The sequence below is a fragment of the Bacteroides ihuae genome (genome assembly GCF_900104585.1).
Classification (GTDB): domain Bacteria; phylum Bacteroidota; class Bacteroidia; order Bacteroidales; family Bacteroidaceae; genus Bacteroides; species Bacteroides ihuae.
This window is the reverse complement of the sequence record NZ_FNVX01000004.1, coordinates 1038088-1095758: the sequence shown is the minus strand read 5'-3', so window position 1 is coordinate 1095758 and position 57671 is coordinate 1038088. Positions and strand designations below refer to the sequence as shown.

General features: G+C 38.5%; 53 protein-coding genes, 3 tRNA genes and 1 riboswitch (2 of these 57 only partly in view). Of the genes, 22 read left to right on the top strand and 34 right to left on the bottom strand.

Annotated features, from left to right (window positions below; genetic code table 11):
• The 4 genes from BQ5338_RS05390 to BQ5338_RS05370 form a co-directional block, all read left to right on the top strand.
• Nucleotides 1–189, top strand: partial view of a hypothetical protein gene (locus BQ5338_RS05390; RefSeq protein WP_139265183.1) — the 3' portion only. 351 nt of this gene lie to the left of the window's left edge; only the last 189 of its 540 coding nucleotides appear in the window; its start codon lies beyond the left edge, outside the window; it ends in the stop codon at nucleotides 187–189.
• A gap of 250 nt (nucleotides 190–439) precedes the next feature.
• A complete protein-coding gene (locus tag BQ5338_RS05380; protein ID WP_071145739.1) occupies nucleotides 440–886 on the top strand; it encodes a hypothetical protein in 447 nt (148 codons plus the stop codon).
• 16 nt (nucleotides 887–902) lie between these two features.
• Nucleotides 903–1232 carry a hypothetical protein gene (locus tag BQ5338_RS05375; protein ID WP_071145738.1) on the top strand — a complete coding sequence of 110 codons (330 nt, stop codon included), beginning with the start codon at nucleotides 903–905 and terminating at the stop codon, nucleotides 1230–1232.
• A gap of 238 nt (nucleotides 1233–1470) precedes the next feature.
• The gene (locus BQ5338_RS05370) at nucleotides 1471–2406 is read left to right on the top strand and encodes a hypothetical protein (RefSeq protein ID WP_071145737.1); all 936 of its coding nucleotides are present in this window, start codon (nucleotides 1471–1473) and stop codon (nucleotides 2404–2406) included.
• 501 nt (nucleotides 2407–2907) lie between these two features.
• Here BQ5338_RS05370 and BQ5338_RS05365 read toward each other — a convergent pair.
• The 17 genes from BQ5338_RS05365 to BQ5338_RS05300 form a co-directional block, all read right to left on the bottom strand.
• Entirely contained in the window at nucleotides 2908–5145 is a 2238-nt protein-coding gene (locus BQ5338_RS05365) for a S8 family peptidase (protein WP_071145736.1), read from the bottom strand.
• 10 nt (nucleotides 5146–5155) lie between these two features.
• Nucleotides 5156–6256: an ATP-binding protein gene (locus tag BQ5338_RS05360; protein ID WP_071145735.1), complete on the bottom strand. Its 1101-nt coding sequence runs from the start codon at nucleotides 6254–6256 to the stop codon at nucleotides 5156–5158.
• 613 nt (nucleotides 6257–6869) lie between these two features.
• A complete protein-coding gene (locus tag BQ5338_RS05355; protein WP_205409931.1) occupies nucleotides 6870–7343 on the bottom strand; it encodes a VRR-NUC domain-containing protein in 474 nt (157 codons plus the stop codon).
• A gap of 1 nt (nucleotide 7344) precedes the next feature.
• Complete coding sequence (locus tag BQ5338_RS05350; RefSeq protein ID WP_071145734.1) at nucleotides 7345–7548, bottom strand: hypothetical protein; 204 nt, start codon at nucleotides 7546–7548, stop codon at nucleotides 7345–7347.
• A gap of 2 nt (nucleotides 7549–7550) precedes the next feature.
• Nucleotides 7551–7721 (bottom strand): hypothetical protein, encoded by a 171-nt coding sequence (locus tag BQ5338_RS16830; RefSeq protein WP_159431309.1) that lies wholly within the window; start codon nucleotides 7719–7721, stop codon nucleotides 7551–7553.
• A gap of 203 nt (nucleotides 7722–7924) precedes the next feature.
• Entirely contained in the window at nucleotides 7925–9619 is a 1695-nt protein-coding gene (locus tag BQ5338_RS05345; RefSeq protein ID WP_071145901.1) for a DEAD/DEAH box helicase, read from the bottom strand.
• A gap of 51 nt (nucleotides 9620–9670) precedes the next feature.
• On the bottom strand, nucleotides 9671–10306 hold the full coding sequence (locus tag BQ5338_RS05340; RefSeq protein WP_071145733.1) for a hypothetical protein: 636 nt from the start codon (nucleotides 10304–10306) through the stop codon (nucleotides 9671–9673).
• Between the two features lie 36 nt (nucleotides 10307–10342).
• Nucleotides 10343–10432, bottom strand: a tRNA-OTHER gene (locus tag BQ5338_RS16825).
• 6 nt (nucleotides 10433–10438) lie between these two features.
• Nucleotides 10439–10609 (bottom strand): hypothetical protein, encoded by a 171-nt coding sequence (locus BQ5338_RS16820; protein WP_159431308.1) that lies wholly within the window; start codon nucleotides 10607–10609, stop codon nucleotides 10439–10441.
• A complete protein-coding gene (locus BQ5338_RS05335) occupies nucleotides 10602–11027 on the bottom strand; it encodes a hypothetical protein (RefSeq protein WP_071145732.1) in 426 nt (141 codons plus the stop codon). Before BQ5338_RS05335 ends, BQ5338_RS16820 begins: the two co-directional genes overlap by 8 nt.
• A gap of 17 nt (nucleotides 11028–11044) precedes the next feature.
• Nucleotides 11045–11707, bottom strand: coding sequence for a hypothetical protein (locus BQ5338_RS05330; RefSeq protein WP_071145731.1), 663 nt, complete (start codon nucleotides 11705–11707; stop codon nucleotides 11045–11047).
• Between the two features lie 2 nt (nucleotides 11708–11709).
• Nucleotides 11710–12912: a hypothetical protein gene (locus BQ5338_RS05325; protein ID WP_071145730.1), complete on the bottom strand. Its 1203-nt coding sequence runs from the start codon at nucleotides 12910–12912 to the stop codon at nucleotides 11710–11712.
• Between the two features lie 24 nt (nucleotides 12913–12936).
• Entirely contained in the window at nucleotides 12937–13884 is a 948-nt protein-coding gene (locus BQ5338_RS05320; protein WP_071145729.1) for a recombinase RecT, read from the bottom strand.
• Between the two features lie 22 nt (nucleotides 13885–13906).
• Nucleotides 13907–14134 carry a hypothetical protein gene (locus BQ5338_RS05315; RefSeq protein WP_071145728.1) on the bottom strand — a complete coding sequence of 76 codons (228 nt, stop codon included), beginning with the start codon at nucleotides 14132–14134 and terminating at the stop codon, nucleotides 13907–13909.
• Nucleotides 14135–14139: 5 nt separating this feature from the next.
• Nucleotides 14140–14439, bottom strand: a complete 300-nt coding sequence (locus BQ5338_RS05310; RefSeq protein ID WP_071145727.1) for a hypothetical protein — start codon at nucleotides 14437–14439, stop codon at nucleotides 14140–14142.
• 120 nt (nucleotides 14440–14559) lie between these two features.
• Complete coding sequence (locus BQ5338_RS05305; RefSeq protein WP_071145726.1) at nucleotides 14560–14922, bottom strand: helix-turn-helix domain-containing protein; 363 nt, start codon at nucleotides 14920–14922, stop codon at nucleotides 14560–14562.
• Nucleotides 14894–15157, bottom strand: a complete 264-nt coding sequence (locus BQ5338_RS05300) for a hypothetical protein (RefSeq protein WP_071145725.1) — start codon at nucleotides 15155–15157, stop codon at nucleotides 14894–14896. Before BQ5338_RS05300 ends, BQ5338_RS05305 begins: the two co-directional genes overlap by 29 nt.
• Before the next feature lie 179 nt (nucleotides 15158–15336).
• Here BQ5338_RS05300 and BQ5338_RS05295 point away from each other — a divergent pair, with 179 nt between their 5' ends.
• The 9 genes from BQ5338_RS05295 (at nucleotide 15337) to asnS (ending at nucleotide 22608) form a co-directional block, all read left to right on the top strand.
• Nucleotides 15337–15723 (top strand): helix-turn-helix domain-containing protein, encoded by a 387-nt coding sequence (locus BQ5338_RS05295; RefSeq protein WP_071145724.1) that lies wholly within the window; start codon nucleotides 15337–15339, stop codon nucleotides 15721–15723.
• 84 nt (nucleotides 15724–15807) lie between these two features.
• Nucleotides 15808–16392, top strand: a complete 585-nt coding sequence (locus BQ5338_RS05290) for a hypothetical protein (protein WP_071145723.1) — start codon at nucleotides 15808–15810, stop codon at nucleotides 16390–16392.
• A gap of 77 nt (nucleotides 16393–16469) precedes the next feature.
• Nucleotides 16470–16835 (top strand): hypothetical protein, encoded by a 366-nt coding sequence (locus tag BQ5338_RS05285; RefSeq protein ID WP_071145722.1) that lies wholly within the window; start codon nucleotides 16470–16472, stop codon nucleotides 16833–16835.
• 87 nt (nucleotides 16836–16922) lie between these two features.
• On the top strand, nucleotides 16923–17402 hold the full coding sequence (locus BQ5338_RS05280; protein WP_139265182.1) for a hypothetical protein: 480 nt from the start codon (nucleotides 16923–16925) through the stop codon (nucleotides 17400–17402).
• Between the two features lie 20 nt (nucleotides 17403–17422).
• On the top strand, nucleotides 17423–17791 hold the full coding sequence (locus BQ5338_RS05275) for a hypothetical protein (protein ID WP_071145720.1): 369 nt from the start codon (nucleotides 17423–17425) through the stop codon (nucleotides 17789–17791).
• Nucleotides 17792–18112: 321 nt separating this feature from the next.
• Nucleotides 18113–18178 (top strand) — tRNA-Val (locus BQ5338_RS16815).
• Between the two features lie 143 nt (nucleotides 18179–18321).
• On the top strand, nucleotides 18322–19668 hold the full coding sequence (gene purB / locus BQ5338_RS05270; protein ID WP_071145719.1) for an adenylosuccinate lyase: 1347 nt from the start codon (nucleotides 18322–18324) through the stop codon (nucleotides 19666–19668).
• A 71-nt stretch (nucleotides 19669–19739) separates the two neighbouring features.
• Nucleotides 19740–21128, top strand: a complete 1389-nt coding sequence (locus BQ5338_RS05265) for a pseudouridine synthase (protein WP_071145900.1) — start codon at nucleotides 19740–19742, stop codon at nucleotides 21126–21128.
• A gap of 76 nt (nucleotides 21129–21204) precedes the next feature.
• Nucleotides 21205–22608, top strand: coding sequence for an asparagine--tRNA ligase (gene asnS / locus BQ5338_RS05260; RefSeq protein WP_071145718.1), 1404 nt, complete (start codon nucleotides 21205–21207; stop codon nucleotides 22606–22608).
• A gap of 101 nt (nucleotides 22609–22709) precedes the next feature.
• Here the strand turns inward: asnS and folB are convergent, their stop codons facing one another.
• The 3 genes from folB to BQ5338_RS05245 all read right to left on the bottom strand — a co-directional run bounded on the left by folB (nucleotide 22710) and on the right by BQ5338_RS05245 (nucleotide 28546).
• Nucleotides 22710–23078 carry a dihydroneopterin aldolase gene (gene folB, locus BQ5338_RS05255; RefSeq protein WP_071145717.1) on the bottom strand — a complete coding sequence of 123 codons (369 nt, stop codon included), beginning with the start codon at nucleotides 23076–23078 and terminating at the stop codon, nucleotides 22710–22712.
• A gap of 41 nt (nucleotides 23079–23119) precedes the next feature.
• Nucleotides 23120–25825, bottom strand: a complete 2706-nt coding sequence (locus BQ5338_RS05250; protein ID WP_071145716.1) for a 4-alpha-glucanotransferase — start codon at nucleotides 25823–25825, stop codon at nucleotides 23120–23122.
• A gap of 183 nt (nucleotides 25826–26008) precedes the next feature.
• Nucleotides 26009–28546 (bottom strand): adenosylcobalamin-dependent ribonucleoside-diphosphate reductase, encoded by a 2538-nt coding sequence (locus tag BQ5338_RS05245; RefSeq protein ID WP_071145715.1) that lies wholly within the window; start codon nucleotides 28544–28546, stop codon nucleotides 26009–26011.
• Nucleotides 28547–28882: 336 nt separating this feature from the next.
• Between BQ5338_RS05245 and BQ5338_RS05240 the strand changes: the two genes are divergently transcribed.
• On the top strand, nucleotides 28883–29620 hold the full coding sequence (locus BQ5338_RS05240; RefSeq protein ID WP_071145899.1) for a nitroreductase family protein: 738 nt from the start codon (nucleotides 28883–28885) through the stop codon (nucleotides 29618–29620).
• An 83-nt stretch (nucleotides 29621–29703) separates the two neighbouring features.
• On the opposite strand, the gene dnaA is transcribed toward BQ5338_RS05240, so the two are convergent.
• From dnaA to BQ5338_RS05220, 4 genes are all read right to left on the bottom strand, one after another.
• Complete coding sequence (gene dnaA, locus BQ5338_RS05235) at nucleotides 29704–31113, bottom strand: chromosomal replication initiator protein DnaA (protein ID WP_071145714.1); 1410 nt, start codon at nucleotides 31111–31113, stop codon at nucleotides 29704–29706.
• 344 nt (nucleotides 31114–31457) lie between these two features.
• Nucleotides 31458–32345, bottom strand: a complete 888-nt coding sequence (locus BQ5338_RS05230) for an MlaD family protein (protein WP_071145713.1) — start codon at nucleotides 32343–32345, stop codon at nucleotides 31458–31460.
• An 18-nt stretch (nucleotides 32346–32363) separates the two neighbouring features.
• Complete coding sequence (locus tag BQ5338_RS05225) at nucleotides 32364–33572, bottom strand: N-acetylmuramoyl-L-alanine amidase family protein (RefSeq protein WP_071145712.1); 1209 nt, start codon at nucleotides 33570–33572, stop codon at nucleotides 32364–32366.
• Nucleotides 33573–34001: 429 nt separating this feature from the next.
• Nucleotides 34002–36056, bottom strand: a complete 2055-nt coding sequence (locus tag BQ5338_RS05220; protein ID WP_071145711.1) for a TonB-dependent receptor plug domain-containing protein — start codon at nucleotides 36054–36056, stop codon at nucleotides 34002–34004.
• A 92-nt stretch (nucleotides 36057–36148) separates the two neighbouring features.
• Between BQ5338_RS05220 and BQ5338_RS05215 the strand changes: the two genes are divergently transcribed.
• Nucleotides 36149–37045, top strand: coding sequence for a transporter (locus tag BQ5338_RS05215; protein ID WP_071145898.1), 897 nt, complete (start codon nucleotides 36149–36151; stop codon nucleotides 37043–37045).
• Between the two features lie 3 nt (nucleotides 37046–37048).
• Here BQ5338_RS05215 and BQ5338_RS05210 read toward each other — a convergent pair whose 3' ends face one another.
• Nucleotides 37049–37921 carry a mechanosensitive ion channel family protein gene (locus tag BQ5338_RS05210; protein ID WP_078063397.1) on the bottom strand — a complete coding sequence of 291 codons (873 nt, stop codon included), beginning with the start codon at nucleotides 37919–37921 and terminating at the stop codon, nucleotides 37049–37051.
• A gap of 82 nt (nucleotides 37922–38003) precedes the next feature.
• Here BQ5338_RS05210 and BQ5338_RS05205 point away from each other — a divergent pair, with 82 nt between their 5' ends.
• Both BQ5338_RS05205 and BQ5338_RS05200 read left to right on the top strand, forming a co-directional pair.
• Nucleotides 38004–38540 (top strand): HD domain-containing protein, encoded by a 537-nt coding sequence (locus BQ5338_RS05205; protein ID WP_071145710.1) that lies wholly within the window; start codon nucleotides 38004–38006, stop codon nucleotides 38538–38540.
• An 89-nt stretch (nucleotides 38541–38629) separates the two neighbouring features.
• On the top strand, nucleotides 38630–41344 hold the full coding sequence (locus BQ5338_RS05200; RefSeq protein ID WP_071145709.1) for a putative LPS assembly protein LptD: 2715 nt from the start codon (nucleotides 38630–38632) through the stop codon (nucleotides 41342–41344).
• Between the two features lie 89 nt (nucleotides 41345–41433).
• On the opposite strand, the gene BQ5338_RS05195 is transcribed toward BQ5338_RS05200, so the two are convergent.
• Together BQ5338_RS05195 and asnA are read right to left on the bottom strand one after the other, a co-directional pair.
• On the bottom strand, nucleotides 41434–42096 hold the full coding sequence (locus BQ5338_RS05195) for a uracil-DNA glycosylase (protein ID WP_071145896.1): 663 nt from the start codon (nucleotides 42094–42096) through the stop codon (nucleotides 41434–41436).
• Nucleotides 42097–42110: 14 nt separating this feature from the next.
• The gene (gene asnA / locus BQ5338_RS05190) at nucleotides 42111–43148 is read right to left on the bottom strand and encodes an aspartate--ammonia ligase (RefSeq protein ID WP_071145708.1); all 1038 of its coding nucleotides are present in this window, start codon (nucleotides 43146–43148) and stop codon (nucleotides 42111–42113) included.
• A gap of 209 nt (nucleotides 43149–43357) precedes the next feature.
• Between asnA and BQ5338_RS05185 the strand changes: the two genes are divergently transcribed.
• A tRNA-Arg gene (locus tag BQ5338_RS05185) sits at nucleotides 43358–43430 on the top strand.
• Between the two features lie 77 nt (nucleotides 43431–43507).
• On the opposite strand, the gene BQ5338_RS05180 is transcribed toward BQ5338_RS05185, so the two are convergent.
• The 4 genes from BQ5338_RS05180 to lysS all read right to left on the bottom strand — a co-directional run bounded on the left by BQ5338_RS05180 (nucleotide 43508) and on the right by lysS (nucleotide 48941).
• On the bottom strand, nucleotides 43508–44239 hold the full coding sequence (locus tag BQ5338_RS05180) for an inorganic diphosphatase (protein ID WP_071145707.1): 732 nt from the start codon (nucleotides 44237–44239) through the stop codon (nucleotides 43508–43510).
• Between the two features lie 545 nt (nucleotides 44240–44784).
• Nucleotides 44785–46122 (bottom strand): glucose-6-phosphate isomerase, encoded by a 1338-nt coding sequence (locus tag BQ5338_RS05170; protein ID WP_071145705.1) that lies wholly within the window; start codon nucleotides 46120–46122, stop codon nucleotides 44785–44787.
• Nucleotides 46123–46204: 82 nt separating this feature from the next.
• Nucleotides 46205–47200, bottom strand: coding sequence for an NAD(P)H-dependent glycerol-3-phosphate dehydrogenase (locus BQ5338_RS05165; RefSeq protein ID WP_071145704.1), 996 nt, complete (start codon nucleotides 47198–47200; stop codon nucleotides 46205–46207).
• 4 nt (nucleotides 47201–47204) lie between these two features.
• Complete coding sequence (gene lysS / locus BQ5338_RS05160; protein WP_071145703.1) at nucleotides 47205–48941, bottom strand: lysine--tRNA ligase; 1737 nt, start codon at nucleotides 48939–48941, stop codon at nucleotides 47205–47207.
• 207 nt (nucleotides 48942–49148) lie between these two features.
• Here lysS and BQ5338_RS05155 point away from each other — a divergent pair, with 207 nt between their 5' ends.
• Entirely contained in the window at nucleotides 49149–50504 is a 1356-nt protein-coding gene (locus BQ5338_RS05155; protein WP_071145895.1) for an MATE family efflux transporter, read from the top strand.
• Between the two features lie 5 nt (nucleotides 50505–50509).
• Here BQ5338_RS05155 and BQ5338_RS05150 read toward each other — a convergent pair whose 3' ends face one another.
• Genes BQ5338_RS05150 through accC form a run of 3 tightly spaced genes read right to left on the bottom strand, consistent with a single transcriptional unit; the run spans nucleotide 50510 to nucleotide 54078 of the window.
• Nucleotides 50510–52039 carry an acyl-CoA carboxylase subunit beta gene (locus BQ5338_RS05150; protein ID WP_071145702.1) on the bottom strand — a complete coding sequence of 510 codons (1530 nt, stop codon included), beginning with the start codon at nucleotides 52037–52039 and terminating at the stop codon, nucleotides 50510–50512.
• Between the two features lies 1 nt (nucleotide 52040).
• Nucleotides 52041–52553 (bottom strand): acyl-CoA carboxylase biotin carboxyl carrier protein subunit, encoded by a 513-nt coding sequence (locus BQ5338_RS05145; RefSeq protein ID WP_071145701.1) that lies wholly within the window; start codon nucleotides 52551–52553, stop codon nucleotides 52041–52043.
• Between the two features lie 10 nt (nucleotides 52554–52563).
• Complete coding sequence (accC, locus tag BQ5338_RS05140) at nucleotides 52564–54078, bottom strand: acetyl-CoA carboxylase biotin carboxylase subunit (RefSeq protein ID WP_071145700.1); 1515 nt, start codon at nucleotides 54076–54078, stop codon at nucleotides 52564–52566.
• Nucleotides 54079–54275: 197 nt separating this feature from the next.
• Nucleotides 54276–54462: riboswitch (cobalamin riboswitch) on the bottom strand.
• Between the two features lie 146 nt (nucleotides 54463–54608).
• Here accC and BQ5338_RS05135 point away from each other — a divergent pair.
• The 3 genes from BQ5338_RS05135 to scpA form a co-directional block, all read left to right on the top strand.
• On the top strand, nucleotides 54609–55238 hold the full coding sequence (locus BQ5338_RS05135) for a cytidylate kinase-like family protein (protein ID WP_071145699.1): 630 nt from the start codon (nucleotides 54609–54611) through the stop codon (nucleotides 55236–55238).
• A 411-nt stretch (nucleotides 55239–55649) separates the two neighbouring features.
• Nucleotides 55650–57545 (top strand): methylmalonyl-CoA mutase small subunit, encoded by a 1896-nt coding sequence (mutA, locus tag BQ5338_RS05130; RefSeq protein WP_071145698.1) that lies wholly within the window; start codon nucleotides 55650–55652, stop codon nucleotides 57543–57545.
• A 16-nt stretch (nucleotides 57546–57561) separates the two neighbouring features.
• Nucleotides 57562–57671, top strand: partial view of a methylmalonyl-CoA mutase gene (gene scpA / locus BQ5338_RS05125; RefSeq protein WP_071145697.1) — the 5' end (the start) only. Its footprint extends 2035 nt past the window's final position; only the first 110 of its 2145 coding nucleotides appear in the window; it begins with the start codon at nucleotides 57562–57564; its stop codon lies off the right edge, out of view.

The window sequence follows — 57671 nt, the reverse complement described above, 5'->3', positions numbered from 1 at the left end:
GGTAAGAGGAGTATTTCGCAGTCTGTTGTTACTGTGCCTGTGGAAAAGAAGCTGAGTTGGTGGCAGACTACACTGATTTGGACGGGTGGTATAGCTTGGGTAATTGCTATTATTGTTTTGGTGTATTGGATGAATAAGAAAACAGGTTGCTTAAGTTCGTTGTGGAAATTGATAAAAAAAGTTATATGATAGCAATAATCTTCATTTTAGGATCAATATTCGGACTACTAATGGTACCTAAGTTATCAGGGGCTATTAGTTTTGCAATTAGGGCACAGATTAAGATCTACGAACGTCAATGCCGGATATTTATGATTCTAAGAAAAAAATATAACAATAGAAGTGCTATTAATTATTTTAATAAAAGCAATAAAAAGAAGTGAGATATTGTTTTTGTTGTTAGTAATCTATACTTTTGAGGAATCTAAAATTATTTAGTATGAAAACACTTAAATCTTCTTTTTTCTACAACATCATGATTTTATTCATGGTGTCGACACTTTGCTCTTGTGCATCAATTTCTCATTTTGATCAGTATGTTTATGCTCAAACAACCTCAATTAAAGTTGATGCTTTGAACACGATGACTCTTGCCACAAGTGATTACACATCTTATGCTCAGAAAGTACAAGATTTAGAAACTAATCTGCAGAAGCTTTATGAGTATGAAAAGAATCGCCCAAAGAATGAACTTTCGATAAAGCTGTGGAATAGATTATTAAATAAAGAAGGTCATCTATTTGGCGGATTTATTGAAAGATGGAAGAAGAATGGTAAACTAAATACTGCCTTTATTTCTGAATCCAAGGAACAAGTAAGTGAAGCTTTCGATCAGATCTCAGGTCTAGAAAGTAACAAGATAAAAGCATCTGATATAACGAATTAATCTTAAATATAATGTTATGGGAACAATTGATTTTAACTCTCTTTTGACAGAATTATTAAGTCAAGCAAAAGAGATTGCTGTATCTACTTTTAAAGATTATAAAAAACAAGCAGCAGATGACGCAGAGGGTTTAATCTCAGGAATAAAGCCTAAACTTGAAAAATGGACTTTACAGTTAGCTAAAGGAGATCTTTCTAAAGATGATTTAGAATTCTTAATATTGGGAGAGAAAGAACTTGTTGAGATGAAGGCCTTGAAACAGCTCGGTATTGGCTTGATTAAGCTTGATGAGTTGAAGAATAAGATATTGAAATCTACACTAGATTCGATAGTTAATAAAATATGATATTTTAGGTTTGCTTGCCTTAAATAGGATAAATTATATATTTAAGCCCTGCCAGTTAGTGGGGTTATTATTATATTGAGTATATCAAGAGGTCCATATCTTAAATCGGGATTTTTGGTGTTTTCTATTTTTGAGAATGATGGCTTTATTTGTATGTAAAAGGTAACAAATGATTAGATGTTTTTGTATATCCATTTTTTATAAGTATTTTCGCCACACTTTTAAATAAATGTTTTTTATGGAAAAGAAAAATACTGAAAGTTTACTATCCTATAAATTTTTTCGAGGCAGTTGTGCTTGGATCATATTGATATTGGGCGTTATTGGATATATATATGCTTATAGTCTATTATCTGAAGGCCTTATTAAAGAAGTTCTTATTAAAGTTTCAGACGTATTAGTAATTGGGGTTATCGTTGGCTATTTGTCAAATGCAGCCCAATTTCTTGGTATTTTTAAAAAGGACTTGCAAGAAATTATATATTCAGAAAGATTTCTTAATAAACAGAATGACATCGTGAAAATTTGGGAGGCTGTAACTAAAGCAATGTTTAAGTCTAAGTTTCCTGTTATGAGCAAAGACTTATTTCCATTAATAAAAAAAATATATTTACCTGATGACGAAGTTAGTTACTACGATAATTATAGAGTTATAACAGACATAGAATGGGTTAATGATGAAAAGCGCTTTGTTATTGTTAAGGATACTATAAGTTTTGATTTAATTGCGGAGAATACAAGCGCTTTCTCTATCCCTTTCCGCACTTGGATAAATATAGAAGGTTTGTCAAAGGATGAATATTATTCAAATGTAATATGTAAGGTTGATGACCAAAAGATCAGCCTTGATATATCTGAAAAAACAAAAGATGATAATACTTATATTCAAGAATGCAAGATAACTTTAAAAGGGAAGAATAAATATGAAATTACTCAGCAAAGAGAAAAAAAATATTGTTTCGAACATGATTATGATTTATCTTTTAGAGCGAAATATATAGTGCGGAATTTGAGTGTAACTTTGAACCATCCTATAGATTTAAGTGTTTCATTTATATGCAGAGGTACCCCAGACGATTTTAAACTAGTTAAAAAAAGTAAAGGAAGTGTGGAATATTCTTATAAAGGTTTGATATTACCGAGACAAGGTTATATCTTTGCGCTACATAAATGATAATATAAAAAAATAAGATTATGGATAAAATACTTTATGGAGATACAGAGGGATGATTTCTGGTATATTATATGCCATAGTGTATAACAAAAAAATAAAAAAAAGAGAGAATGTCTAGAAAAGATATTCTCTCTTTTTTTAAGGTGTCTATATGGGTAAGAAGAGAGCTATACCCTCTTTCTTTAGAAGTAGGAAATATTGAGGGTTGTTGCGGCTTACTACCGCCATTGTTGTTTTGTGACACATGTTTGTAATTTAGAGACAAAAAAATACCAATATAAACATCTTTGAGAATCAGGAAAATTATCTTTTAAAAAGATGTCTATGGAGGAATATTCAATGACTCAGACTCTTTAATCGGTATGTCTTCATCATGTTTATCCTTGTTTTTTCGCTTAATTCAATAATATCCATTCCAAGAGATTGCTGAAAGACATAATCAATCTGTAAATAATGATAAGCATAACACTTGCTTGAAATTTATTCCTTCTTAAAATAAAATTAGACTTTAAGAGGAATGTCAATTATGGGCTGAAGCTGTTCTAATAGTGTTGCGTATTTTCTTACAATTTGATCATACAGATCTTTTACTTTAGGAGCTTCAACGGTTATTACTAAAGCATACTGTAGTTCCTGCCCTTTTGAATCATCATGTCCTTCAGATCGTGCATTATAATGAATGTCAAAGACTGGGTTATAAAGACTGGTCCCAAGAAAGGTTTTTTCTGCATGAATACAATTTTCCCATTTCCATGAGTCATGTCTTAATTCACCTTCAGTCTGAAAAATCTTCTTGGATTCTCCAAAAAACGGTTTAGTTGACGCGTGGAGTGGTTCTGCTTCTCCTGCTTGTGTCTTTTTTTTCTTATTTCTATGTGGGCGAAAAGTTACTTCTAGTCCACTTTTGGTATAATTGTCAGGATGGTGAGGATCAATGTTTGTTACATAGCATAATGTAGCCTTTATTGTAACTTTTCCTGTTAAAGTATCATTAGGGAGAGGAATAGGCGCTCGTAAAAACTTAGATGCAGAAATACGGCCTTGAAATACAACACGCATGATATGATCATCACAAATTACAATATCGTCAAGGGTTCTAGAAACTCTTCCCCATCCAATTTCAAAATTAGGTATGCTTTCATTTTCCGCACAATGTACTAATAATGCTCTAATTGCTAGAGGATTCAAAGACGAACCAAAGTGAGCTCTAATTCCTGCCCCTAAACGCAATACACTTGGAGCTGAAAAACTTGTTCCTCCTGTTGCCAATAAATGATTACCATTTTGATAATCAAGAGTCAAGAAGGGGCGTCCACAAGAACCTCCAAAATCTACTAAGTCAGGTTTAATTAGTCCCGGACTGCGTCCTGGTCCTATAGAACTATAACTTGCTCTTTGCCAATCAGAATCAGGAACATCACATGCACCTACACCTAAAGCATTTACACAATCAGAGGGGACTTGTACTCTATTTGCATTAATAGCTGGATCTGCTTCTCCATCATTTCCTACAGCAATTGTTGCTAATGTCAATCCTTTTGATAAATATTCATCCAGTACAGCAGTCCATGCATGAACGTCGTCATCGTCAACAGGCAAACAGGGCCCTAAACTGAGATTGAGAAAATCATATTTATTTGTAGCTAATACGTTGCTTATTCGATCTAAAACCTCATACAGCTCAAAAGGATTTTGTCCAGGTGAATTATCTAGAACGCGATAATGATCAACATACGAGTAAGGTTGAGGTAAAGTTTTTTTAGGGTCTATATGCCCGAAAAGAAATGCAGAAGTAACAGAAACGCCATGTTCTAATAATTCGGGATCTGATGCTTCAATTCCTTCTATCTCATATAGTGTAGCCCATTTACATATGGGATGATTGCGGGGAATTCCTCCATCAAAAATTGCGACTTTTATACTTGGGTCAATTGGTGCGACATCTGGTAAATTAACAAAAAAAGCACTTTCTCCAGAACGTATAGTAGGGCGCAATAATCTAAGGGAGGGCATGGCTCTCAAGACTCTAACAAGGCTAAAGCTCGCAATATATTCAGCTAAATCAGCAGATGCTTCTAATTCGAGGAAACATAATCCTCCTCCATAAAAACGCTTCTGAAAAGAAGCTGTTATTCCTTTTCTTTGAAGATATAATTTGAATAAATTCAAATAACCCGCTTCCGCTACTTCCTCATTTAAATGCAGTACAACTTCATAGACAATAGTCTGTGAACCATCCTTAATATTCTTTATTTTTGTGCTAGGCGCAGGAAAATTCAACTCCTCTATTTCGACAATTTGTTCTGCACCCGGAGCGGATCCATCCCAATTTGATAATTCATTAGACCATTTTCTGAACGATAAACGCTTCCCTATTATAAACAACTCTGTCGTTGCAGCTTGAACAGGTTCTCTATTTTTGCTTTTCTTTTCAGGTATGACAGATCGAGAACGACTCCCTACTACATTTAAACCCACAGAACGTAAAAGTTCACTAGGGTAATAAGACTTTGCTAAATATTCCGGATTTAGAGTCATTGTTGCAACTACATAATCATTTGGGCAAGTATCATCAGGCATGCGTTTAATATCTTCGACTACTCTACTCAACATTGGTTGAAGCCTCTCTTTAGCTTCAGAAAAAGTATATGGTGGAACCTTATTGGCTCCTCCAGATTTAATACGAACATCCTCTGTAAGACGCTCTCCCTTACCTAACAAAAAGTTTTTTTTAGCCATATAGTATTATTTAAAGTTTATTGGTTTTTTTACGTATAGTGTTTCTTGCAATACCTGTTAACTCTTGAGCTTGTCGCTGAGAAATGATTTTTTCATTGACTAAAATACAAGCAAGTTTAATTCTTTCTTCATGACTCAAGTTATCACTCACAATTAATAGATCTTTTATTTTATTTTCCAACGGAACATCATTAATGGCGGCTGACTTTCTAGCTAAAATTATGAGCCTTTCAATATCACTATATGATTTCCCCAAAAAAGATTTGGATAAAATTTTACACCATATTTGAGGGCTTTTGACTTCTTCTTTTAAAAGAGCATAAATAAATTCTTCTATTTGAGGTTCTGTAGGGTTTTGAAATTCTAAAACAATTTCAAACCTTCTCCATATAGCAGGATCTAACAAATTTGGATGATTAGTGGCTGCTATTAATAATCCAGATGCTGGCCAGTCATCAATTTCTTGTAGCAAGACAGTTACAAGACGCTTTAACTCACCAATTTCACTGCTATCATCGCGTCTTTTTGCTATTGCATCTAACTCATCAAGAAGAAGTACACACTCTGTGTTTTTTGCATAATCAAGCACATACCTTATATTATTACCTGTTCGACCTAAAAAACTACTCATAACAGCAGCTAAGTCTAGAACAAGAAGAGGTTTTTCCATTTTTTCGGCTACCCACTTTGCAGCCATTGTTTTACCTACTCCCGGAGGTCCTGTAAATAACATGGATTTTGTAGGCAACAAACCATGCTTTAATAATGATGCTGTATTCTTTCGCTCAGATAAAGCTTGTTTTAAAGGTTCTAAAACTTTAGAGGCTAATATTGGTTCATGTTCTAATTGGCTTTTTTCTATTCTTAAAAGTTGTAAGCGAGAATCAAGATCGACAGGTAAAGGAGATTCTGATTGCTTGCGAAGAGGAATTGCTTTGCTCGGAGATTCCTGGAGTAAAGCTATTAACGCATCAGTAAGCTCTGGGTAGGAATTTCTAAACTTCTTAGACGTACGATGCAAAAGCAATTGAATATCCTGTTGTCTGCCAGTTAATGCTATACGAGCTAGTTGCAAAAAATCAGGAGATAATTCATTTATTTTTGAGTTCATAAAATCGTTTTAATTTATAATGGTATATTTTAAACATAAATTCAACTATATTATTCCGCAAATATATAAAATATCTATTTATAAACGATATAATGGTGGGATACTTTTTATGGAAAAAAAAAGTTCTATTCCATTTGCTCATTTTAACTCTTTGAAATTAAGGAAGATATATTTATTTAATAATAGGTATTCGCTAAATCTCTGTATTTCAAAATCATTGTAGCACACAAAATTCTACGGGTATTCTTCAAGAATTTGTCCTATTCTTCAATGATACTTTCAAAAACTCCTAAAACATTCAGAGACTGTTAGGAGACCATTAAAGAGTGGCTAGTTGTGTAAATAGAACAGTGTCACGTCTTCTTTTCAATAATTGATCGATCAATCAAGGATCGGCTGCACCAAGAGGGAAGCATCATGATTCACGAGGTAGGGCTACAAATGCTTGTGTCTTATCACAAGTCTGAAATAGTGTTAGATTGAGGAACATTTTTCTGACTTCTGAATTTTGTCCCATCTCATCCCCTTATGCCTATAAAGAATCTTTCTTATTATACAATATTCCACCAAAATTATATATTGAAATCTACAATATTCTGCCGAAATTATATAATCACAGCAGATACTCCTTCAATGTATTTATCCCCTCCATAGCAGACCTAACAACAACATACTTACTCCGGCAAGATTCTGCTTGCCGTTGAAATTCTTTCTGCTCATCTGATTGTCGCCCAGTAGAGGTTTTAAACTCTAAGCACAAAGAAGCATATCCTTTCTTAGATAGCAAGAGAATAACATCAGCTACTCCGGCTTTAACTCCTTGCCGTTTCATATTGGCCGCTTCTATTTTATGCCGGCTGCCACCATTGGGAACAGCGAAAAGAAGTTTTTCCGGAAGTTTGGGAAATAATATCTTCACTTGCCGGAAGAACTCTGCCTGCATATCCGCTTCTTCGTGCTTGATCACTCTTTTCTTTCGTGGTGACGCCTTTGTCTCTGCGTAACAATTATAACACATGTAACCATCATCTGTTTGTATGACGGAAACAGTTTCTCGGCCACATGTGATACATTTTTCTCTGTTCATCTTAAATGATTTCAATGCTTACTACATTATTCTTTCGGGTATTGATAGCAACTTCATATTCGTTACCCTCTTTTCCTTTCTTGTATAAATAGGCCCATTCATCTTCAGTTTCTACACAGCCGTTTTTCTCGATGAGGATGCCCATTGAGTTGTTTAAAACAACCCTAACTCTTTTACCTTCAAATTTTTTAAATACGTTTCCCATGATTATAGTTCGTAATATGTAAAATAGATGTTTTTGCACGGGAATTTGCTTTGTAAATCGGCCCGTAATAACTTTAGATTATCCGTCTCATAAATGGGATTATCCTTGTTTCGTTCAACCATTTGCATTCCAGATTCTGTGTAATATTCAACCTTTACAATAATGTATTTCATGATAGTAAATAGTTTAAAAATTGGATTGTAATAAAGAAAATTATAGTCCCTATGAATGCTTTTATCACGTTTTTCATGAGCAGTACAATAAAAGATTTGCTACGTAATAAATCAGGTATGACACTATTGCGATAAATGCTCCACATGCCATATAAGCAATAACTTCAAGAGAGAGATGATTGATTAACATTCTCACTGATCGGCTATAAATCGTCATTATCTTCTTCATCATCGTTACTATTAAAGATGTTTGCAATCATATCTACAATATTCTCTTCTATCGCTTCAGTGGAACCAGTCACGGCATTGGCAATATTCTTTTTCGTTTGTATAATGCGGTATATCTTCCCGTCTATGGTACTCTTCCCAAGAAAGTAGTAAATGGTAACAGCATTCTTTTGCCCGATGCGGTGTGCCCTGTCCTCGCATTGACAACAGTCCGCATACGTCCATGGAAATTCCACAAACGCCACATTGGAAGAAGCTGTAAGAGTAAGACCAACTCCTGCAGCTTTGATACTACAGATAATAATGTCCACTTTGGGATTATTCTGGAATGCATCTACAGCTGCTTGCTTTTCGTCCGAAGAATCTCGGCCGGTTACCGAAACGGCTGTGGGAAAATGCATCTTTAGTTGATCCACAACTTCATGGAGAGAGCAGAATAAAATGATCTTCTGTCCATTCTCCCTGAAATCTTTCACGAATTCAATCACCTCCTTTACTTTACCTCTCGCAGCGACTTGACGGAGAATATTAATGCGTACCATCACTTCACCTTTCATTGCACGAGCTATCTTTTCATCATCGGCATCTTTATACTTCTGCAGATAGCTTATAAGATCGTTTTCAGCATCCTTATATTCTTTCCTATTGGTGATTTCACAAGTCAGTACTTGGCGCACCTTATCCGGAAGATCTTTAAGCACAAGCGATTTCTCGCGCCTGAACATGCAATTTGTCCAGAGCTTGAAGTTTAGCTCTTTTAGATTGCTTGCTTCATTTGGTCCGGCACAGTACCGGTCAACGAAACTTTTGTATCCTCCGAAGTCATCCATACGCTCGAGTATGGAGAGCTGTGGCACTAAATCTTTTGGTTTGTTTACGACAGGCGTTCCGGTCAGTTCTATAATGTATTCTTTTCCTTTGCAGATACCTTTAGAGAACTTTGCTTGCTGTGTGCTGGATGATTTGCAGCGGTGAGATTCATCAATAATAACAGACTTGAATAGATTAATTGTCTGCCTGAACTCTACATCACGAAGTGTCCATCCTTCGGCCTTTTTGATTCGCTGAACGAAGTACTTCTTTAGCGATTCGTAGTTGACTATGAATACCTGATACATACCTGTTTGCCAGAAGAACGGCCACGTATCGCGAACATTATCAGATAACACCATTGCCTTCTTATCGGTAAACTTGTGCCATTCTCTTTCCCAATTGATTTTCAAAGATGAAGGGCAAATAACTAAGCAAGGAAAGGCGTTAGCTAGATTGATCGTTGCGATTGATTGCAACGTTTTTCCCAAGCCCGGTTCATCCGTATTCATGAATCGTTTCAATTCTAAGCCTCGCTGTATACCTTCCAATTGATAGGGGTAGGGGGCTATTTTTAACCCGTGAGGGCGATCCAATGCTTTAAGTTCTGGCAGTTCATAGGCAACATCCTCTTCTTGGCGAGCTGCCACATGTTGATCTCCTGTACCCCAAGTTACTGGCTCAAACTGCCGAATCTGATACGCTAGCCGCTCGAGCTCAATCCTTTTGGAGACTGGTACCGTCCATATCTTGCGAACGGAATCATATTTCCGTCCTTCTATCTGCTTTATCTTGCCTACAATCATTGGCCTATACCTGAATTGCAGTTCGAATACGTTTGATTTTAGAATTATATTCATTGCTTCTTCTTTATTAAAGGGTGCCCCGCTACAGGGCACTCTCTTTCTTTGTTATGCAGTCTTGTCGAAAATATGCACTTCCTCAATAACTCGGGCTTTCTTGTTTCTGCTTTTCTTTGGTTTATTCTCGGCTGCCCCATCAACAGAAGCTTCTATAGGCGCATCACTCTCAAAGTCAAGCGTTTCTTGCTTAATACCATATTTCTCTCCAAACAAGTATTCCGATACTTCGTAATCGCAACACTGGATAGCTAATTCAAGCTCACTTCCATATTTATAGCCATCCAAACCATCATTCGAGAACTTTGTAAATGGCGCAATTAGGTTGAGTACTTGGCCTGATTTTAGTATTTTCTGTCCGATGATGGTAACTCCGGCAGATTCTTCGCTTCCTCCATTGCTGTAACCGGTCACGACGTACTTGCTAATTTCCGTTTGGATATCTTCCGTCGGTTCAAGGTCAATATTCGCTAGACTAAATAATTTAGCTTCCGGTTGTTCGGTGATCGTAACAAGAAAAGGAACTAGTGCGCTGAATGCCTTTTTTAGATCGGAGTGTATGATCTGATCGCATTTCTTGCTAACCTCGTTCGTGTAGTTCGCTTCTGTGTATTTCTCTTTGTAGGTAGCCTCGCAGCGTTCCGCTTTTATAGAAGCTTTTTCGATTACATTCTTTGCTTTTTCCATACTTTATATGATTAAATTCTATCAAAATTGATATTGTGGAGAAGCCCGGATTCGAACCGGGAACACCCTTGCAAACCAAGACCGCTTCGACACGGCTTACACGCTTTACCAATAAGCTTCTTCCCCAGTACTTTAGAAGTTTTCCTCTTTTGCCTTGGCTACAGAGTAAGCGCCAAGACAAATGATTATGACGCATCCAGCAGCGGCTAGTCCGCTATGCATCGGATCGCTATTTCCTGCTCCAATCATCATAATTGCTACGACGAAGAGAAAGAGACATCTGATTGATTCGTTCTTATTCATTAAAATTCCTCCTTGTATTATTATTGCCGAACCCGGCCATTTTCATTTCTTCTTTTGCTTTACTTATGATCGTTACACACCATGAAAGCTGATGCGTTGCAGTACGGTTATTGCGTTCACACCAATTGACCAGATAGCGTTCTTCTTTGCAAAGTGAACCGACAAGAGCATTGACTGCCGTCGCTGTTGCCTTAGCTTCTTTTGCCGTATCTCGGAGCGTATTAAGCACCTCCGATTTCATTGCTTCGTCTAACCAATACTTGGCGTCTGCCAATAGTTTGCCGGTACGGGCAACATATACGGCTAGGTCATTACCTCTTTGTACTGCCTCTTCAGCACTTTCACTCATTGTAATATTCAGGAACTTGTCCATTTCGGTAAGCTCTGCTGTAATCCTGTCTTTCGGTGTGATAATCATATCTTTTATTTTAAAAATTAAGCAAACAACATCCAGTACTTGAATGCGAGTTCGTCGTACTTCTCTTTACCTTTCAAATATATTTTGTCGCCTCTGTTTATGAAGATTTTAAAAACTTTGAGGTTCTTCTTTGAGATGGCGTAGATGAAATCCTTGTCGCTTCCCGCTATATCCATGTACCATGAGCGTGAACGGTCATAATCGAAATGATAAAAAGCTTCCATGAATTGCGAGACTGTTTCGGCAAACGTAGATTTGAGGTCGCCGCCGAAATTGAAAGTAGGTAGCCACCAATCCCATTTACAGCGTGTGTCAAGAGTATACGTGAAGTTGCCGTACTCGAACTTTTGATTTTTGTTGACCATAAATTTCTGAGTGTCTGATAATTCAAGAACTTTTGCCAAGAACTGATCTTTGCGAGCTTCCATGCGAAGTGATTTCTTCATAGCGTCGGCCAGATCAAAATCATCCTGAGTATACCGAACATTATCAACGGTTCTTTTGAAGTAGTCGACACGATCCGCTTCTGTAATCATCGCATCTATGAGAGTTCCGAACTTGAATGCCGCTTCCTTGTCTCCGTACTGAGTAGTTGGATATAGGTAGTTTTTCAATTCAGTGAGGTCAGAATTACTAACCTCACTTCTGTCATAGTATGTATCAGGATTATTGCTAGCCATTTCTATTTAGCTTTGACGTCCTCGACGTATTGTACATAGCTTGATTTGATGTGCTCATCATCCTTATTCGCTTTCTTTTCACAGAAAGTTATCATCTTCTTGTGAATCTTTTCAAGCTCGTCAATAGGCAGTGATTGTCCTTCATTCACCCACCACATCTGATAGATTTCAAGAATTCCTGCAGGATGTAATATTTGAATCTTTTCCGTTACCTTAGCTTTAACCGGAGTTGGTGCGACAGTAGCGGCCGATACTTCAAAGAGATTGTTCATCTGACTAACTTGTGCGGCGGCAGTGGCAGAAGCTTTTTGCTTAGCCTGTTCCTGTGATGCTTCGAGCTCGCGCTGCTTACGCTCTCTATCTTCACGTTCTCTACGCTCCTGTTCCTTTTTCGCAGCTTCTTGTTCGTTGACTTTGCGAAGCGCTTCAATCTCCATGATCTCTTTTTGTCGTGAAGGCAAACGATCAATAAAAGACTGTCTTAAATCCTCCATATCAAACTTGTATTGCTGAGCTAAAGATTCATATTTGCCTGTTGATAACTCAGTTTGGATACTGGCCTTTGTAACCGGATCAATATAGTACGTGGAAATTGTGTCTCTGAACATCTTGTAATGCTCGGCCGGATATATAAGGGACCATTCCCTAATCATCTTGGCTTTCTCTGCAAAATTGGAATAATTGAGGCTTTCCCAGATTTGGGATAGTACACCCGATTTACTATTAAAGTAGTCATTGAAATGCTTGCTAATAGCCATTTCAAGCGAAGCCTTATATGTCACCTTTTCATTTTCAATATTCTGACGACGAAGAGCTTCAGCTTGACGTTTTTTCTCTGCCTCCAACTTTTGCTTGGCGTATTGATTCCGCATCGTTATCAGCTTACCGGGAATAGATGTTGCATCCTTAGGATCAATAGTATTTTCAAGAGTAGTGAAAGTCTTGCGTACATGATCGAATAACTGCGTAATAGGTTTACGACGCTCTTCCATATTCTTCTGAGTTTTCTTGATGCGTTCTATGTAGATCGCCACGCTAGCATCCAACTCATCATTTAAACCTCCGGCCGCTTCTATTGTATCAAGTAAAGCTTGACCGGCATTAGTGCTACCTTCTACAGATTGTTGATTACGTTGAAGCGTAGCAGGCGCATTCTGCATGATAGAAGTAAATTCTTCAACTTTAATAAGTGCTGTTTCTGACATAATATATTTGATTTTAAATTATTGTTACCATCCTTCGTTTTCATCTGCCTGAGTAACTGTTGCGGAAACTGCTGCAGGTTCCGGCTCCGGCTCTGTAGGGCCAAACGGTGCAACTACGACCGGTTCTTGATTTACTTCCTCGGCAATACCGTAATCTATCACTGTGGGTTCTTCCTCTATTGTCTCCATCAAGGTGTATTGTCCCGTGCGTACCTTTGGATAGGCATCAAAGGCGTGCTTTATCATCTTATTTTCAAGGAAGCCCGGATCAATACCTCCGTAATTAGAGGAATAGAGGTCATTTGCTTTTCCTTCTACTCTGTGACCATCTTTCCAATAGGAGTTATTCCTAGCGGAGAAGCTGGCCAGACGTTGTATGTCGCCCTCTAGCAGCCATTGGTAGTCTTCTGATCCATCCATGCGGACAATACGAATAAAGGCTCCTATGACCTTTGTTGATTTACGGGGTATAGCTGCCGAGTAAGTGATCTTCTTTACGCCATTTTCAAGGCCGATAGAAAATATGTCACCTTCGTATATGACTATGGGGTTGTCGGCATAACGAATCTGGCCACATCGCATACGCATTGTGAGCTCTCCGTAACCTGTTACCGATACGTTGGCTCTCTTTTCATATATGTCACGGTTATTTCCATCCTTGTGCCCTGTCTTAATATTGCGAGGAATCAGGTAACAGTGCGGATGGCTTGTATTATCAAGGGATAAACCATTGACTGCAATGTCGAGGAAGCAGCCATACAACGACATCTTGCTACATTCGGCTACTGACGGGTTTTCTCGGAGTATTTTTTGAAAGTTGAATACTTCTTTGTGGTAAATCTGTTCGCCCAACTGCGAGCCCCAGATGGCATTGTACATTTGAATAAACTTTTGTTCTACTTTTCCATATTCGACAATCTTCGTTGCCGGAATATTACTGAATTCTTCAGCTTTGATTTGAATTGCGTTCATAAATATTTGATTTTAAAATGAATTAATCTCCTGAGTACATTCCGAGAGCATACTCTCGCATTACACATTCATCTTCCAGAGTTGGGACATAAGGTTCTTTTCTGGCAGAGGGTAAACATGCTTTTTTCATGTTCTCAAAAATTGCTTTTTGCCGAGCCTCTAATCTTCGTATTTCATCTTTCTTGTTAGCTTCTTCTATGCTTCTTTGAAGAGCTTCAAGTGCCGGTGATGATTTAGGTATATAGCCCATAGATTCTATGCTTGAATAAGCTGTTGTATGATATTGTCTGGCACCTTATTATGAATGTCGAGCATTGAAGCTGCAGTTTCTACTTCGGAGCGCTTGACGTAATATCGTCCTCTTTCCTTATTTTTTGCCGGATAGAATTTAATCCAAGCTTTGTCGCGCCATTCTTTAATGAGGCGTTTGCCATACATTTTTTCCGCTTGTGATATTGTTATCACTTCCGGTAATAGTCCAAGAGATTTCAATGTTTGGATCGTTCCAATCTTGATACTCTCTGCAATAATCTTTTCTAAATAATTTTTCTCCATATCTTTGAATTTGTTTTTAGGCTGTTTCTTTCGTGAGCTTTATTAGGGACTTGAGCTATTGTTAATACTACTTGATACGCATGTACATCGCTATGCCATGCTGCCTGTTATTTTTTGATTTTAGAATTCATATTCAGAGACTTCCTCGATTCTGTATCTCCTTATCCGTACTCTTTTCGCATACTGAGAGTTTTGATCGATCGTAATTTGAAGAGAGATGAGAGCCAGAAAAGAGAGAGCGATTATTGATTTCTGTAATTGTTTGAAATCAATATTTAGAGCAAAAGCTCTATTTAGCCACCAAGATCCAAGTTCATTGAGTTTGCTTGTTCCTGTCTTTTTGTATGCATTATCGAGTTGGACATTAATCGTTCCGTATGCAGTGCCTAAACGATCAGCCATTTCTTTTTTTGCAAGACCGCATGCTGCTAAACCTGCGATCTGATTTTCACGCTTAGTGAGCAAATTCGCTTTCAATTCCATTAGATTTGTTTAAAGCATTTGCGGTCTCCTGAATATCTTGCAATGATTCAAGATTTTCCTTGGCAAGCCTGTTAGCCTCGATCATAATTTTATTCTTAAAAGATGACCTTTTAGAAGCCGCCCGATCATTCATTACATTATTAACTGTAGCTATACTGCAGCCTACTGCTTTGGAAATAATCCTTTCATAACCGACTGGCAGATTTTTTTTAATCGTTCTTACTGCGTCATTCATTTTTCTATTTTTTTAGAGTAAATATTCTATTTTGTTTATTTTATCTTCATTTTATTTTGTAGTTACGTACGTTTTCCGTTAACTTTATAGTGCAAATGTAAACCATAGTTTCATTATTAGCAAATTTAATTGCCATAAAATGAAAATAAAATTTCAATTAAAGAAAATAAACCTTCAAAATGGATGTAATTAAGTTAAAGAAATTAGTGGAGATGAGCGGATTGAGTAAGCAAGTAATAGCGGAAAAATGCGAGATTTCAAGGCCTACTTTAGATAACGTTCTTAATGGGTCAGACGCTAAAATAAGTACAATAGAAAGTTTAGCCTCTTTTTTCAATGTACCTGTAGGCCATCTTTTTGGCACATCAAACGTAAATCAAACTTTCAATGGGGAATCAAACGTAGTAGTTGGAAGAGATAATAATGGCAATATAGCCATTGCTAAGTGCCAAGATGAATTGGAAGATGCAAAAATAGAATTAGCGCACGCAAAACAACTTATTAAGGAGAAAGACAAACAGCTTGAAGAAAAAGAACGGTTGATAAGCGTATTGATGAAGAAATAGAAAGTAATTTGAATGAAATATGCAATTAAAATAAAATTAAAAAGATATGCTCAAGCATGTAAAATGCATAATTGAAATTTGATTATGAAAAAGATATTGTTTGTCTTATTTACAATGGTATTATTCAGCGGATGTATTCAACAACAACCGAAAGCTAAATTTAAGCTAGAGGAAAAGAAATCGCTACTTAAAAGCTATTTGGACGGCTTTATAGCCTCAAATAAGAACTATTTAGATAATCAAATAACAAAGGATGATGCAAATAATAAACTTAAAAAAACATTCATCAAGGATTGCCTTGGAGATAGTATAAAGTGTATATCTGAATTGCCTCTGAAATATGAAATGATGCTACAGTATGGCGATGAGGACAAATATGTTATTAAGTTCGAACTTGCATCAACTGGAATATCCTACGCTTATGATGCAACGTTCTTAGTACTCTCTGTCGTAAATAAAGAAACCGCCTCAAAATTAAAAGACGAATGCCTATACTATATTTATGGGTCATGCTATGATTTTGCAAATAGCAGATCGTTCGTTCTTCCAAGTAGAGGAACTATTGAAGACTACCCGGAAATTCATAAAGACTCTGGTTTTGGTAAACCATTGTTTGATCTAGGCACTTTGATAGTAAAGAACATTAGTTTCAAGGAGGCTAAATTATAAAAGATGGATGATAGGGATAAATTAATCACATCTCTAAGATATCAGCTTTAGAAAAAACATAATTAGTATAAGATCCAATGAAAAAAGTTCTATTACTCTTGCTGCTTTCAATCTCGTTGAGTTGCTTCTCCCAAGGGCAGAAGTATGTGTATTCTTATGCTCTGTGGGGGCCTAAAAACAGTTGTGTCCACTATGTATATGACAGTGCTCCGGAGAGTAAATATGCAATGCCCAAAAACTATCTATTAAAGGATAAAGAGGGTAATGTAATGCACTTTAGGCTTGACATAGAGTTCGTTAACTATCTTGCGGAACAAGGCTGGGAATTAATGCAAGTAGTTTATACCCCCAATATTAGCGTTGGTGGAGAGATCTACTATTATTTTAAAAAGCCGCAATCTGAATTTACCAAGGAGGAATTGGATAAGATTATAAAGAAGTAGTTTGCAATACTATGACTTGATGCTCGAACGTTTCAATACATACTAATAGATTCATCCTGATACGTGTAAACTAAAAAAGCGATTATTGTGAAAACAGAAAATGAAATAGATTTTTGCAAGACTATGTTAATGCAACCCATTATTCAATTAAATATCAATAATGATGATATTGATTTGAAGGTAGTAAAACAAAATTATCTTAAGTACAAGCAATTATTTTATGGATGTGTAATAGAGTTATTAAATTCATTTGAGCTTAAAGATATAGAAGAACTAAATTATATTGCATCAAATTTAATTGATAGTATTATTTTTAAAAGTAAAAGCGAATTAGTAAAAGCGTTAGAACTTGAATGTATCAAAGATGATGGAGATATTCGGTTTGTAAGGTTAGGGTTTAGGGCAATTGAAAGTTTATTAAGTAATAATTTAGCTTCAATTACTGCAAAATTTTTGTGCCAAATTAACGCAAGTTTATCTCCTTTCTTTTTCTCCTTAAAAAACAGAGATGTTTTACTTATAGGATACTTTGGATACAATGATTACTGTAAAGGATATGCTTCTTAAAAAATAAAAATATTAGAGTTATGAATAAATCCGAAGAAATAGCAGATGGCATAATTAAAGATGCGTATAGAAACGGTGGATCTATAGATTATGATAGCATTTCAACAAAAATTGCTGCTGATGATTTGCCACAAGTTAATATGATATTAGAAGAATATGGGTCTTTGGAAATTCCGCTTGAAGATGGAACATGGTTTTCTTATTCATTAAACCAACGGGGAAATGTTTTTGCTAGCCAAGGGTCATTTAAAGGCCTAGAACAGGAAAGGAAAGAGAAGGCAAAAGACAGAAAACTTGATAGATTATCTAAAAAAATCAGTATAATAGCTGTAATAATTTCTGTTATTTCACTTTTTGTCTCAATCATAGCATTATGCTCAAAGCAATGATTATCGATGTTATAGACATTAACATAGATGCTATGGATAATGCTATAGAAATAAAAGCTTCTTTTCTGAATTGTTTTCTATTCATGTTGTTTTCTCTTAAAATATAAAGAAATGAATGATATTCTCGATAAAGACAAGCTCATAATCTCTCTTCGAAACCAGGTAAGAGAGCTATTAAGCAAGTGTAATGCGCTGGAGCAAGAAAATGCTCTGTTGAATAATGAATTAAAGCGATATGAAAGATACCTTCTAAAACAGGAGGCAATTTGAACTATTTTATAACCTCAAAACTCAAGCATTGTAATGCTCTGATTGTTAACTCGTTAAGTATCAGCCGATTTCTGCCTTACAAGCAGAGGGTCGGCGGTTCGAACCCGTCAACGCCCACAAGAAAGTGACTTTACAAAAATATTTTGTGAAGTCACTTTTTTTATTTCTTGTCTTTATTTATCTAAACTTTCTTCTTCTCTATACTCTAATAGTCGGGAAAAAGAATTAATTTTGCAGTCTGATAATTATCTAAAAACAATATGAAACTTGATTTACTTACGGCCATTTCTCCTATTGATGGTCGATATAGAGGCAAAGCCGAGGCTTTAGCTGGTTATTTTTCAGAATTTGCGCTGATTAAATATCGTGTGCTGGTGGAGGTGGAATACTTTATTACCTTATGCGAATTGCCCTTGCAACAGCTTAAGGGAATTGAAATTAGCCGCTTTGAGTCTTTAAGAAATATCTATCGTAATTTTTCGGAGCTGGATGCGCAGCGAATTAAAGATATAGAGAGTGTTACTAACCATGATGTAAAAGCTGTCGAATATTTTTTAAAAGAAGAGTTTGATAAGTTGGGAGGGCTCGAAAAGTATAAAGAGTTTATCCATTTTGGTCTTACATCTCAAGATATAAATAATACCTCAATTCCTTTATCAATTAAGGAGGCGCTGGAACAAATTTACTACCCATTTGTTGAAGAGTTAATAGAGCAATTGAAGGTGTATGCTGTTGATTGGTCTAAAATTCCGATGTTGGCAAAAACTCATGGGCAACCAGCTTCTCCGACTCGTTTGGGAAAGGAAATTATGGTTTTTGTATATCGTTTAGAACGCCAACTTGCAGTTCTAAAAGCTTGCCCCGTCACGGCGAAATTTGGAGGCGCTACAGGTAACTATAATGCTCATCATGTTGCTTATCCTGAATATGATTGGAAAGCGTTTGGTGATCATTTTGTATCATCGAAACTTGGTTTGGAGCGAGAGGAATATACAACGCAGATCTCAAATTATGATAGCCTTTCGGCCATTTTTGATGCCATGAAACGATTAAATACAATAATGATTGATATGAATCGGGACTTTTGGCAATATATTTCGATGGAATACTTTAAGCAAAAGATTAAAGCAGGGGAGATTGGTTCAAGTGCCATGCCTCATAAAGTGAACCCAATTGATTTTGAAAATGCGGAGGGTAATTTGGGCATGGCAAATGCAATATTGGAGCATCTGGCTGCAAAGCTCCCCATTTCTCGTTTACAACGAGATTTAACTGATTCTACTGTACTTCGCAATGTGGGTGTGCCATTTGCTCATATATTAATTGCGATACAGAGTTCGTTAAAAGGATTACGTAAATTATTACTTAATGAGCCAGCAATTTATCGTGATTTGGATAATTGTTGGAGCGTTGTAGCTGAGGCGATTCAAACAATCCTTCGTCGTGAAGCCTATCCGCATCCATATGAGGCTTTAAAAGCCTTGACGCGCACTAATCAAGCAATTACGGAGAACTCGATTAAGGAGTTTATTGAAAACCTTGATGTTAATGAATCTATAAAACAAGAATTAAGGAGCATTACCCCGCATACTTATACGGGGATTTAGGCTTTTATAAAATAGGTGTTTAGAAATCAGGCCGTGAGGCCAGTAGTACTTACAATTTTATTTAAATGGAAATGAGCATAGAAAATGAAAATTGGCGTGAAAACTCTAAAGAAGAGAATAAAGATGCCGGCCGTGATGGTGAAAGATCTTTTAATAGAGACGGCTATAATAACCGTCGGGATGATAACAAGCCTTCTTTTAACAGAGGAGGAAACTATAATCGCGAAGGTCAGCAGGGCCGTTCGTATAACAATAATCGTCAAGATCGCCCTCAACTAGGTGGAGGTCGCCCTGCACGTCCTTTTAATCGTGAGGGTAGCGATCGTCCTGCACGTCCTTTTAACCGTGAAAATGGTGATCATTCTCCGCGTCCTTATAATCGTGAAGGAGGAGATCGTCCTGCTCGCCCTTATAACCGTGAAGAAGGAGACCGCTCTTCTTATCGTCCAAGGACTGATCACCCACAGCGCTCTTTTAATAGAGAAGATAAGCCTTGGCGGAGCAATAATAGCGAAGAGCGTAAACCTTGGCAGAGTAACCGTCCAAATACAGGAAATGGCAATTCGTCTTATGGGAGAGGTGGAGATGATGGTCGTCCTTATCGTCCAAGGTTTAATTCAGAGGATAATAGATCTCAAGGCTTTTCACGTCCGGTGCGTCGCCGTACTGATGATTATGATCCTAACGCAAAATATAGCCAAAAGAAACAGGTAGAGTATAAAGAACAATTTGTTGATCCGAATGAGCCAATACGTTTGAATAAATACCTTGCAAACGCAGGTGTTTGCTCTCGTCGCGAGGCTGACGAATTCATTACTGCAGGAGTCGTTTCTGTTAATGGAGAAATAGTAATAGAGCTTGGCACAAAGATTAAGCGTACGGATTTGGTGAAGTTTCATGAAGAGTCTATATCAATAGAGCGTAAGGTTTATGTTTTATTGAATAAGCCTAAAGATTGTGTGACAACATCAGATGATCCACAAGCGCGTCTTACGGTTTTGGATTTAGTGAAAGGAGCTTGTAATGAGCGTATTTATCCCGTAGGTCGCCTAGATCGTAATACAACTGGAGTGTTGTTGTTGACAAATGATGGCGATCTAGCGTCTAAATTGACACATCCGAAGTTCTTGAAAAAGAAAATCTATCATGTCTATGCTGATAAGAATATCACAAAACATGATATGGATCAGATTGCTTCTGGCATCCAGTTGGAAGATGGTGAAATTAAAGCTGATGAAATTAGTTATTCGGATGAAGTGAAGCGAGATCAAGTGGGGATTGAAATTCATTCTGGAAAGAATAGGATTGTTCGCCGCATTTTTGAATCTCTAGGCTATAAAGTGATGAAGCTTGATCGCGTTTTCTTTGCGGGATTAACAAAAAAAGGACTTCGTCGCGGTGAATGGCGTTATTTGACAGAGCAGGAAGTAAACTTCCTTAGAATGGGATCTTTTGAATAATTAAGTAGTAAAATAGATAATGAAGAGTGATGATTCACTCTTCATTGCTATATAATAATGTATATAAAATCGTGTTATGGAAAAGATTAGTAGAACAAAGATTGTTGATCTGCTGAGGCGTGATGATTTTGGCGCTATGGTCAACGTGAAAGGATGGGTGCGTACCCGACGAGGAAGCAAACAAGTTAGTTTCATTGCATTGAATGATGGTTCTACAATAAATAATGTGCAATTAGTGGCTGATTTAGCAAACTTTGATGAAGAGATGCTGAAACTGATTACTACGGGAGCTTGCCTTAGCGTGAATGGCCTTTTGGCTGAATCTGTAGGCTCAGGGCAAAAGGTGGAAGTATTAGCTCGTGAAATAGAGGTACTTGGTGCCTGTGATAACACGTATCCTTTGCAGAAGAAGGGGCATTCGCTGGAATTTTTGCGTGAAATAGCTCATCTTCGTCCACGTACCAATACTTTTGGAGCAGTGTTTCGTATTCGTCATAACATGGCTATTGCTGTTCATCAATTTTTCCATCAACGAGGTTTTTTCTATTTTCATACGCCTATAATAACTGCTTCAGACTGTGAGGGAGCAGGGCAAATGTTTCAGGTGACTACGATGAATCTATACGATCTGAAGAAGAAAGAGGACGGTACTATTGATTATGAAAACGATTTTTTTGGTAAGCAGGCTAGCTTGACGGTTTCAGGCCAGCTCGAAGGTGAGCTTGCTGCAATGTCTTTAGGTTCTATCTATACTTTTGGACCAACTTTTCGTGCGGAAAACTCTAATACGCCTAGACATTTAGCTGAATTCTGGATGATTGAGCCAGAAGTGGCATTTAATGAAATTCAAGAAAATATGCAATTGGCAGAGGATTTTATTAAATATTGCATCCAGTGGGCCTTGGACCAATGCATTGATGATATTCAATTTTTAAACGACATGTTTGATAAAGAATTGATTGAACGTCTGAAGTTTGTCCTTTCTCACAATTTTATCCGTTTACCTTATACTGAAGGGGTGAAAATACTCGAAGAAGCTGTATCTAATGGACGTAAATTTGAATTCCCAATATTTTGGGGAGCAGATCTTGCTTCTGAACATGAACGTTATTTGGTAGAAGAACACTTTAAGTGTCCGGTGATCTTGACTGATTATCCGAAGGAAATTAAATCATTCTATATGAAGCAAAATGAGGATGGCAAAACTGTTCGTGCAATGGATGTGCTCTTTCCTAAAATTGGTGAGATTATAGGGGGATCTCAACGTGAAGAAAACTACGAAAAGTTATGTAATCGAGCTAAAGAAATGGGGGTACCTGAAAAAGATATCTGGTGGTATTTGGATACTCGTCGCTTTGGTACTGCTCCACATTCAGGGTTTGGACTTGGGTTTGAACGTTTGCTGTTATTTGTCACAGGAATGACTAATATTCGTGATGTAATTCCATTCCCTCGTACACCACATAATGCTGATTTTTGATCGTTATAAGCGAGTTTAATCATATAAGTCATGCATTTCTAGCAGATATAGAGTGCGTGACTTTTTTTTATTATGCATTGTGTAGGCGATGATAATTTAGCTTAATCTCTCAATGAAAAGATTTCAATTCCTGCAGAATCGATGTCTGCTCCCATAGGGGGATTCAATTTCGATAGTTTAATCTTCACTTCCTCAATTGCCGGGAAATCTTGAAATAAACGATTCATAATGCGCCCGCATACATGTTCTAGAAGCTTGGAAGGAATAGACATTTCTTGTTTCACAACTTCGTATATGTCAGCGTAACTTGTTGTATCTGCAACATCATCTGTTTCCATCGATTTTAGGAAATCTCCTTTTATAGTAAGATTGATGATGAAAGTATTTCCCACAGTAGTCTCTTGAGGGGCTATACCGTGATAAGCATAGAATATTATGTTTTCGAGGAAAATGGTAGTAGTAGTTCTCATTTCTTTTTATGTTTTTCTCTTATAATATGAATATAGCTTTATCATTCAACATTTCTTCCGGTCTTTGCTATCAACCTTTTTATCTTTTCATTTAAACAGTCTGCTTTAATCAGTTGCTCCAATGTAAGATGCATGCGATAGCGCCAGTAATGTTTTGGGTTGGCAGGAATATTAATGCGTTCTTCTTTTGGGTTAGGATTTCTCCATTTCTCATCAATAGATAACCAATCCTGAAAGGAGAGAATGCAAAAAATGGAGTTGCTATTCAGATGGTTGTATACAACTTCTTCGCATAATTCAGGTGTGGCTATCCCTGGAGCAACGCCATAATGTCCAAGCATATTATTGAAGTACCGTTGTGTTTGTTGGTAATCTTCCTCCCACCACCCCCGCAAAGTAGTCATGTCATGTGTTGAAATGGTGCATACTGAGCGGTATGGATAGTTCTTTAAATGTCCAAATTCATCAGCGGGATTTTTGGGCATTCGTTGTATCTCTAGACTAAGAATGCGTAAATCATTCATTACCCATGCTACGCAGTCGGGTATCATCCCAAGATCTTCTCCGCAGACCAGCATTCTTGTGGACTGAGTAAGTTGGGGTAATTTTTTCATGGCTTGTAGGCGCCAAAATTCGTTATGCCTGTGATAGTAATATTGATCATATAGGCGGTTGAATGCGGCTTTTTCCCAATCATTGAGTGCTCGGTATATGAAATCGTGTTGTACGCCGATGCGAGGATGGTATTTGTTTGGTTCTTTGTGGTCAGGTACAAATAGTACGTCACTAATGAGGGCATACAATCCGTCGCGGATCCAAATACTGTCCGAATCGGTCTTTTCTGCAAAGTATTTCTCTACTTTTCTTTGAGTATTAAATTCAGATCGCATTTGATAAATTTCCCAAGTATCGGTTGCTTCGATAAAGGTGTCCTTTACATACTTAGTATGAGGTCCGAAGATTTGCGCTAGAAAATATTCATGTATGTATGGAGCAAGATATAAGTCTACTCGGAAAGGTAGTCCGAAGCTTTCTATCTCTTCTCTGCTCATGGCTAGTGAAGGAACAAATTGTCCGAGTAGTCCGTGTACGGCATGCATTGGTATTTCCCAAATGCGAAAAAAGCCTAAGATATGGTCAATGCGATATGCGTCGAAGTATTCCGCCATTTTCTGAAAACGCTTCATCCACCATTTGTATCCATCTCTTTCCATGAGTTCCCAGTTATAAGTTGGAAAACCCCAATTTTGTCCGTTTACAGAGAAGTCATCGGGTGGAGCGCCTGCCTGTCCGTCCAGATTGAAATAATAGGGTTCTGTCCATGCTTCAACGCTGTTGCGGCTGATGCCGATTGGTATATCTCCTTTTAAAACGATTCCATGATTGCGAGCGTATGTAGTAGCATCCATTAGTTGTAAGTGCAGATTAAACTGGATATAGTAATAGATGGCAATCTGTGGATAATCAGGAGATTCAGGCAAACAGATTTCAGCCATCTCTTCATCATTGAATGTATTGTATTTCGGCCATTGACGGAAGTTAGGGGTCTTATATACATCACGTAGATAACTGAAAGTAGCGTACGGTTGCAACCATTCTTTGTTTGCTTCGAAGAAAATACGGAATTCATTAGAATTCAAAACCGTTTCTCCTTCTTGCTCAAATAGCAGGCGAAAATAATCCCATTTTGTTTGGTTTACAGCCTCATAATCAATTGTAGAGAGCGCATTCAATTCTTTTTGCTTCTTGAAGAATTTATTGATGTCTTCTCTATTTTTCAATCTACCCATCTTGCTTAAATCCGCGTACATCGGATGAAATGCATAAATTGAAATGCTATTGTATGGATAAGAGTCGGTCCACGTATGTGTCATTGTGGTATCGTTCACTGGTAATATTTGTACGACTTTTTGGTCCGTTTTAGCCGCCCAATCTATCATCTTTTTCAAATCACCGAAATCGCCTACTCCGAAACTCTTTTCTGATTTTAGGGAGAAGACCGGTATGGCCACACCAGCTCCTTTCCATTCAGGTATATTGAAAAATGCAAAACGGTCTGATATAACGAATGTTTCGTTGGCGCCTATTTTAGGATCTGCCATGTAGCGATTGGGATTATTTTCCCACGCTTCTACTCTTTTTTCTTTCTTGTTGTATAATACAAATTTATACTCGAGAGGAAATTGTATTTTTTCGGCATCAAGTTCTAATGCCCATTCAGGGTAACTGACGTCGCTCATGAGCCACGGCTTATCATCACTCCAGTTGCCTAGAATATCTTGATTTCCACAGATACCTAAACAATAATCAGTTCCTATTCGCGGTGCATAAGCCTTTATAATCAGACCTTTCTTGTGGCTCTTGGGGATCGAATTAACTTGATCGTGGCGAAATAAAGATTCGGTAAAGGCTGAGCTATAAAAATATTGCTCTTCAGGAATGTTTTTCCAGCTATCATAGATACGGTATCGTTTTTTCTTTTCGAATGAGGATGTTAGTAGATTGTGTCGCAAGCCATCCCATTCCTTCCGGACTATATTTTCTTCTTTAAATATGTAATAGCTATATTCTATAGATGCTTTTGCAGAGAATGCAATATCTATCTCAATATACCAATGGGTACCATCTGTTGTCAGTAATGGGATTGACTTACTGATATCATCTTTTCCAAGTTCAAGAGCAGATCCTAGAAGCCTGACTTCTTCGCCCCAACAGGTGCGATATTCGATATTAAATGATACTATCATATATATTTAGATTTAATATTAACTCAATGATGTTGCAAGTATAGAAAGATTCTGTTTATATAGCATGTTGCTATTCATTGAACTAAATTAAAATAATATGCAAACGTTTGTGCTAAGACTTCCATATATGTTAAAAGGAGCTTTTTAGGGCTCCTTTCTCATCTCATTTTTTTTGATAGAAGGTCATCCACATCTTGATGCACCACATGTTGTACATATCAGGCAACCTTCTTGATATACTAATGTTTCATTTCCGCAGTTTGGGCATCTTTTCCCTCTTGCTTCGGTTCCGTCTTGGATATATTTTTTCAATGCGCGTTCAACGCCATTTTTCCATGTATTAATGCTTTCGCTATCAAGTTGAAGAGAACCAACTAATTTGATTACTTGTTCAATTGGCATTCTCCAACGAAGCACTCCCGATATTAGTTTTGCATAATTCCAATACTCTTTATTGAACTTTTCGGATAGGCCCTCTATTGTAGTTTTGTATCCGCGTTTGTTTTCAAACTGGAAGTCGTATCGCTTATTTCCATTCTCGTCTACACTTTTAATGATTCGTCCAGTGGTGACAGTTTTTGGTAATAATATACCTTCGTCATCATCTTGTAGACCTGTAAATATTTCATAGGGTCTGCCGTCAAGCAGTCCAACAAAAGCAACCCATTTATCTTTATTGTTTTGGAATCTAACAACATCGGCCTCCAATATGGTTGGTCGTACCTCCACTACTGTGGGTGGCTTGCAAGGTGGAAGTGTTTCTTTTTTATCGGACTTGGTCGAAAGCAGTACGCCTGAACGTGAACCATCGCGATAAACGGTGCATCCTTTACAGCCAGATTTCCAAGCTTCAACATACAGACGGTTAACCAAATCTTCATCTACATTGTTTGGTAGATTTATAGTAACACTGATAGAGTGATCAACCCATTTCTGAATTTTCCCTTGCATCTTAACTTTCATTAGCCAGTCAACATCGTTAGATGTAGCTTTATAATAAGGTGATTTTGCTACCAAGTCGTCTATTTCCTCTTGTGTATATCGCTTAGATGGATTATACCCGTTGGCTTCCATCCATGTTACAAATTTGTGATGGAAAACGATGTATTCTTCAAAAGCATCACCAGTTTCATCTACGAAATCAACGTGCACTTGTGTGTCGTTTGGGTTTACTTTTCTTCTTCGTTTATATACAGGCAAAAAGATCGGTTCAATGCCAGAGGTTGTCTGCGTCATCAAACTTGTTGTTCCGGTCGGAGCTATTGTAAGGCAAGCAATATTTCTCCGTCCATATTTTTCCATTTCTTTATATAATTCGGGATCTGCATCACGAAGGCGATTTATAAATGGATTGTTTTTTTCTCTCTCGGTGTCGTATATTTCAAAAGCGCCGCGTTCTTTAGCCATCTCTACAGAAGAATGATAAGCATTAATCGCAACAATTTTATGTATTCCTTCGGAGAAGTCTGTTGCTTCTTCTGTACCATAGCGTAGATTTAAGGCAGCTAACATATCGCCTTCAGCCGTTATGCCTACCCCAGTTCGTCTGCCCTGAGCACTTTTCTTATATATTTTTTCCCAAAGCACACGTTCGGCACGTTTTATCTCTGCATCTTCGGGATCTTCGTTGATTTTTGCTATAATGCGCTCTATCTTTTCCAACTCAAGATCAATAATGTCGTCCATGATACGTTGAGCTAATCTGATATGCTTCTTTAATAATTCGAAGTCAAAGTAAGCGTCTTTTTTAAATGGGTTTACGACATACGAATATAGATTGATTGCTAATAGGCGGCAAGAATCATATGGGCATAATGGTATTTCTCCACACGGATTAGTCGAAACTGTTTTATATCCGAGGTCGGCATAGCAATCTGGTACAGATTCTTTGATGATGGTATCCCAGAATAGAACTCCTGGCTCTGCCGATTTCCATGCATTATGCACAATCTTTTTCCATAAAGAGGATGCGTCTATTTCTTTAACAGTGGTTGGATGGTCTGAGTTGACTGGGTATTGTTGAGTGTATTTTTTGCCTTCAACTGCTGCGGTCATAAACGCGTCATCTAGTTTAACCGACACATTTGCTCCAGTAACTTTACCTTCTGTCATTTTTGCATCGATAAAGGCTTCTGAATCAGGGTGTTTAATAGATACACTTAACATAAGTGCACCTCGACGTCCATCTTGAGCTACCTCTCGTGTTGAATTTGAGTAACGTTCCATGAAAGGTACAATCCCGGTAGAAGTCAGAGCGGAGTTTTTAACCGGTGATCCTTTTGGACGGATATGTGAGAGATCGTGTCCAACTCCTCCGCGTCTTTTCATTAACTGCACTTGCTCTTCGTCTATTTTGATAATTGCACCATACGAGTCTGCGGCGCCATCAATACCTATAACAAAGCAGTTAGATAAAGAAGCGACTTGGTAATTATTACCAATTCCAGTCATTGGGCTTCCTTGGGGAACGATGTATTTAAAATGATCTAATAGATCAAAAAGTTCTTTTGCACTGAGTGCATTTTTGTATTTTGATTCGGCTCGAGCTATTTCATTGGCAATTCTCCAATGCATATCCGTTGGCGATTTTTCATAAATATTTCCGAAAGAATCTTTAACTGCATATTTGTTGACCCAGACTCTTGCAGCGAGTTCATCTCCTTGAAAATATCGTAAAGATTCTTCAAAGGATTCGTTGTATGAGTAAATTTGTTTTTCCACGATGGTATTATCTTTATGCGAATTTAATAATAAGTATAATGTGTAGAAGTTGTCCTTATCATTAATAAATCTATTTGCAAATCTAACAATCTTTTTTATTCTGACAAAATATAAAGGTGATTTTTTTTCTTTGATTAGAGTTTTCTTTTTAATTATATTAAACTACTGTAAGTCAATGCTTTATGAATTTATTCTATCTAATAAATTATCTAAAAAATAAATTAAATATAAGTATAGGATGGCTTTTATGCCCTTTTTAGATAATTTATGAATGAATATAGAGGATATAAATTTCTCTTTTCTAATCTATTCTATATCTTTGCAAGAAAAAGAAAGATGGAATCAATAAAAAATAGGAAGACGATACGGAGGTATCAACAAAAGGATATTTCAGAGATACTGTTAAATGAAATGCTCGAAATTTCCTTCCGGGCTTCCACCGTTGGTAATATGCAAGTTTATAGTGTGATAGTGACTCGTGATGTTGAAATGAAGGCAAAACTTTCTCCTGCCCATTTTAATCAACCTATGGTTAATCAGGCACCAGTGGTGCTCACGTTCTGTGCTGATTTTAGGCGTTTTACTAAATGGTGCAAAGAGAGAAAGGCCGTGCCAGAATATGGAAATTTTCAATCATTTATGAATGCTTCAATTGATGCTCTCTTGCTTGCTCAGACATTTTGCACTGTGGCAGAGGAAAAAGGGTTAGGCATTTGTTATCTTGGAACCACGACTTATAATCCACAAACGATTATTGATGTGTTAGAGTTGCCCAAATTAGTTTTCCCAATAACAACCATCACTTTAGGTTACCCTGATGAATATCCGGAGCAAATAGATCGGTTGCCTCTTGAAGCAATCATACATAAGGAGTATTATCATGACTATACGGCCTCGGATATCGACTATATATATAGAAATAAGGAATCTCTTGATGCAAACAAGCAATTTGTATTAGAAAATCATAAAGAAACTTTGGCTCAGGTATTTACGGATGTTCGTTATACGAAAGAGACCAATGAACTTACTTCTGAAAGTCTGCTGAAAGCAATACGTGATCAAGGTTTTCTATAGGGTTGACTATTGAATTTGATAAGTTAAAAGTCAGAATAATCTCTCAATTCCATTCTGGCTTTTATTGCGTTAGCAGCATTATTTCAGATCTTTTTTTTTAAGGATGTTTCTATATTCTCTATATCCGAACAGAAGCTTTTATCAACCTCGCATTGTTCTTTAACTATTTTGCAAGCATGCAGTACTGTTGCGTGATCCTTATTTCCTATCAACTGTCCTATTCGGGAAGAAGAGAAATCAGTGTGTTTCTTAGCTAGATACATAGCTACTTGTCGCACTAGCACAACTTCTCTCTTTCTGGATTTTGTGTGAATCATAGTTGGATCTAGCTCAAAATGTTTGCATGCGACACCTATAATATCATCTATTGTAATCGCCTTGGTTTCATTGCGAACAATTTTGCGAACGATTCGTTGAGCCAATTCTAAATCTATTTCTTTGTTGTAGATTGTAGAATGTGCCATTATCGAAATCACAATGCCTTCTAAATCTCGGACACTTTCATTCACGTTCTCGGCGATGTAATTAATAACTTCGGCTGGAAATTGTAATCCGTCTCTATGTATCTTATTCTTTAAAATGTCTTTTCTTAGTTCAACGGAAGGCTTCTCTAATTCTGCTACCATTCCCCATTTAAAGCGGGTAAGCAATCTTTCTTCTACGCCTTGCAACAGAATTGGTGCACGATCTGATGTGAGAATTAACTGTTTGCCATTTTGATGCAGATGGTTGAAAATGTGAAAGAATGTGTTTTGAGTTTTTGTAACTCCTGCAAATTCTTGTATATCATCTATGATTAGTACGTCAATGGTCTGATAGAAGTTGATAAAGTCATTGGTCGTATTATTGCGTACTGAATCGGTATATTGCACTTGGAATAAATGTGCAGATACATATAGAACTCTTTTATCTGGAAAAAGTTCTTTTATTTTTGTCCCTATGGCGTTAGCCAAATGAGTTTTCCCTACTCCTGAAGCTCCATGAATAAAGAGAGGGTTAAAAACTGTCTTTGCAGGATTTTGTGCTACAGCTTCTGCTACACTTCTTGATAATTTGTTGCTATATCCTTCAATAAAACTCTCAAAGTTATAATCAGGATTCAATTGAGGATCTAAATCTTGTGGGGCAGGGGCTTGTAGAATGTTAGGAGATTTATTCCCATAGCGAGTTCCATTCTTCTGCGGAATGGCAGTTGAACGGCTACTTGCTTCAAGATTAATCGTTGTCTTAGAGCTTTTGTCCACCATTACATTATACATCAACTTCGTGCCTTCACCAATAACTTTATATAGGGTGGCACGGAGTAGATCTACGAATTTATCTTCTATAAACTCATAAAAGAACTGGCTAGGAACTTGTACGGTTAATGTTTTGTCCTCATATTTTAAAGGGATAATGGGGACAAACCAAGTATTATATGTCGTTTCAGGAACATTGTCTCGTATTACCAGAAGACAGCGGTTCCATAACCCGACATGATTTGTTTCAATCATAACGGCTTCAATACATTTATTAATTAAGCAAAACTTCTACAATTGCAAATTTGGGAATCTTATTTGATAAAAACAAATCTCATTTTTCTTGTGTTTCTCCAATATTGAATAATTCCTTTAATTTCAGCGACTTATAGGAAGATGGGCTTGTACATTGTTTAAATAGCCCTTGTTTTTATCTAAGCACTTGATAATGAGTGATTATAATCTTAGAATGCTTCTTTATGTTGTAAAGCATAAAGGCTTAAAAAACGTTTATAAACGGATGTCTGGGGCTTAATTAATAGCCGACTAAAAAAATATTTTATTTAGATTGAGTCTATATAAAACAAAAATGCTTACTTCTATTTCTTTCCAAATAATGAGAAGTGTACATAGCGTTTTGGATTCACTTTTAAGTCTTCGAGCAAAGTAGCAGCATTGGCGCTAGTCGTATTTAGATTATTATACAATTGTGGGTCATTGAGTAATAGCCCGATTGAGTTATCTTTGCTAGTTAATTTTTCTGTAAGTAATTTTACGTTGGCCATTGTTGAGTCTATCTTGTTGAATGTGGACGCATAATCTATCCCTTTCAAATTACTGCTTACTACAATAAAATTGTCTCCAATAGTGTTTAGTTTTCCGGCCAAGAGTGGTATATCGTTTTTCATCAATACTTTTAGCTGCCCGCTTGCTACTTCTAAATTGGCTGTAGTGTTTTTTATTGAATTAAGGGCAGTTGGTATGTTTGGGTCACTAAGGATGGTGTTTAGTGATCCAAGAATAGAATCTAATTTTGGCAATATTTTCTCCATCTGTGGCATGAGTGTTGATACACTTTCCATTAGACCGTTGTTTAATGAGCCTGGGATCGTGTCTCCTGTTAAATAACTCTCCCGAGGATTATTTGCCAATAGGATATTCATTCGAACGCCTCCCAGCACTTCGGACACAAGTTCGGCAGAGCTACCTTTGGGTATTCGCATGTCTTTGTCTAATTCAACTTCAACAGTCACATTACCTGGATGAGTATAGTCGTAGGCTATATCACGTACAATGCCAATACGATATCCATCGGCAAACACCGGACTCGATTTGGCTAACCCGTTTACATTTTGATATTTCACGTAGAAATAGCTGCTTGGCTTAAACATGCTAATTCCTTTTAAATAATTAAGGCCATAGACTATTACACATAGTGCCATAATACTTGCTATACCTATTTTGACTTCTTTTGTAAAGTACTTCATTATCATATCCTGTCTTTTTTATTTATTTCTTTTTTTGAATTCATCAATAGCCGCATTGATATTTATCTTTTCGCCTCTTTTAAAGGCTATTATGAAGGAATCTTTAAAGTCTTTAGCTATAGAGCGGCGGGTTTTTAGTATCTTGTTATAATCGCTTGAGGCTCCATAAGTGTATTTGTATAGTCCCCCTTCTTTATAATTTTCCACCTCTTTGAGCCCTTTGAGGCGCTTGTCTTTTTCAGTAAGTAAGGCAGACGAAGTGAATATTTGGATTTTAAAGATAATTTCTTCGGTATTTCTGATGTCGTTCTTTATAGAGACTGCCTGTGGTTCTGACGATGGCTCTTTAATTGCCACACGCTGCGATGAACTGTCTGGCTTCTCCTGAGATCTGTTGTCTTCTTTGTCTTCCACGGGTATTACGGTTCGGCTTGCTCCAGTAGCTCTAATTTCATGCTCTCTTTTGTAAGTGAGAAATGCTCTGTAAATACCTTTAGCCAGAGAAGAAGTTCCTTGGTCTTGGTTGAGAAACTGCTCTTCTTCAGGGGTGGAAATAAATCCTAATTCTACCAGTATACTGGGCATGGCACTAGCTTTAAGTACTAAAAAACCGGCTTGATGTACGCCGCGGTCAATACGAGTGCAGGTGTGCCGAAATTCTTTCTGCACCAAAGATGCTAAATGAACACTTTGAGACATGTATTTGTCTTGCATGAATTCGAACATGATATATGATTCAGCCGAATTGGGATTAAATCCTGCATATCGGGTTTTATAATCATTTTCGTAAAGTATAACCGAGTTTTCTCGTTTGGCTACAGCGAGGTTAGCTTCAGATTTAGCGAGACCGAGTGTCCATGTTGAAGCTCCTTTGACTGTTTTTGATCCGGCAACGGCATTGGTGTGAATGGAAATAAAGAGATCTGCTTTTGCATCATTAGCTATCTCAGCCCGTCGGTTGAGTGGAATGAAAACGTCTGTACTTCGTGTGAATATAACTTTCACGTCTTCATTGTTGTTCTTTATAAGTTTGCCTAGTTTGAGAGCGACATTTAAATTTATGTTCTTCTCTTTAGAGAAGCCTCCAATGGCGCCTGGGTCGTGTCCGCCGTGTCCGGGATCTATGACTACAATAAAGTCTTTAGCCCAGATACTGGTGCATAGGGGTGAAGCCGACATTGATAGGCCAATAATAAGTACTAATATGTATTTTTTTAGCTTTACCATATCATCATTAATGTGCAAATGTAGTGGAATTTTGCCGAAAACTGCTCATTTGGCATCAAGTTTTGGCTTTTTTACCAAATTGCTTTGAATAGTTGTACTCTCACTTGGGGTTTCTATTTTGGCTACATAACGCTTAGTGTCGATTGTTTTGGCTCTTTATTTACAAATAGAGAGGCTTAATTAATAAAAAAGAACGATTTCCTAAATCATTTGTCAATGTTTAGGAAATCGCTCGATGCCCCTCTACAAGCGTTGTGGGAGGGGGCTGGTTAACTAACTACTTCACCGCGGTTAATTAACTAGTTCACCACGCTTAACTAGTTAGTTCACCGCGGTGAAGTAGTTAGATCTATTTGGATTGTATTATCTGTAAATAAATAATAGCAATGAGCTAAACGACATTGTATGATCAATCCACAACTAATTCCTTTACTTGAAATTGATGCGGTAGCTCATTCCTGCTCTGAACCAAAATCCCGGTTGAGGTATATTGCCAAAGTCATAGTAGGTTCGGTTTAGCAGGTTATTGGCTTCGGCAAACACATTGTACTTGCTGTCATTCCAAGACACTTTCAAGTCGAGTAAGCAGAAGGAGGGATACGGCACGACCACACCTGTAGACTGATTCTTCGTGTTGTACTTTAAGTACCCCCCCGTACGGTCTTGCCAGCGAAAGGCCCATCCGGCAGTCAATTTGCTCCAGATACGATGATCAAGTCGGGCAACCAATTTATGTCGGAGAGATTCCATCGCATAACTCGATTTATAGATTTCAATATCATCGTACCTTTTTTGATGGATATAAGCGTAGCTGATATTCAATTTATCCAGCGCACAATCTTGATTTATCAATGAGCGGAAGTTTAGTGTTGACGAAACTTCAATGCCCATATTGTCTAACTTAAAGTTAGCCGAGTGATAAACATCATCTGTAGGTGTGTACATCACCCAGTCAATCATGTTTTTCCCTTTATGGAAGAATCCGCTAATGTTGGTTTCAAGATATCTATTTCGATATTTCGCTCCTAAGTTAAAGGCTTGCGTTTCTTCGGGCTTCAGTCCTACATCTCCTTGTAGGGTGGAGCTTACGTAATAAAGATCTGTAAAGGTTGGCATGCGGAATGCCATATTCCATGAGGCGAACAGCTTCCATTTGTCGAGTGGACGATAGGAGACATCGATGCCCGGATAAAAGCGATATTTATGATCGAGTGCTGTATTCATGTTAGCGAGAGCTCCCATCGAAATAGTCATTCTTTGAAGTAATATATTGTGTTCCAGATAATAACTAATGTTCGTCCGATTGTCTTTTTTCGTGAACTGTTTCCCGTTCTCACCCGGAATGTCGACGTATTGATCTTCGTTTAGAAGCCGTCCTAAATTGGTACTCAAAATCCCTTCATTCCTGATTTCTGTTCCAAAGGCCGTTTTTCCCCAAGCGGAATTGAAGTAGGCATTTAAGTTAACACCATAAACATCTGTCATGTGAAAGTTCTCTCCCGTGTTAGTGCCTCGTATTAGCTGAAAATGATCCTTCCAACGATTCCAATAAATGCCGGGAGTGAAGTGAAGCCGTCCTTTGGTTTCAGCTTGTACGGAGATAAGATGGCGACGAACCTCTTCGTACTGATGAGGGTAGCTCGCTGAGTAGAAAGTATTCGCTCCGAACTTCTGGTTAGTCATTCCCAATTGCCAACGCACATCTACTTCTTTATCGGTATATGTTCCTTGGTAATAGGCTCGCTTAGTGTTGAAATCACTGTTTTGAGTGGCACCGTCGCTACGGTTATAGCTACCAGACACTTGATGGCTGAAGGCTCCTTTGGTGAAGTTTGCTTGTGCACCTCCGTCAAACAGCCCATAGCTACCGCCTGATAAATTTATGGCAACATGACTTTGCTTGTCGTTTTTTGTGACGATATTAATAGCCCCGGTGAAAGCCGAGGTGCCGAATACACGTGCGGCAGGTCCTTCAAGCACTTCTATTCGTTCAATATCGTTCATGGAAACAGGAAAGTCGGCCGTGAGGTGGCCGGTTTGGGGACTACTAATGTTTACCCCGTTGAGAAGGATGGTAATTTGGTCGAATGTGCCTCCGCGCACTGAAATGTCGGTTTGAATACCGAACCCGCCTCGTTGGCGGACATCTACGCCAGCGGCGTATTTCAGGAGATCATTAACACTGTGTACAGCCGCAGCTTGAATTTCTTCGCGCGAAAGTACGGTTACCATCTTTGCCGACTGCATTTCCGTCAGTGGAACGCGTGTGCCGGTTACTTCAATCTCTTCCAGCTCGTAATTCTTAAGCTGCCCGGCAACCTGATTCTGTGCAGAGATTACATCAACATTGGCAAAAATCAGTGTAGATACTGCCAGAACACCAATGTTGACTTCTTTCTTTAAACTACAGAATGCAGAATAACCTTTGTGATTGAACTGCTTCCAGCGAAGCGCACGTTCTTTGGTTAACTTGTTTTCTTTCATTTTAGTAATGTTTTTAATAAAAAATCGTCGCAAAGGTAGTATTATTCCTCTTTTCGCTGTTACTTTGCATGAAGAATTTAAATCTGATTAAGATGCTGAAGTTTCTCAAAGACTGGACTCTTCCGGTCGCGATGTTGGTTGGCGCCCTTGGTTATCAAGTGTTTATGCTTTTTTCCTTTATTACTCCTTTTCTAATTTTTACGATGTTATTGTTAACCTTCAGCAAGGTTTCTCCGAGCGAGTTAAAGTTAAAACCACTGCATTTTTGGTTACTTGCAATTCAAATTCTTGGTGCTTTGGCTGTTTACCTGCTTCTCTATCGGTACAATAAATTAGTAGCCGAAGGTGTGATGGTTTGTATCATTTGTCCTACAGCTACTGCAGCAGCCGTAATCACGTCTAAACTGGGTGGTAGTGCAGCTAGTGTTACAACCTATACCCTTTTTGCGAATATAGGAGTTGCTATTGCCGTTCCTCTGTTTTTTCCTCTAATTGAGCCTCAGTTAGAAACCACTTTTTATGAATCTTTTTTTCTTATTTTGAGTAAAGTTGTTCCCTTGTTGATTTGTCCGTTCTTACTAGCTTGGTTTCTTCAAAAGCTCCTACCTAAGGCGCATTCACTACTGCTTAGATATAATGAATTGGCTTTTTATCTCTGGGCCTTCTCTCTTGCTATTGTGACGGCGCAGACAGTGTACTCTTTGATCTATAATCCTGCTGATGGTTGGACTGAGCTAATGATTGCTTTGGGGGCTTTGGCTGCTTGTTGTTTACAATTCTTTCTGGGTAAAACCATTGGAAGTGTTTATTCCGATCGTATTAGTGGGGGGCAATCTCTAGGGCAGAAGAATACAATTCTTGCAATATGGATGGCCCAAACTTATTTGAATCCACTAGCTTCAGTGGGACCGGGGTCATACGTATTGTGGCAGAATCTTATCAACTCTTGGCAACTTTGGAAGAAACGCAATAATAATAGTCAATCATGACTATTATTTCTTGAGCACAATGTTGCTGTAAGGGTAAGGAATTTCAATGTTTTCTTTATCAAAACGCTCTTTGATGGACTTTAATAAGTCGCACTTCATCACAAATGCCTCTCCGGAATTAGCAGCCCATGCCCACGCTCTAAGAGTTATAGCTGAATCACCTAAGTTGATAATTCTCACGAGAACTAAAGGAGTGTTCTTTTTTTTATCGTCTGGTGTGCGTCGATCTATGAGTAGAGGGTGATTCGTTACTTCATCGCGCATTAACAAGATTGCTTTATCTAAATCGCAGCTATAGGAAACACCTACTTCGATGAAGCTACATATTTCTTGCTCGCCAAGAGTTGAATTAATGATAGTGCTCGAATTCATGGTGCTGTTGGGGATGATAATCATTCTATTCTCCATACTGCGAATGACAGTGTGCCTGAGGGTTATTTCACAGACAGTACCGACTACAGTATCATCCAGTTTGATTACATCGCCAATTCGGAAAGGCTTTGCAAAGACAATAAATAGCCCACCAATAAAATTAGACAGAGCTTCCTTGGAAGCAAAACCGATGGCCATAGCCATGATGCCGGCACCAGCAAGAATAGAATTGCCGATTGTTTCCATTCCCGGAATTAATGATAAAACGGTGGATCCTCCAATGATGTAAATGGCGTATATACTGATCCGTTGAAGAAAACCGGCTGTTGTTTGGTCTAAAGACAGCGCACCTTTTCTTCTTTGTGAGCGGCGGAATAAGAATTTCACAAATGATACGGTACTTTGTGTTATAGCATATATAACCAGAGCCTTAACAATGAATTCGACGGGGTGCTTTATCTCAATTCCAAAAATCGTTAGGTTTAAAAACTCTTGTAGATCCATTTGATTGATTATTATTTTTAGTAATATTGCGCAAAAATATTCAATTTAGATTGATCATGCAATAAATAAAACAGATTATTATATGCGTCCTATTGATTTGATTTATAAATACTACCCCTTAGAAGATGAACTGAGGAATATATTGCTTGTGCATAGTCGTTCCGTTACCCGTAAAGCATTAGATATTGCTCATAACCATCCTGAATTGAATTTGGATGAGTCATTTTTGGCTGAAGCAAGTATGCTACATGATATAGGTATCTTTTTGACTGATGCTCCGGGTATTTATTGTTTTGGCTCACAACCTTATATTTGTCATGGTTATCTTGGTGCCGACTTGGTGCGTCTAGCAGGCTTTCCTCGTCATGCATTGGTGTGTGAACGTCACACCGGAGCAGGGCTCTCTTTGAAAGAAATTATGGAACAAAAACTGCCTGTTCCTCATCGAGATATGACCCCTCAAAGTCTTGAGGAACAAGTTATTTGTTTTGCTGATAAATTCTTTTCTAAAACTCATCTTGACAAAGAGAAAAATCTGGCGAGTGCACGTAAGAGTATATCGAAGCATGGAGAGGACGGCCTCGCTCGTTTTGATTATTGGTGCGAATTATTTTTATAGGGGCTAAAAAATAATTAAAAAAGAAGAATCCCATATATAATTGATGAAGAATGCGTACTTTTGCCTCCCTAAGCGTAAACTATTAGTTGATGACGCCATTGAAAGCAAATACAATTATATCATTCATACTACTGTTTGTTTTATTGACACTTTCCGTAGAGGCAATGCCTCAACGCCGAAAGCAAAGTCCAGTTTCGAATGTGTCGGTTGCCGATACGCAGAAAGTCGATACAGTTAAGAATGACTCTTTGGCTTCACTCTCGATCAAGAAGAAGCAACCCCTTAGTGCCCCTGTTGTTTATGAAGCGAATGACTCCATTGTTTTTACTCAAGGAGGATATGCTCACCTTTATGGTCAGGGAAAAGTGAATTATGAAAAGATCGAACTTGCAGCTCAAATTATCTCGATGAATATGGATAGCAGTACGGTTTACGCTCGTGGTGTGCCTGATTCGTTGGGCGTAATGCAAGGTGCTCCTGTATTTAAAGATGGTGAAACTCCTTATGAGACTAAAGCTATTCGATACAACTTTAAAAGTAAAAGAGGCTTTATTAGTAATGTTGTCAGTCAGCAAGGAGAGGGGTATGTCACTGGTAATAATGCTAAAAAAGGAGCTGATGATGAACTCTTTATGGTAAATGGGCGCTATACTACTTGCGACCATCACGATCATCCACATTTTTACCTTCAATTAACTCGTGCTAAAGTAAGACCTAAAAAAAATGTCATTACCGGGCCAGCTTATCTAGTAGTCGAAGATGTTCCTCTTCCTATTGCGGTACCATTCTTTTTCTTTCCATTCTCTAGTAGCTATTCATCGGGTATCATCATGCCAACCTATATGGATGATTCTAGTCGCGGATTCGGTTTAACGGGTGGAGGATACTATTTTGCAGTCAATGATAAAATGGATCTGAAAGTGCTAGGAGATGTTTTCACTAAAGGTTCGTGGGCACTGGGAGTTGAATCTACCTATAATAAGCGGTATAAATATTCCGGCTCTTTGCAAGCCAATTATCAAGTGACTAAGACTGGTGATAAGGGGTTAGCCGATTATTCGGTTGCAAAAGATTTTAAGATTGTGTGGTCTCATCGCCAAGATGCCAAAGCCAGTCCTAATAGTACTTTCTCGGCTAGCGTAAATTTCTCGACTACTAGTTACGAACGAACAAATATAGGCAATTTATATAATTCACAACTCTTATCTCAGGGAACTAAAACATCGAGTGTTGCTTACTCACGTAGCTTTCCTGATCAAGGATTGACACTCTCGAGTACTTTTAATATTTCCCAATCATTGCGAGATTCTTCTATTGCAGTGACATTGCCGGATCTTAACATTTCTTTGAGCCGTATCTATCCCTTTAAACGTAAAGCGGCTGTGGGTGATGAGCGTTGGTATGAGAAGATATCACTTAGTTATACCGGACGCTTAACAAATAGCATTAATACAAAAGATAATATGCTTTTTAAGTCGAATTTGGTAAAGGATTGGAAGAATGGGATGAGTCATACAGTTCCGGTTAGTGCCACTTTCGCTCTCTTTAAATATTTGAATGTCACTCCTTCGTTTAATTATACTGAAAGATGGTATACTCGTAAGGTAATGAGAGGCAGGGATGCGTCTAATGAGGATGTTCCCACGGACACTATCTATGGGTTTCATCGTGTATACAATTACAATACGAGCTTAGGGGTGAGTACTAAACTTTATGGAATGTATAAACCTCTTTTTGCAAAGAGCAAAGAGATACAAATACGCCATGTGATCACTCCTCAGGTTAGTCTTAGCATGGCTCCTGATTTTGGCGCTTCCAAATATGGCTATTATGAATCTTATACGTACCTCAATTCTTCGAATCAATTGGATACTGTTACTTATTCTCCTTATGCTAATGAGGCGTTTGGAGTGCCGGGAAGAGGTAGACAGGGAACGGTTAGTTTTGACCTTTCCAATAATATTGAGATGAAGTATAAAACCCGTAATGATTCTATCCGTAAAGTTAGCCTTATTGATGAGTTAGGAGGTAGTATCTCTTATAATATGGCGGCGGAGACAAAACCTTGGAGTGACCTCTCGTTGCGTTTGCGTTTGAAGTTTTCTAAGAACTATACATTGAACCTGAATTCTTCTTTTGCTACTTATGCTTATCAATTTGATAAGAATGGTAAGGTGGTGGTCGGTGACCGCACAGAATGGTCATATGGGCGCTTCGGGCGTTTCCAGGGATGGGGCTCTTCATTTAATTATACGCTCAATAATGACACTTGGAAGAAACTGTTTGGTTCAAAAGATGAAAAGGCGAATGATAAGACGAAAGGGAAAAACGATGCTGAGAAAACGGATTCAGAAGGTACTCAGGAAGAGGAAGGGGAAACCAAAACCAAAAAGATAGAGAAAACTAAGCTGGATGCTGATGGCTATCAGTTGTTCACAATGCCTTGGTCGTTGAACTTAAGCTACTCCTTTAATATTAGCGAAAACACTTCGGCGCATATCAATGAAGAAACAATGCGTTATCCATATAAATATACGCAAAACCTGAGTGCTTCGGGCAATATCAAGATATCCAATCGTTGGAGCATGAGCTTTAATTCTGGATATGACTTTGAGGCTAAAAAGATTATTCAGACAGCTTTTACTGTTTCGCGTGATTTGCACTGTTGGAATATGTCGGCTAGTATTTCTCCTATCGGAACCTATCGATATTATAACTTCACGATTCGTGCTAATGCAAGCCTTTTGCAAGATTTGAAATGGGAGCAACGGAGTCAGACTCAAAGTAATATTCAGTGGTATTAACCTAGATAGAATGATCTAAAATAGCCCCGGTACCAAAATCTTAATTGATTGTTGTACCGGGGCTATTTTGTATTGTTACCTTTAATGTGTCACCATGCTATTTCTGTTTCTTCGTGAACTTTAAGATACTCATTTGTTTTGCTAAAATGTTTGTTTCCAAAGAATCCATTGTAGGCAGAAAAAGGAGAAGGGTGCGCAGAGCTGAGAACCAGATGTTTGCTTCGATCAATGAAAGCTCCTTTCTTTTGCGCATAAGCTCCCCAGAGTATGAATACCAAATGTTCCCGTTCTTCTGCTAAGGCTTTGATGGCTGCATCAGTAAAACTTTCCCATCCTTTATTCTGATGTGAACCTGCTTGATGTGCACGTACAGTAAGAGTAGCGTTTAGTAATAAAATTCCTTGCTCTGCCCATCGGGTAAGATTGCCTGAAGAAGGTGCATCTGTTCCTAAATCACTTTTGATTTCTTTAAATATATTCATCAGTGATGGTGGAAATCGAACTCCATCGTTTACTGAAAAACAAAGCCCGTGTGCTTGTCCGGGGCCATGGTATGGGTCTTGCCCAATAATGACCACTTTCACTTTATCGAATGGGCATAGGTTGAACGCGTTGAATATTAGTTTGCCCGGAGGGAATATTTGAGAGTGGGAATATTCATCTTTCACGAACTCCGTAAGGTTTTGAAAATAATCTTTCTCAAATTCAGGTTGTAAGTGCTTCTTCCAACTTTCTTCTATCTGAACATTCATCATTTATTACTCATTTAGATTAAAGTCATGTTCAGACTTTCGCACTCTTTTCTCATCTCGTCTGGCCAGATGCTGGCTTGTATTTCTCCAATATGTGCTTTGCGCAAATAGTACATGCATAAGCGTGATTGCCCGATTCCTCCGCCGATAGAGAGAGGAAGTGTATCATTCATCAATCGTTTGTGGAAGTAAAGCTCTAATCTTTTCTCTTCTCCTTCTTCTTTCAACTGTCTTTGTAGGGCTTCTTTATCTACACGTATACCCATAGAAGAAAGTTCGATGGCACGTTGCAACACTTCATTCCATAATAAAAGGTCTCCGTTTAGTCCGGGGAGTCCACCGTCGCTAATACTGCTGTAGTCATCATAATCGGGAGCGCGTCCGTCATGTTTCTTGCCATCACTCAACTTACCGCCTATACCAATGATAAATACAGCGCCATATTTCTTTGTGATAATATTCTCTCTGTCCTTTGGTTCTATATCAGGATATAGCTGCCTAAGTTCTTCGGCATGAATAAAATGTAGCTTTTGAGGTAAGCAAGGTTTAATTTGAGGATACATTTCGTATACCATGTACTCTGTGCGAATCATAGCGGCATAGATGCGGCTTACAATTTCTTTCAGGAAACTGATGTTCCGATCTTCACGAGTAATCACTCTTTCCCAGTCCCATTGGTCTACATAGAGCGAATGGATGTTGCCTAGTTCTTCGTCCGAACGGATGGCATTCATATCTGTGTAGATGCCATATCCCGGTTCGATGTGGTAATCGGCTAGTGTCATTCTTTTCCATTTAGCTAAGGAATGAACAACTTCTGCTTGGGCGTCATTCAAATCTTTAATGGGGAATGAAACAGCTCGTTCTACTCCATTTAGATCATCGTTGATACCCATTCCCTTCAGAACAAAGAGCGGTGCTGTAACACGGCGTAAACGTAATTCTGAGGATAAGTTCATCTGGAAAAAATCTTTGATTTGTTTAATACCTAGCTCGGTTTGTTTTAAATCAAGTAGTGGCTTGTAATTCTCCGGTTTTATTAGATAACTCATAAGTTTATTGTTAGTTGGTTGTTGGCAAAGATAGAAATAATATTTATAATTGCTTCGTTGTTGACTTGATTTGTTTGCTATTTGACTCTTTATTCGTCTTCTTTGTGTCAAAATAACATTTCTATTTTCTTGTTTCTATCTGCGCAACAGACAAAAAAGGCTTAATCATTAGGAGAATGCACAGTTTTTTTCTACTTTTGCGTCGCTTTGGCTTGGTAGCTTAGTGAATAGAGCGTCAGATTCCGGTTCTGAAGGTCGTGGGTTTGAGTCCCACCCAGGTCACGATAAACGTATTTAGACTTATAAAAAGGCATTTACCGAGTAATTGGTAATGCCTTTTTAATTTTAAACATTCTTGTCTATCTTTTCAGCGCTATAGCCAGTTTATCCCACGCATCGCAGAAACTTTGCATAGACGGGAATAATAGGTTGGCTCCGGCATCAAGCAATACTTGCGGATCAAGTGGCCCGGTATTAACTGCTATAGTGAAGATACCGGCTGCAACGCCAGATTCTACTCCAAGCGGAGCATTCTCTACAACGATAGCTTCATTTGCTTTCAAGCCTCCTTTTTCCAATGCCATAAGGTAAGGTTCTGGATGAGGCTTCCCATATTTCACGTCAAAAGCAGTTACCATAAGTTCGGGGCGAAACATCCCCGGGAAGTTTTCTTCCAATCTATTCAGTAGTGTACTTTGTCCTGAGCCTGTCACAACTGTGGGAACGATCTCGGCTTCTTTTACTTTTTTAAGTACTTCCCATGCACCGCTCATGCGTTCGGCCAAAGGATGCTTATTGAACTCTATGGTTTTTTCATTATAAATAGCCTCTATCTCTTCGGGAGTTGCCTCGCGTCCGCATTGGCGGCGGCATACAATATTGATTGTTCCCGCACCGGTTCGCCCTTCGTGGAGATAGGCCTCTTCTTTGCTTAGATGCAATCCACGGGCAACCATTACTTTATGCCATGCATCGGCATGGTAAGGCATGGAGTTGAATAATACTCCATCCATATCGAAAAGAACGGAACGCAGTTGTATGCTGCTATAATGATGCTTAGCCAGATATTGACTGATTGCTTTTTGAAACATATTAAAGACTTATTGGTGAGTTGCAAAGATACGAATTACCCGATAAATGAAAGCTAATTCTTTATGGTTTAGAAAAAGAAACATGGCATCGTCTGAAAAGCTGAGAACTGTATTGTTTGTTAATGTGGACAAGTTATGTTCTGTGAGCTCATTCTTGTCAATAGCATGTTTATAGATTATTAGCGGAATAGAACGTTTTAGAGTAGAAATGCACATTTACTTGATAACCCATGATGTGTTGAGCGAAGAGAAACCGTCTTTTGAAGAAACTCAACCGTGCAGTTGGCCAAACATAACTGTCTTTTTGTGGAAATGAAACCGTCTTTTTACTTAAAAAAGGTTTTTTATTGGTTGAATTTTGGTGTAAGTGCAAAAAAAAGGAAGAAGTCTAAACTTCTTCCTTTTATCGTATTTTAATCTGAATATACTTTATGATTACTCTAACAAAGATAATACATTTACTAGCCAAAGTCAAGCCTTGCGACAAAAAGAACTCATATTCTTCTCATATCTCTGTGTGTGAATCGGCTATTTTATTCAGCTAATTAAAGTTTTGACTGAATTGCTTTAGATTCTTCCTCATATCCGGGTTTGTTCAGCAATGCAAACATATTCTTTTTGTAAGCTTCCACACCAGGTTGGTTGAATGGGTTCACTCCCAAAATGTAACCGCTAATGCCACAAGCTATTTCAAAGAAATAAAGTAACTGACCGATGTAATATTCACTTAGTTCAGGAATCACGATACGTATGTTAGGTACATCTCCATCTACGTGAGCTAATTGGGTACCAAGCTCAGCCATTTTGTTCACTTCATCTACTCGTTTGCCAGCTAAGAAGTTCAATCCGTCCAAGTTTGCTTCATCCGAAGGAACTAGCATCGTATGATTTGGTTTTTCAACAGAGATTACTGTCTCATAGATGGTACGTTCGCCTTCCTGAATCCACTGTCCCATTGAGTGAAGGTCAGTCGAGAAGTCAACAGCCGCAGGGAAGATACCTTTATTCTCTTTTCCTTCTGATTCTCCGTATAGTTGTTTCCACCATTCACTTACGTAGTGCAGCTTTGGGTTGAAATTAACAAGTATCTCAATTTTCTTTCCGTTCTTGTATAGTTCGTTGCGGGTAGCAGCGTAAATAGCAGCAGGATTCTCGGCAAATGGGACATCTAAACCGCAAGTTTTCTCCATGTCGGAAGCACCGGTAACCAAATTTTCTATATCAAATCCGGCTACGGCAATAGGCAGTAAACCTACAGGAGTAAGTACAGAAAAACGTCCGCCAACATTGTCGGGGATAATGAATGATTTGTATCCCTCTTTGTCTGCAGTGATGCGGGCAGCACCTTTCTTTGCATCCGTAATGGCCACGATTACTTTTTTAGCCATTTCCTTACCGCGTTGTTGCTCGCATTGCTTCTTTAGTAGGCGGAATGCAAGAGCTGTTTCAGTAGTAGTACCCGATTTTGATATATTTATGAGCCCAAACTTCTTATCTTTCAAGAACTCGGTCAGTTCATATAGATAATCTTCTCCAATGTTATGGCCGGCATAGACGATCGCAGGCGCTGTCTTCTTATCTTGCAGCCAAGTAAAGCTGTTGGATAACGCTTCGATCACCGCACGCGCACCAAGGTAACTACCACCAATTCCTGCTACGATCACTATATCGCAGTTTTCTCTAAGCGTTTGAGCAGTGGCTTTTATGTCAGCCAAATGTTCTTTGCTGATAGAAGAAGGCAAGTGAAGCCATCCCAGAAAATCGTTACCTAGTCCAGTTCCATTTTCTAATGCTTTCTGCGCATCTTTAGCCAAAGCCTCGTAGGCGAAAACCTTTTCTTTGGAAATGCATCCAGCAGTCTTTTCAATATTCAAACTAATCATATATTTTTTGTTTAAAGGGTTTGTAATTGATTGCTTAATCCTTTATTGCTCAGGCAGCATGTGCAGAAAAGGTTTTTAAAGATTATCTGAACGAGTCCGTGAGCAATTTAATCTCTATCATAGGTGAAATACGTTCGTATAGTATGTTATAAACAGCATCAAGTATCGGCATGTTTACATGGTGATGTTTATTTAACTCCTTGATACATTTTGTTCCATAGTATCCTTCGGCAATCATTTCCATTTCAATCTGTGCGCTCTTTACAGAGTATCCTTTTCCAATCATTGTCCCGAAAGTACGGTTACGGCTGAAATTAGAATAGCTGGTAACCAACAAATCCCCCAGATATACAGAATCGTTTACGTTTCTGTCCAAAGGGTATACTGTATTAAGGAAACGGTTCATCTCTTGTACAGCATTGGATATAAGCACAGCCTGAAAGTTATCTCCGTACTTTAGTCCGCTACAAATGCCTGCGGCAATAGCATATACATTCTTTAGCACAGAACTGTATTCGATACCGGTAACATCGCCACTGACGGATGTTTTGATATAACTACTTCCCAACTTACGCGCAAATACGCGTGCTTTATCCTTGTCTGGACAAGCAATAGTCAGATAAGATAAGCGTTCCAGAGCTACCTCTTCGGCATGGCATGGGCCACCTAAAACGGCAATATTTTCTTCTGGGACACCATACTCTTTGGCGAAGTACTCCGATACAATCAAATTGTCATCGGGCACAATGCCCTTAATGGCCGTGATAATGAACTTTTCTTTTATGCGGGTTTTTAGTTTCTTTAGGTGAGTTTTCAGGTATGGAGAGGGTGTGACAAACACAAGCGTATCTGAATCTTTCACCACGTCATTGATGTTAGAACTAAAGTTGATGCGCTTGGTGTCAAACTTTACACCTGTTAAATAAGCTGGATTATGGCCCAACCTTTTGAAGTCGGCTATACGGTCGTCGCGACGCATATACCAATTTATCGATTCTTCTTGCGCCAGTACCATTTTTGCAATGGCCGTGGCCCAACTTCCTCCTCCCATTATAGCTATCCTGCCGGGTAATTTCATTATTTTACGAATTAAGTCTCTTAATCCATTCGGTTACATCATTCACCGATGGGTTTGCTAACTCTAATTTGTATTTTTTGTTCACTCCACAGATGTCTTGATGCAGTTTCTGTGGGTTAACGTCTTTCATATCATCTACCAAGTTATATCCGGCCTTTTGAATAATAGGAACCCATTCTTCGGTTATTCCTAGTTCCGTATACTTGCTGGTGGAGTCCTTTTTTATACTCTTTTCGGGGCGCATTTGTGGGAAGAAGAGAACTTCTTGGATCGTTGTTTGTCCTGTCATTAACATCACCAAGCGGTCCATGCCGATACCCATACCCGATGTAGGAGGCATGCCATATTCCAAGGCACGCACAAAGTCTGTGTCAATAAACATAGCTTCATCATCTCCCTTTTCACTTAGGCGGAGTTGGTCTTGGAAACGTTCCAGCTGATCAATAGGATCATTGAGTTCTGAATAAGCGTTACACAACTCTTTTCCATTCACCATTAGCTCAAAGCGTTCTGTCAGTTCGGGGTTGGTACGATGTTTTTTTGTCAACGGAGACATCTCCACAGGATAATCGGTGATGAAAGTGGGTTGGATGTAATTGCCTTCGCAGAACTCGCCAAATATTTCGTCAATGAGTTTACCTTTACCCATTGTTTCGTTAATTTCCATATTCAACTTCTTGCATATTTCACGTACTTCGTCCTCGCTTTTACCCGACAATTCGTATCCGGTAAACTCTTTAATGGCCTCGAACATCGTTGCTCGTTTGAAAGGTGCTTTGAAGCTGATTGATTTGTCGCCTACTGTAACCTCTGTGGTACCGTTCACATCCATACAAATCTTTTCGAGCATCTGTTCAGTGAAGTTCATCATCCAGTTGTAGTCTTTGTAGGACACATATATCTCCATACAAGTAAACTCAGGATTGTGTGTACGGTCCATACCTTCGTTACGGAAGTTCTTAGAGAACTCATAAACTCCTTCGAATCCACCTACAATCAGGCGCTTTAGGTATAGCTCGTCTGCAATACGCAGATATAAAGGAATATCAAGGGCATTGTGATGTGTCATGAATGGTCTTGCGGCTGCTCCACCGGGGATAGCTTGCAATATAGGAGTTTCTACTTCCATATATTCTCTTGCGTTGAAAAATTCACGCATAGAAGAATAAACCTTATTTCGTTTGATAAAGATCTCTTTCACGCCGTCGTTAACCACTAGGTCAACGTAGCGTTGGCGATAGCGCATTTCCGGGTCTTCAAATGAATCGAAAACCATGCCATCCTTATACTTTACTGTTGGCAGCGGTTTGATAGATTTGCTTAGCACAGTAAGCTTTTGGGCGTGAATACTGATTTCACCCATTTGTGTTTTAAACACAAATCCTTCGATGCCCACAAAGTCGCCCAAGTCGAGCAAGCGTTTGAATACAGTGGTGTATAAGTCCTTGTTTTCTTCCGGACAGATGTCATCTCTGGTTATGTATACTTGAATGCGACCTTTAGAGTCCTGTAGTTCAATAAAAGAAGCCTTTCCCATTACGCGGCGGCTCATTATACGCCCTGCAACAGATACTTGACGAGGTTCACCCTCTTCACCGTCTTTAAATTCAGCTTTTATATCAGTAGAGAAAGCATTGGTTATATACTCAGCAGCGGGGTAGGGCTCGATGCCCATTGCACGGAGTTCATTCAAGCTATTGCGTCGGATGATTTCCTGTTCACTTAATTCTAATATATTCATTTGTTACGTATTAACTCGATATTCGGAGGCAAAAATACGAAACATTTCTTATATTATGGCACGATTTACATGCTAATTAATGAAAGCCTTCCTTTCGCTGCATGCATAATTAGTACGATAGGCTACGTGAAAGAATCTTTTCTTTGTGGCTTATATTTCGGCTAGTGGCGGAAAATGTGTACTTTTGTAAACTCAAAAAAACTACATATGACAATGCAAAAAACTCCGACTGCGCTGGGCACCGATAATATCGGAAAACTTTTGATGCAGTACGCTATTCCTGCTATCATAGCAATGACTGCATCTTCTTTATATAACATGGTTGACAGTATTTTTATCGGGCAAGGAGTTGGTTCAATGGCCATTTCAGGTTTAGCCTTGACTTTTCCGCTGATGAATTTGGCCGCTGCTTTTGGCTCCCTTGTAGGGGCAGGAGCTGCTACGCTTGTTTCTGTGAAGCTTGGACAGAGAGATTACGATACAGCTAAGAGAGTTCTGGGCAATGTTGTTGTCTTGAATGTCGTTATTGGACTTCTTTTTTCGGTGGTTACTTTGTGCTATCTTGACCCCATTCTCTATTTCTTTGGAGCTAGTGAGCATACGATTGGTTATGCGCGAGACTATATGAAAGTCATTCTACTAGGTAATGTTGTTACACACCTTTATCTGGGATTAAATGCAACTCTTCGATCTTCGGGACATCCGCAAAAAGCCATGTATGCTACGATTGCTACTGTACTTATTAATACTGCGCTTGATCCGTTGTTTATCTTTGGCTTTGGTTGGGGAATTCAGGGTGCTGCTATAGCCACAGTCGTAGCTCAGGTTATTGCTTTAATATGGCAATTCAAATTGTTCACCAATAAAGATGAACTGTTGCATTTTCATCGGGGCATTTTTTGGTTAAAGCGGAAGATTGTTTTCGATTCGTTGGCTATCGGCATGTCTCCATTCTTGATGAACTTAGCCTCTTGCTTTATCGTTATTTTGATTAACCAAGGACTGAAACGATACGGAGGAGATTTGGCTATTGGTGCTTTTGGTATTGTAAATCGCTTGGTCTTCCTCTTCGCAATGATAGTTATGGGCCTGAATCAAGGTATGCAGCCTATAGCAGGTTATAACTATGGTGCTCAATTATATCCGCGGGTAACTCGTGTGCTGAAATTAACGATCTATGCTGCTACGATTGTAACTACAGCTGGTTTTCTGATGGGTATGTTTATTCCGGAGTTGGTAACTTCTATCTTCACGCCTGATGCAGAACTTATTCGCTTATCCTCTCAAGGATTACGAATCATCATCCTCTTTTTCCCTATTGTGGGCTTTCAGATGGTTACCTCAAACTTCTTTCAGAGTATTGGAATGGCGGGTAAGGCGATTTTTCTTTCTCTCACCCGCCAACTGCTTTTCCTCATACCTTGCTTGCTTATCCTTCCGCAATTCTTCGGAACTATAGGTGTCTGGGCTAGTATGCCATGCGCCGATCTTGCAGCAAGTCTTGTCTCAGGATTTATGCTGTGGAGCCAATTTCGAAAATTTAAAGCAATGCAGAAAGCTTAACTTATTTATAAAGGTATGTTTCCATGCTTTTTATGTGGGTTGGTTTGCACTTTGTTTTGTGTCATCTCCAATGCTTGTATCAAGCGAATACGTGTCTGTTTAGGTTGTATTATCTCATCAATACTCCCAAGTTCAGCCGCCTGATATGGGGTGGCAAACTTTTCCCGATAAGCTTCTAATTCCTTCAGTTTGGTATCCTCGTCCGCATTACGATATAAGATGTTGATAGCTCCTTCTGCTCCCATAACAGCTATCTCAGCGGTAGGATATGCGAAATTTACATCTGCTCCCGTTAGTTTACTGTTCATTACGATATAAGCGCCTCCGTAGGCCTTACGTGTGATGACCGTTATTTTAGGAACAGTTGCTTCAGCGTATGCATAGACTATTTTAGCTCCATGGCGGATAATACCGTTACTCTCTTGTGTATAACCCGGCAAGAACCCCGGTACATCTTCAAATGTAATGATGGGAATGTTGAAGCAATCGCAGAAACGAATGAAGCGTGCTGCCTTATCTGAAGCATTAATATCGAGCACCCCAGCCAGATAATTAGGCTGATTTGCTACAATACCGACTGAACGTCCACCTAAATGAGCAAATCCTATCACGATGTTTCGGGCAAAGTCAGGCATGATTTCAAAGAAATAGCGCTCGTCTGCTACGGCTTCTATAATGTTTCTGATATCATATGGTTGGTCCGGATCCTCGGGCACGATGTGTTGCAATTCTTCATCTTCTCGCCGATTATCATCAGTGGTATGTCGGGCGGAAGCATCTTCCATATTATTAGATGGCAAGAAACTTAGTAATTCGCGAATAGACATCAACAGCTCTTCTTCCGTATCACAAACAAAGTGTGTAACACCGCTTTGGGTGCTGTGCGTGTGGCTTCCTCCAAGCTTTTCTTTGTCTATTTCTTCATGCGTTACAGCTTTTACTACATCAGGTCCGGTAATAAACATGTGGCTATGTTCTTTTACCATGAAGATAAAGTCCGTAAGAGCAGGAGAATAGCAAGCGCCACCCGCACAAGGCCCAAGTATAGCCGATATTTGTGGTATTACTCCACTTGCCATGATGTTTTGGTGAAAGATCTCAGCATATCCGTCCAGACTTTCGATGCCTTCTTGTATGCGTGCTCCTCCCGAATCATTCAGTGCAATAATAGGTGCGCCATTCTTTAGAGCTAACTTTTGCACTTTGACAATTTTCTTGGCTGTTGTTGCTCCCAATGAACCACCATAAGCAGTGAAGTCATAGGCATATACAAACGTTAATTTGCCATTTATCTTTCCATATCCACTTACCATGGCATCTCCGGCTATCCGGTTTTTCTCCATGCCAAAGTTGGTACAGTGATTTATCATTAGTTTGTCCAGTTCCACAAATGTGTCTTTATCTAATAAGACATTAATACGTTCGCGGGCTGTCATTTTGCCATTTTGATGCTGTTTTTCTATTTTTCCTAGACCTCCGCCTAATTCGGCTTGTTTATTGAGTTCTGTAAAACTACTGTATTTATCCTTACTCATATTAATCCTTCTTTAAATCGAGTGTTATTAGAATTTGGTTGCCATTAATGGTATCGCCTTCTTTGACTAAAATATTTTTCACCTTGCCATCCGAAGAAGCTTTATAATTGTTCTGCATTTTCATTGCTTCTACTACAATGAGTACATCGCCGGCCTTGATACTCTGGCCTTCAGATACAGGAATGCTAATGACTTTGCCAGACATCGGTGATGTGATTTTATCTTCCGGCATATCCATTGCCTTCTTTTTCATTTGTAGATATTTAGCTTGTGTATCTACTATCTCCACATTAAATGAGGAAGAGAATGTATTAATCTGATACTTTTTACTCTTATCTTGTCGGATTAATTGTGCATTGTAGGATTTACCGTCATGTAAGATTGAACATGCTCCATTCTCAGCCATTACTACATCTACCACAAATTCTTTTCCGTCAATAGAAAGAACAACATTATTACCCTCTTTGCTAACCAATTGTATTTCAGCAACTCTATTGTCGATATGTATTTCCATTGCTTTGTTTTTAAATTCTTAATACTCCTTTATGCAAACCGAACTCTCGCCAGCGGCTAATTGGACGGGCATCGGCATCTAGTTGAGAAGTATTCTCTTCCAGATTCATGAGATAATCGATATAAGTGGCAATCATAGCAATATTTTCTTCTTCTTCACTATGTGAGGTTACGCCTTTAAGCAAGCGTTTACTGTTTTTAGGAATAAAGCCAGTATTATACTTCCCTTTTGTAAAGTCAGAAGTATCTATAACATACCTTAAGTAGTTGATGTTGGTCTTTATTCCGGTAATTTTGTATTCATTGAGCACACGGCGCATACGTTCAATCGCATATTTACGTGTCGTGGCCCATACGATGAGTTTACCAATCATTGGATCATAATATATTGGAATCTCATATCCTTCGTAAACGTAACTGTCAACGCGAACACCAATACCATTCGGTTCTGTTAGTTGGCGGATGATTCCCGGTGATGGTCTGAAGTTAAGTTCTGTGTCTTCAGCGCATATTCGGCACTCGATGGCATGCCCTCGTTGTTTGATGTCACTTTGGGCGAGATGAAGTTTCTGTCCATCTGCTACTTTTATCTGTTCTTTTACCAAATCAATGCCGAGAACCTCTTCTGTGATAGGATGTTCTACTTGCAAGCGAGTGTTCATCTCCAGAAAATAGTAATTGTGATTTTTATCTACTAGAAATTCAATCGTTCCGGCACCCTCATAGTTCACTGCTTTGGCAGCGGCAACCGCCTTCTGCCCCATTTCTTCTCTGAGTGTGTCATTCATGAAAGGAGAGGGGCTTTCTTCTACAATCTTCTGATTGCGGCGTTGTACAGAGCATTCGCGTTCACATAGATGAATTACATTCCCATGCTTGTCGCCCAAAATTTGGAACTCGATATGATGAGGTTCTTCGACGAATTTCTCCAGATATACTGTATCATCTCCAAATGAAGATAACGCTTCCGACTTAGCCATTGTGTAGGCTTCTTCCACTTCGCTTTCGTTCTGTATCAGACGCATACCCTTTCCTCCTCCTCCCATAGAGGCTTTTAACATAATGGGAAATCCTATTTCTTTGCAAAGAGAAATGGCTTCTTCTATGCTTTTTAGGTTCTTTTGTGTGCCAGGCACTACCGGTACTCCCGCTTCAATCATCTTTATTCGGGCCGATATTTTGTCGCCCATTGCTTCCATGGTTTCAGCTTGCGGGCCAATGAAGATGATGTTTTCCTCTTTACATCGTCTGGCAAAATCTGCATTTTCCGATAAAAAGCCATATCCGGGATGTATTGCATCAACTTGATTCTCTTTCGCTACCTGAATAATTTTTTCTATATTGAGATAGCTATCTTTTGATGCTGCCAGACCAATGCAATAAGCCTCATCGGCATACAAGGTATGACGAGCCGTTCTGTCTGCTTCTGAGTATACTGCAACGGACTTTATGCCCATTTCGTAACAAGAACGCATTACTCTGACTGCGATTTCTCCTCTATTAGCAATTAGGATTTTTCTTATCATATTTACTTATTTAAGTTAATGGACGCGTTATAGTCCATTTGTTCTACATAATAACATAAAAACAAATTAAAAAGATCTTTGCCGCTTTTTTTTATGAATGTTCGTGTAGAATGGGAATGAAAGGAAAAGGAACGTAGCTATCCCTGCGAGGAAGGGCGCACTTATATTTCCTGACACAGGCTTTTATCGCGAAGCATTGTCAAAGTAGCATTGAGGCAGGTCTCCTGGCTAACATCATTTTGCCATCCTTCCCATCTTTTCAAGATAGTGGACGTTATACGGCAAAATACTTCTAGTGCTTACAGTTGCGCGACAGCCCATGATTTTCACATGGTTCCCTATTCTCCTCCTTTTTATGGAGGCACCTTAATGATAATAATGAGAAAGAACTTTATTGCTGCAAAGATATGGAATTTAGCGAGATATGGAGTTAATAAATTATTTTTTTGTTTGTACTATTTTACACTTAAGGCTCGTTTCTTTCCAAAATAATCTGTAAGTTTGTGGCAAAACCAATAGATAGAAATACTATGAATGGTAATTATGTGATCAATCTTGGTCGTCAACTAGGTAGCGGCGGTAGAGAGATTGGAGAGAAGCTAGCGGCTAATCTAGGTATCTCTTTTTATGATAAAGAATTGATTAATTTAGCTTCCAAAGAGAGTGGGCTTTGCAAGGATTTCTTTGAGAAAGCTGATGAAAAAGCTTCGCAATCTATTATTGGGGGGTTATTTGGGATGCGTTTCCCCTTTTTAAATGACGCTATAATGCCTTCTAATAATTGTCTTAGCAACGACGCTCTTTTTAAAGTGCAAAGTGATGTAATTCGTAAACTGGCTGCCGAACAGTCGTGTTTGTTTGTGGGTAGATGCGCCGATTATATTTTGCGTGATCATCCCTGTCATGTTGATGTCTTTATCTCTGCTGCATTGCCTGATCGAATAGCACGTGTTTGTAGTAACAGGAAAATTACCGAAGAAGAGGCCGACGAATTAATTAGTAAAACTGATAAAAGGCGCTCAGAGTACTATAATTTCTATAGTTATAAAACATGGGGAGCAGCTGCGACTTATCATTTGTGTGTTGATTCCTCCGTTCTGGGAGTCGATGATACGGCGAAATTCATTCAAGAATTTGTCTATAAGAAATTGACTTTGTAGTTTCAATCCTTAGAATATATCTACATAAGTAATATCTTCCATATTGTTCTTTGCGTGCACGAAAGGGTGAAAGTTGTCCTTTTTTATTAGCTGCACAAGCAATAAATAAGGTCGGTGTGAAGGAATTTATTGCTTTCTCTTAAATTGAAGATAATTTGGATTTCATATCGTCTTTTAAGAATCTCATTAATAGTCTATTAGATTCATTTGGTGGGATAGCCACTCCATACTGAATTTTCTGGTCTGATAAGAGCGAAATATGATAGTGCCGATGGCTTATAGTCGCAATTTTCATTAAAAAAAAGCTCCTCGTTTTAAGTTATTCTGTATATTTGCAGGTCTATAACATTGATAGGAAGAGACAATAAAAGAATAAATATACTATTATTATATTTAAATTTCAAATAAACTATGGCAGACAGTAAAGAAAAACTCTTCTCTGATTTTTCTCCCGTTTCTACGGATAAGTGGATGGAGAAAGTTACGGCCGACCTGAAAGGGGCCGATTTTGAGAAGAAACTCGTTTGGAAAACGAATGAAGGGTTTAAAGTGAAACCTTTCTACCGGATGGAAGATATTGAAGAGTTAAAAACGCTTGATGCGCTTCCCGGTAAATTCCCTTATTTAAGAGGCACTAAGAAAGACAACGTATGGTTGGTTCGTCAGGACATCAAAGTGAGCGACCCTCTGGAAGCTAATAAGAAAGCGTTGGATATCCTTATGAAGGGAATCGATTCTCTTTCTTTCCATATTGAATCAAAATCGCTTAATGCTGAGACGATTCAAATCTTGTTGAAAGGGATTTGCGCTGAGAGCGTTGAACTGAACTTCTCTACGTGTCAAGGGCATGTTGTAGAGTTGGCAGAGCTTTTGGTTGCTTATTTTCAAAAAGAAGATTATGACTTGGCGAAATTGCAAGGTTCTATCAATTTTGACTTCTTCAACAAAATGTTGATTGACGGGAAAGAAAAAGGCAACTTGGTTCAAACAGCCAGAGCATTGATCGAAGCGACTCAGCCACTTCCTTGCTATCGTGTATTGAATGTGAATGCTCTTTCTTTGAATAATGCAGGCGCTTACATTTCTCAAGAATTAGGCTATGCATTGGCTTGGGGAAATGCTTATATGAGCCAACTTACCGAAGCAGGAATCCCTGATACAATTATAGCTAAAAAGATAAAGTTTAATTTTGGTATCAGTTCTAACTACTTCCTTGAAATAGCAAAATTCCGTGCTGCTCGTATGTTATGGGCTAACATCGTAGCATCTTACGATCCTGAATGTTTGCGCGATTGTGAAAGCAAAGGGAAAGAAGATGAATGTCGTTGTGCTGCAAAGATGAAAGTTCATGCTGAAACCACTTCATTTAACCTCACATTATTTGATGCGCATGCAAACTTGCTTCGTACGCAAACAGAAGCGATGAGTGCTGCTTTGGCTGGTGTAGATTCAATGACGGTTACTCCATTCGATAAAGTATATGCAGCACCAGACGAGCTCTCTGAACGTTTGGCTCGTAACCAACAATTGTTGCTTAAAGAAGAATCTCATTTTGATAAGGTTGTTGATCCTGCTGCCGGTTCTTATTATATTGAAAACCTAACGGTATCTATTGCTCAACAAGCATGGGCTATTTTCTTGAAAGTAGAAGATGAAGGAGGTTTTTACGCTGCAGTGAAAGCTGGAACGGTACAAAAAGAAATTAATGAAACAGGTAAGGCGCGTCATAAATCAGTGGCTCAACGCAAAGAAGTTCTACTTGGTACCAATCAATATCCTAATTTCTCTGAGAAAGCTGGAGATAAAAAACCATTAGATGCAAGTGCTACTTGTGGATGTGCTGAGGCTCCTCATACTGATGTTGCTACAATCAGCTTAGAGCGTGCTGCTAGTCAATTTGAGGCATTACGTATGGAAACGGAAGCTGCTGCTAAACGACCAAAAGCTTTTATGCTTACTATTGGTAACTTATCTATGCGCCAAGCTCGTGCACAGTTCTCGTGCAACTTTTTGGGATGTGCCGGTTACGAGGTAGTCGATAACTTAGGCTTTGAAACCGTTGAGGCTGGCGTGGAAGCTGCTATGGCTGCTAAAGCTGATATAGTGGTTCTTTGTTCGAGTGATGATGAATATATTGAATACGCTGTTCCTGCATTCAAAGCATTAAATGGTCGGGCAATGTTTATCGTTGCGGGGTCTCCTGCTTGTATGGACGATCTGAAAGCGGAAGGAATTGAAAACTTCATCCACGTTCGTGTCAACGTACTCGAAACTTTGAGAGAATATAACGCCAAGCTGTTGAAATAATAAAGGAAATAAGAACATGCGACCAAATTTTAAAAACTTAGATATATATGCTGCATTCCAACCTATCAATGGTGCGGAATGGCAAAAGGCTAACGGTATCAAAGCCGACTGGAAAACTCCGGAACA

Coding starts and splice junctions, on each gene's coding strand:
- BQ5338_RS05380 (WP_071145739.1), top strand. CDS start 440: ATGAAAACACTTAAATCTTCTTTTTTCTACAACATCATGATTTTATTC.
- BQ5338_RS05375 (WP_071145738.1), top strand. CDS start 903: ATGGGAACAATTGATTTTAACTCTCTTTTGACAGAATTATTAAGTCAA.
- BQ5338_RS05370 (WP_071145737.1), top strand. CDS start 1,471: ATGGAAAAGAAAAATACTGAAAGTTTACTATCCTATAAATTTTTTCGA.
- BQ5338_RS05365 (WP_071145736.1), bottom strand. CDS start 5,145: ATGGCTAAAAAAAACTTTTTGTTAGGTAAGGGAGAGCGTCTTACAGAG.
- BQ5338_RS05360 (WP_071145735.1), bottom strand. CDS start 6,256: ATGAACTCAAAAATAAATGAATTATCTCCTGATTTTTTGCAACTAGCT.
- BQ5338_RS05355 (WP_205409931.1), bottom strand. CDS start 7,343: ATGAACAGAGAAAAATGTATCACATGTGGCCGAGAAACTGTTTCCGTC.
- BQ5338_RS05350 (WP_071145734.1), bottom strand. CDS start 7,548: ATGGGAAACGTATTTAAAAAATTTGAAGGTAAAAGAGTTAGGGTTGTT.
- BQ5338_RS16830 (WP_159431309.1), bottom strand. CDS start 7,721: ATGAAATACATTATTGTAAAGGTTGAATATTACACAGAATCTGGAATG.
- BQ5338_RS05345 (WP_071145901.1), bottom strand. CDS start 9,619: ATGAATATAATTCTAAAATCAAACGTATTCGAACTGCAATTCAGGTAT.
- BQ5338_RS05340 (WP_071145733.1), bottom strand. CDS start 10,306: ATGGAAAAAGCAAAGAATGTAATCGAAAAAGCTTCTATAAAAGCGGAA.
- BQ5338_RS16820 (WP_159431308.1), bottom strand. CDS start 10,609: ATGAATAAGAACGAATCAATCAGATGTCTCTTTCTCTTCGTCGTAGCA.
- BQ5338_RS05335 (WP_071145732.1), bottom strand. CDS start 11,027: ATGATTATCACACCGAAAGACAGGATTACAGCAGAGCTTACCGAAATG.
- BQ5338_RS05330 (WP_071145731.1), bottom strand. CDS start 11,707: ATGGCTAGCAATAATCCTGATACATACTATGACAGAAGTGAGGTTAGT.
- BQ5338_RS05325 (WP_071145730.1), bottom strand. CDS start 12,912: ATGTCAGAAACAGCACTTATTAAAGTTGAAGAATTTACTTCTATCATG.
- BQ5338_RS05320 (WP_071145729.1), bottom strand. CDS start 13,884: ATGAACGCAATTCAAATCAAAGCTGAAGAATTCAGTAATATTCCGGCA.
- BQ5338_RS05315 (WP_071145728.1), bottom strand. CDS start 14,134: ATGGGCTATATACCTAAATCATCACCGGCACTTGAAGCTCTTCAAAGA.
- BQ5338_RS05310 (WP_071145727.1), bottom strand. CDS start 14,439: ATGGAGAAAAATTATTTAGAAAAGATTATTGCAGAGAGTATCAAGATT.
- BQ5338_RS05305 (WP_071145726.1), bottom strand. CDS start 14,922: ATGGAATTGAAAGCGAATTTGCTCACTAAGCGTGAAAATCAGATCGCA.
- BQ5338_RS05300 (WP_071145725.1), bottom strand. CDS start 15,157: ATGAATGACGCAGTAAGAACGATTAAAAAAAATCTGCCAGTCGGTTAT.
- BQ5338_RS05295 (WP_071145724.1), top strand. CDS start 15,337: ATGGATGTAATTAAGTTAAAGAAATTAGTGGAGATGAGCGGATTGAGT.
- BQ5338_RS05290 (WP_071145723.1), top strand. CDS start 15,808: ATGAAAAAGATATTGTTTGTCTTATTTACAATGGTATTATTCAGCGGA.
- BQ5338_RS05285 (WP_071145722.1), top strand. CDS start 16,470: ATGAAAAAAGTTCTATTACTCTTGCTGCTTTCAATCTCGTTGAGTTGC.
- BQ5338_RS05275 (WP_071145720.1), top strand. CDS start 17,423: ATGAATAAATCCGAAGAAATAGCAGATGGCATAATTAAAGATGCGTAT.
- purB (WP_071145719.1), top strand. CDS start 18,322: ATGAAACTTGATTTACTTACGGCCATTTCTCCTATTGATGGTCGATAT.
- BQ5338_RS05265 (WP_071145900.1), top strand. CDS start 19,740: ATGAGCATAGAAAATGAAAATTGGCGTGAAAACTCTAAAGAAGAGAAT.
- asnS (WP_071145718.1), top strand. CDS start 21,205: ATGGAAAAGATTAGTAGAACAAAGATTGTTGATCTGCTGAGGCGTGAT.
- folB (WP_071145717.1), bottom strand. CDS start 23,078: ATGAGAACTACTACTACCATTTTCCTCGAAAACATAATATTCTATGCT.
- BQ5338_RS05250 (WP_071145716.1), bottom strand. CDS start 25,825: ATGATAGTATCATTTAATATCGAATATCGCACCTGTTGGGGCGAAGAA.
- BQ5338_RS05240 (WP_071145899.1), top strand. CDS start 28,883: ATGGAATCAATAAAAAATAGGAAGACGATACGGAGGTATCAACAAAAG.
- dnaA (WP_071145714.1), bottom strand. CDS start 31,113: ATGATTGAAACAAATCATGTCGGGTTATGGAACCGCTGTCTTCTGGTA.
- BQ5338_RS05230 (WP_071145713.1), bottom strand. CDS start 32,345: ATGAAGTACTTTACAAAAGAAGTCAAAATAGGTATAGCAAGTATTATG.
- BQ5338_RS05225 (WP_071145712.1), bottom strand. CDS start 33,572: ATGGTAAAGCTAAAAAAATACATATTAGTACTTATTATTGGCCTATCA.
- BQ5338_RS05220 (WP_071145711.1), bottom strand. CDS start 36,056: ATGAAAGAAAACAAGTTAACCAAAGAACGTGCGCTTCGCTGGAAGCAG.
- BQ5338_RS05215 (WP_071145898.1), top strand. CDS start 36,149: ATGCTGAAGTTTCTCAAAGACTGGACTCTTCCGGTCGCGATGTTGGTT.
- BQ5338_RS05210 (WP_078063397.1), bottom strand. CDS start 37,921: ATGGATCTACAAGAGTTTTTAAACCTAACGATTTTTGGAATTGAGATA.
- BQ5338_RS05205 (WP_071145710.1), top strand. CDS start 38,004: ATGCGTCCTATTGATTTGATTTATAAATACTACCCCTTAGAAGATGAA.
- BQ5338_RS05200 (WP_071145709.1), top strand. CDS start 38,630: ATGACGCCATTGAAAGCAAATACAATTATATCATTCATACTACTGTTT.
- BQ5338_RS05195 (WP_071145896.1), bottom strand. CDS start 42,096: ATGAATGTTCAGATAGAAGAAAGTTGGAAGAAGCACTTACAACCTGAA.
- asnA (WP_071145708.1), bottom strand. CDS start 43,148: ATGAGTTATCTAATAAAACCGGAGAATTACAAGCCACTACTTGATTTA.
- BQ5338_RS05180 (WP_071145707.1), bottom strand. CDS start 44,239: ATGTTTCAAAAAGCAATCAGTCAATATCTGGCTAAGCATCATTATAGC.
- BQ5338_RS05170 (WP_071145705.1), bottom strand. CDS start 46,122: ATGATTAGTTTGAATATTGAAAAGACTGCTGGATGCATTTCCAAAGAA.
- BQ5338_RS05165 (WP_071145704.1), bottom strand. CDS start 47,200: ATGAAATTACCCGGCAGGATAGCTATAATGGGAGGAGGAAGTTGGGCC.
- lysS (WP_071145703.1), bottom strand. CDS start 48,941: ATGAATATATTAGAATTAAGTGAACAGGAAATCATCCGACGCAATAGC.
- BQ5338_RS05155 (WP_071145895.1), top strand. CDS start 49,149: ATGACAATGCAAAAAACTCCGACTGCGCTGGGCACCGATAATATCGGA.
- BQ5338_RS05150 (WP_071145702.1), bottom strand. CDS start 52,039: ATGAGTAAGGATAAATACAGTAGTTTTACAGAACTCAATAAACAAGCC.
- BQ5338_RS05145 (WP_071145701.1), bottom strand. CDS start 52,553: ATGGAAATACATATCGACAATAGAGTTGCTGAAATACAATTGGTTAGC.
- accC (WP_071145700.1), bottom strand. CDS start 54,078: ATGATAAGAAAAATCCTAATTGCTAATAGAGGAGAAATCGCAGTCAGA.
- BQ5338_RS05135 (WP_071145699.1), top strand. CDS start 54,609: ATGAATGGTAATTATGTGATCAATCTTGGTCGTCAACTAGGTAGCGGC.
- mutA (WP_071145698.1), top strand. CDS start 55,650: ATGGCAGACAGTAAAGAAAAACTCTTCTCTGATTTTTCTCCCGTTTCT.